At 70.0% G+C, this 57671-nt stretch carries 49 protein-coding genes (1 of these 49 running past the window's edge); 19 read left to right on the top strand and 30 right to left on the bottom strand.

The window, feature by feature from the left end:
* Positions 1-578: the 5' portion of a TetR/AcrR family transcriptional regulator gene (locus ACYVF3_RS24100; RefSeq protein WP_461156530.1), read on the bottom strand. It extends 4 nt beyond the left edge of the window; 578 of the gene's 582 nt are visible here — the first part of the coding sequence; it begins with the start codon at positions 576-578; the stop codon falls past the left edge of the window.
* A gap of 119 nt (positions 579-697) precedes the next feature.
* Here ACYVF3_RS24100 and ACYVF3_RS24095 point away from each other — a divergent pair, with 119 nt between their 5' ends.
* Complete coding sequence (locus tag ACYVF3_RS24095) at positions 698-1552, top strand: NAD(P)H-binding protein (RefSeq protein WP_461156529.1); 855 nt, start codon at positions 698-700, stop codon at positions 1550-1552.
* A 115-nt stretch (positions 1553-1667) separates the two neighbouring features.
* Entirely contained in the window at positions 1668-3251 is a 1584-nt protein-coding gene (locus ACYVF3_RS24090; RefSeq protein ID WP_461156528.1) for a beta-N-acetylhexosaminidase, read from the top strand.
* 180 nt (positions 3252-3431) lie between these two features.
* Here ACYVF3_RS24090 and ACYVF3_RS24085 read toward each other — a convergent pair whose 3' ends face one another.
* The 7 genes from ACYVF3_RS24085 to ACYVF3_RS24055 form a co-directional block, all read right to left on the bottom strand.
* On the bottom strand, positions 3432-3674 hold the full coding sequence (locus ACYVF3_RS24085; RefSeq protein ID WP_461156527.1) for a phosphopantetheine-binding protein: 243 nt from the start codon (positions 3672-3674) through the stop codon (positions 3432-3434).
* Between the two features lie 32 nt (positions 3675-3706).
* A complete protein-coding gene (locus tag ACYVF3_RS24080) occupies positions 3707-4360 on the bottom strand; it encodes an isochorismatase family protein (protein ID WP_461156526.1) in 654 nt (217 codons plus the stop codon).
* A gap of 39 nt (positions 4361-4399) precedes the next feature.
* Positions 4400-6025 carry a (2,3-dihydroxybenzoyl)adenylate synthase gene (locus ACYVF3_RS24075; protein ID WP_461156525.1) on the bottom strand — a complete coding sequence of 542 codons (1626 nt, stop codon included), beginning with the start codon at positions 6023-6025 and terminating at the stop codon, positions 4400-4402.
* Between the two features lie 15 nt (positions 6026-6040).
* Positions 6041-7300, bottom strand: a complete 1260-nt coding sequence (gene dhbC, locus ACYVF3_RS24070; protein ID WP_461156524.1) for an isochorismate synthase DhbC — start codon at positions 7298-7300, stop codon at positions 6041-6043.
* Positions 7301-7325: 25 nt separating this feature from the next.
* The gene (locus ACYVF3_RS24065; RefSeq protein WP_461156626.1) at positions 7326-8111 is read right to left on the bottom strand and encodes a 2,3-dihydro-2,3-dihydroxybenzoate dehydrogenase; all 786 of its coding nucleotides are present in this window, start codon (positions 8109-8111) and stop codon (positions 7326-7328) included.
* A gap of 168 nt (positions 8112-8279) precedes the next feature.
* On the bottom strand, positions 8280-9617 hold the full coding sequence (locus ACYVF3_RS24060; RefSeq protein ID WP_461156523.1) for a carboxyl transferase domain-containing protein: 1338 nt from the start codon (positions 9615-9617) through the stop codon (positions 8280-8282).
* Entirely contained in the window at positions 9610-11064 is a 1455-nt protein-coding gene (locus tag ACYVF3_RS24055; RefSeq protein ID WP_461156625.1) for an acyl-CoA synthetase, read from the bottom strand. The genes ACYVF3_RS24060 and ACYVF3_RS24055 overlap by 8 nt, the downstream gene beginning before the upstream one ends.
* A 181-nt stretch (positions 11065-11245) precedes the next feature.
* On the opposite strand from ACYVF3_RS24055, the gene ACYVF3_RS24050 reads away from it, so the two are divergent.
* From ACYVF3_RS24050 to ACYVF3_RS24030, 5 genes are all read left to right on the top strand, one after another.
* Positions 11246-11947 (top strand): FadR/GntR family transcriptional regulator, encoded by a 702-nt coding sequence (locus ACYVF3_RS24050; RefSeq protein WP_461156522.1) that lies wholly within the window; start codon positions 11246-11248, stop codon positions 11945-11947.
* 38 nt (positions 11948-11985) lie between these two features.
* Positions 11986-12486 (top strand): VTT domain-containing protein, encoded by a 501-nt coding sequence (locus ACYVF3_RS24045; protein WP_461156521.1) that lies wholly within the window; start codon positions 11986-11988, stop codon positions 12484-12486.
* Positions 12487-12570: 84 nt separating this feature from the next.
* Positions 12571-14679, top strand: a complete 2109-nt coding sequence (locus ACYVF3_RS24040; RefSeq protein ID WP_461156520.1) for a catalase — start codon at positions 12571-12573, stop codon at positions 14677-14679.
* A 146-nt stretch (positions 14680-14825) separates the two neighbouring features.
* On the top strand, positions 14826-16283 hold the full coding sequence (locus tag ACYVF3_RS24035) for an amino acid permease (RefSeq protein ID WP_461156519.1): 1458 nt from the start codon (positions 14826-14828) through the stop codon (positions 16281-16283).
* A gap of 65 nt (positions 16284-16348) precedes the next feature.
* A complete protein-coding gene (locus ACYVF3_RS24030) occupies positions 16349-16516 on the top strand; it encodes a hypothetical protein (RefSeq protein ID WP_461156518.1) in 168 nt (55 codons plus the stop codon).
* A 47-nt stretch (positions 16517-16563) separates the two neighbouring features.
* Here the strand turns inward: ACYVF3_RS24030 and ACYVF3_RS24025 are convergent, their stop codons facing one another.
* The 3 genes from ACYVF3_RS24025 to ACYVF3_RS24015 all read right to left on the bottom strand — a co-directional run bounded on the left by ACYVF3_RS24025 (position 16564) and on the right by ACYVF3_RS24015 (position 20504).
* Entirely contained in the window at positions 16564-17934 is a 1371-nt protein-coding gene (locus ACYVF3_RS24025) for an FAD-binding oxidoreductase (RefSeq protein WP_461156517.1), read from the bottom strand.
* Between the two features lie 111 nt (positions 17935-18045).
* Positions 18046-19311, bottom strand: coding sequence for an SLC13 family permease (locus ACYVF3_RS24020; protein WP_461156516.1), 1266 nt, complete (start codon positions 19309-19311; stop codon positions 18046-18048).
* 2 nt (positions 19312-19313) lie between these two features.
* Complete coding sequence (locus ACYVF3_RS24015) at positions 19314-20504, bottom strand: pyridoxal-phosphate-dependent aminotransferase family protein (protein ID WP_461156515.1); 1191 nt, start codon at positions 20502-20504, stop codon at positions 19314-19316.
* Positions 20505-20674: 170 nt separating this feature from the next.
* Between ACYVF3_RS24015 and ACYVF3_RS24010 the strand changes: the two genes are divergently transcribed.
* Positions 20675-23539, top strand: coding sequence for an FAD-binding and (Fe-S)-binding domain-containing protein (locus ACYVF3_RS24010; protein WP_461156514.1), 2865 nt, complete (start codon positions 20675-20677; stop codon positions 23537-23539).
* A 243-nt stretch (positions 23540-23782) separates the two neighbouring features.
* Here ACYVF3_RS24010 and ACYVF3_RS24005 read toward each other — a convergent pair whose 3' ends face one another.
* The 3 genes from ACYVF3_RS24005 to ACYVF3_RS23995 all read right to left on the bottom strand — a co-directional run bounded on the left by ACYVF3_RS24005 (position 23783) and on the right by ACYVF3_RS23995 (position 26612).
* Positions 23783-24721, bottom strand: coding sequence for an NAD-dependent epimerase/dehydratase family protein (locus ACYVF3_RS24005; protein ID WP_461156513.1), 939 nt, complete (start codon positions 24719-24721; stop codon positions 23783-23785).
* 168 nt (positions 24722-24889) lie between these two features.
* Positions 24890-25093: a cold-shock protein gene (locus ACYVF3_RS24000; protein WP_145739725.1), complete on the bottom strand. Its 204-nt coding sequence runs from the start codon at positions 25091-25093 to the stop codon at positions 24890-24892.
* A 325-nt stretch (positions 25094-25418) separates the two neighbouring features.
* Positions 25419-26612, bottom strand: a complete 1194-nt coding sequence (locus tag ACYVF3_RS23995; RefSeq protein ID WP_461156512.1) for a Glu/Leu/Phe/Val family dehydrogenase — start codon at positions 26610-26612, stop codon at positions 25419-25421.
* A gap of 506 nt (positions 26613-27118) precedes the next feature.
* Here ACYVF3_RS23995 and ACYVF3_RS23990 point away from each other — a divergent pair.
* The 4 genes from ACYVF3_RS23990 to ACYVF3_RS23975 all read left to right on the top strand — a co-directional run bounded on the left by ACYVF3_RS23990 (position 27119) and on the right by ACYVF3_RS23975 (position 32025).
* Positions 27119-27955 (top strand): hypothetical protein, encoded by an 837-nt coding sequence (locus ACYVF3_RS23990; protein WP_461156511.1) that lies wholly within the window; start codon positions 27119-27121, stop codon positions 27953-27955.
* A gap of 160 nt (positions 27956-28115) precedes the next feature.
* On the top strand, positions 28116-29714 hold the full coding sequence (locus tag ACYVF3_RS23985) for an amidohydrolase (RefSeq protein ID WP_461156510.1): 1599 nt from the start codon (positions 28116-28118) through the stop codon (positions 29712-29714).
* A gap of 131 nt (positions 29715-29845) precedes the next feature.
* Entirely contained in the window at positions 29846-31006 is a 1161-nt protein-coding gene (locus ACYVF3_RS23980) for a terpene synthase family protein (RefSeq protein ID WP_461156509.1), read from the top strand.
* The gene (locus tag ACYVF3_RS23975; RefSeq protein ID WP_461156508.1) at positions 30991-32025 is read left to right on the top strand and encodes a terpene synthase family protein; all 1035 of its coding nucleotides are present in this window, start codon (positions 30991-30993) and stop codon (positions 32023-32025) included. Before ACYVF3_RS23980 ends, ACYVF3_RS23975 begins: the two co-directional genes overlap by 16 nt.
* On the opposite strand, the gene ACYVF3_RS23970 is transcribed toward ACYVF3_RS23975, so the two are convergent.
* The 7 genes from ACYVF3_RS23970 to ACYVF3_RS23940 all read right to left on the bottom strand — a co-directional run bounded on the left by ACYVF3_RS23970 (position 31986) and on the right by ACYVF3_RS23940 (position 37846).
* Positions 31986-32876: a serine hydrolase gene (locus ACYVF3_RS23970; RefSeq protein WP_461156507.1), complete on the bottom strand. Its 891-nt coding sequence runs from the start codon at positions 32874-32876 to the stop codon at positions 31986-31988. The two genes, ACYVF3_RS23975 and ACYVF3_RS23970, sit on opposite strands and share 40 nt — an antisense overlap.
* Positions 32873-33106, bottom strand: a complete 234-nt coding sequence (locus ACYVF3_RS23965; RefSeq protein ID WP_461156506.1) for a hypothetical protein — start codon at positions 33104-33106, stop codon at positions 32873-32875. The genes ACYVF3_RS23970 and ACYVF3_RS23965 overlap by 4 nt, the downstream gene beginning before the upstream one ends.
* 282 nt (positions 33107-33388) lie before the next feature.
* Positions 33389-34240 (bottom strand): helix-turn-helix domain-containing protein, encoded by an 852-nt coding sequence (locus tag ACYVF3_RS23960; RefSeq protein WP_461156505.1) that lies wholly within the window; start codon positions 34238-34240, stop codon positions 33389-33391.
* Positions 34227-34742 (bottom strand): DUF6879 family protein, encoded by a 516-nt coding sequence (locus ACYVF3_RS23955; RefSeq protein WP_461156504.1) that lies wholly within the window; start codon positions 34740-34742, stop codon positions 34227-34229. Before ACYVF3_RS23955 ends, ACYVF3_RS23960 begins: the two co-directional genes overlap by 14 nt.
* Positions 34739-34981, bottom strand: a complete 243-nt coding sequence (locus ACYVF3_RS23950; RefSeq protein ID WP_461156503.1) for a hypothetical protein — start codon at positions 34979-34981, stop codon at positions 34739-34741. The genes ACYVF3_RS23955 and ACYVF3_RS23950 overlap by 4 nt, the downstream gene beginning before the upstream one ends.
* A 451-nt stretch (positions 34982-35432) precedes the next feature.
* Positions 35433-36758, bottom strand: coding sequence for an ISL3-like element ISPfr2 family transposase (locus tag ACYVF3_RS23945; protein ID WP_461156502.1), 1326 nt, complete (start codon positions 36756-36758; stop codon positions 35433-35435).
* Between the two features lie 776 nt (positions 36759-37534).
* Positions 37535-37846, bottom strand: coding sequence for a putative quinol monooxygenase (locus tag ACYVF3_RS23940; protein WP_006247389.1), 312 nt, complete (start codon positions 37844-37846; stop codon positions 37535-37537).
* Positions 37847-37953: 107 nt separating this feature from the next.
* On the opposite strand from ACYVF3_RS23940, the gene ACYVF3_RS23935 reads away from it, so the two are divergent.
* Positions 37954-38895, top strand: coding sequence for a GlxA family transcriptional regulator (locus tag ACYVF3_RS23935; RefSeq protein ID WP_185717352.1), 942 nt, complete (start codon positions 37954-37956; stop codon positions 38893-38895).
* A 472-nt stretch (positions 38896-39367) separates the two neighbouring features.
* Here the strand turns inward: ACYVF3_RS23935 and ACYVF3_RS23930 are convergent, their stop codons facing one another.
* The 4 genes from ACYVF3_RS23930 to ACYVF3_RS23915 all read right to left on the bottom strand — a co-directional run bounded on the left by ACYVF3_RS23930 (position 39368) and on the right by ACYVF3_RS23915 (position 41951).
* Positions 39368-40222: a helix-turn-helix domain-containing protein gene (locus ACYVF3_RS23930; protein ID WP_461156501.1), complete on the bottom strand. Its 855-nt coding sequence runs from the start codon at positions 40220-40222 to the stop codon at positions 39368-39370.
* Entirely contained in the window at positions 40209-40718 is a 510-nt protein-coding gene (locus tag ACYVF3_RS23925; protein ID WP_461156500.1) for a DUF6879 family protein, read from the bottom strand. Before ACYVF3_RS23925 ends, ACYVF3_RS23930 begins: the two co-directional genes overlap by 14 nt.
* The gene (locus ACYVF3_RS23920) at positions 40696-40917 is read right to left on the bottom strand and encodes a hypothetical protein (protein WP_461156499.1); all 222 of its coding nucleotides are present in this window, start codon (positions 40915-40917) and stop codon (positions 40696-40698) included. The genes ACYVF3_RS23925 and ACYVF3_RS23920 overlap by 23 nt, the downstream gene beginning before the upstream one ends.
* Positions 40918-41012: 95 nt before the next feature.
* Positions 41013-41951, bottom strand: a complete 939-nt coding sequence (locus ACYVF3_RS23915) for an ornithine cyclodeaminase family protein (RefSeq protein ID WP_461156498.1) — start codon at positions 41949-41951, stop codon at positions 41013-41015.
* 154 nt (positions 41952-42105) lie between these two features.
* Between ACYVF3_RS23915 and ACYVF3_RS23910 the strand changes: the two genes are divergently transcribed.
* The 5 genes from ACYVF3_RS23910 to ACYVF3_RS23890 are packed head-to-tail and all read left to right on the top strand — an operon-like array spanning position 42106 to position 49105.
* Positions 42106-43686: an aldehyde dehydrogenase family protein gene (locus tag ACYVF3_RS23910; protein ID WP_461156497.1), complete on the top strand. Its 1581-nt coding sequence runs from the start codon at positions 42106-42108 to the stop codon at positions 43684-43686.
* On the top strand, positions 43686-44822 hold the full coding sequence (locus ACYVF3_RS23905; RefSeq protein WP_461156496.1) for an NAD(P)/FAD-dependent oxidoreductase: 1137 nt from the start codon (positions 43686-43688) through the stop codon (positions 44820-44822). The genes ACYVF3_RS23910 and ACYVF3_RS23905 overlap by 1 nt, the downstream gene beginning before the upstream one ends.
* Before the next feature lie 12 nt (positions 44823-44834).
* Positions 44835-45986: a Glu/Leu/Phe/Val family dehydrogenase gene (locus ACYVF3_RS23900; RefSeq protein WP_461156495.1), complete on the top strand. Its 1152-nt coding sequence runs from the start codon at positions 44835-44837 to the stop codon at positions 45984-45986.
* Between the two features lie 27 nt (positions 45987-46013).
* Complete coding sequence (locus ACYVF3_RS23895; protein WP_461156494.1) at positions 46014-46928, top strand: LysR substrate-binding domain-containing protein; 915 nt, start codon at positions 46014-46016, stop codon at positions 46926-46928.
* Positions 46925-49105, top strand: coding sequence for a thiamine pyrophosphate-dependent enzyme (locus tag ACYVF3_RS23890; RefSeq protein WP_461156493.1), 2181 nt, complete (start codon positions 46925-46927; stop codon positions 49103-49105). The genes ACYVF3_RS23895 and ACYVF3_RS23890 overlap by 4 nt, the downstream gene beginning before the upstream one ends.
* Here the strand turns inward: ACYVF3_RS23890 and ACYVF3_RS23885 are convergent.
* A complete protein-coding gene (locus ACYVF3_RS23885; protein WP_461156492.1) occupies positions 49089-50471 on the bottom strand; it encodes an aminotransferase-like domain-containing protein in 1383 nt (460 codons plus the stop codon). The genes ACYVF3_RS23890 and ACYVF3_RS23885 overlap by 17 nt on opposite strands.
* Between ACYVF3_RS23885 and ACYVF3_RS23880 the strand changes: the two genes are divergently transcribed.
* On the top strand, positions 50470-51414 hold the full coding sequence (locus ACYVF3_RS23880) for a DMT family transporter (RefSeq protein WP_461156491.1): 945 nt from the start codon (positions 50470-50472) through the stop codon (positions 51412-51414). The two genes, ACYVF3_RS23885 and ACYVF3_RS23880, sit on opposite strands and share 2 nt — an antisense overlap.
* Positions 51415-51489: 75 nt before the next feature.
* Here ACYVF3_RS23880 and ACYVF3_RS23875 read toward each other — a convergent pair whose 3' ends face one another.
* From ACYVF3_RS23875 to ACYVF3_RS23860, 4 genes are all read right to left on the bottom strand, one after another.
* Entirely contained in the window at positions 51490-52890 is a 1401-nt protein-coding gene (locus ACYVF3_RS23875) for an FAD-binding oxidoreductase (RefSeq protein WP_461156490.1), read from the bottom strand.
* 76 nt (positions 52891-52966) lie between these two features.
* Complete coding sequence (locus tag ACYVF3_RS23870) at positions 52967-54427, bottom strand: carboxylesterase/lipase family protein (protein ID WP_461156489.1); 1461 nt, start codon at positions 54425-54427, stop codon at positions 52967-52969.
* A gap of 57 nt (positions 54428-54484) precedes the next feature.
* On the bottom strand, positions 54485-55834 hold the full coding sequence (locus ACYVF3_RS23865; RefSeq protein ID WP_461156488.1) for a wax ester/triacylglycerol synthase family O-acyltransferase: 1350 nt from the start codon (positions 55832-55834) through the stop codon (positions 54485-54487).
* Between the two features lie 675 nt (positions 55835-56509).
* A complete protein-coding gene (locus tag ACYVF3_RS23860; RefSeq protein ID WP_461156487.1) occupies positions 56510-57397 on the bottom strand; it encodes a mycobacterial-type methylenetetrahydrofolate reductase in 888 nt (295 codons plus the stop codon).
* Positions 57398-57671 lie beyond the last annotated feature (274 nt).

Genomic DNA, 57671 nt, shown 5'->3' with positions numbered 1-57671 from the left:
CGCCTGCGGATCCCGTCGAGGAGGAAGGCGGTGCGGCGGTCGTAGTCCTCCCGGCGGGGACGAGGACCGTGCTTGAGCGCGAGCGCGTTGTCGTGCACGAGCGCGCGCAGGTCGTCCGCGGTGAACTCCGCGCGCACCGCGCCCGAGACGCGGCCCGACGCGATGAGCTCGTCGTTGATCTCGCTCCCGATCCGGCAGATCTCCACCAGGCTCTGCGCCTCGGGGTACACCTGCAGCAGGGCGTCATTGGCGGCGGGCTGGCGGTGCTGGAGATCGCGGATCGCGGTGAGGTAGTGCGCGACCCGCTCCCAGGGATCGTCGATGGCGCGCGTGCGGTCGATGATGTCGCGCAGCTCGACGGAGACGACCTCTTCGATGACGGCGTCGATGAGGCCGATCCGCCCGCCGAACCGGTTGAAGATCGTCGCCTTGCTCACGCCTGCCGCCTGGGCGACCTCCTCCAGCGGCACGGTGAGGCCCCGCCCCTGGAAGGCGTCGATCGCGGCGCGCCGGATCTGGTCGGCGTTGCGCCGGGCGTCGGCGCGCAGCCGTGGTGTTGAAGGCGCTCCACCGCTCATCCCAGCACCGTCCCTCGCCGTCGCGACCCCAAGTTGACTCGGTCGGTCATCTTACCTACGGTCGCGACCAGAACGAAAGTGACCCAGTTGGTCAACTTAGCGAGCGGAAGGGCAGGACCATGATCGTCGTCACCGGTGCCACCGGGGGGTTGGGCGGCGCGACCGTCGAACACCTCCTCCAGCGCCTGCCCGCCGAGCGGGTCGGCGTCAGCGTCCGCGACCCCCGCAGAGCCGGTCACCTCGCCGACCGCGGAGTGCGCGTGCGGCGGGGCTCCTACGAGGAACCCGCCTCACTGCGGGACTCGTTCGAGGGTGCGGACCAGGTGCTGCTGGTGTCCGGCAACGACCCGACGGCCGATCTCGTCGAGCTGCACGGCAACGCGATCGAGGCCGCCGTCGCCGCCGGCGTCCAGCGGGTGATCTACACCGGCCAGCACGCCGCCACCCCGGACAACCCCTACCCGGCGTCGCAGATCCACGTCGCCACCGAGGCCATGCTCGCCGACTCCGGGCTCGCCTGGACGTCCCTGCGCAACGCCGCTTACGGCCCGCTGGACGTGGTGCTGGGCCCGTGGTCGCAGACCGGGGAGGTCGCTCAGCCCGCCGACGGCCCGGTGCCCTACACCGACCGCGCGGACATCGCGGAGGCGACGGCAGCCGTGCTGGCCGGCGAACACCACCGCGACGGGCCGGTCACGCTCACCGCTGCGACCGCCGTCACCTTGGGCGATCTCGCCGAGATCACCTCCGAGCTCACCGGTCGCGCCGTCGAGCGCGTCGTGGTGGACGACGAGCAGTGGATCGCCGACGAGGTCGCGAACGGCACGCCGCCGGAGGCGGCCGAGTTCATGCTCAGCTGGCACCGGGCGACCCGCGCCGGGCACTTCGCGCACACCGACCCGCTGCTGCCCGAACTCCTCGGACGACAGCCCCGCACGGTCGCCGAGCGGCTCGCGGAGGCCTTCACCGCGTGATCCGCGCCCGACTGCGCGGGTACGGCTAGTCCGTTACGTCCGTTCGGGCGCTTCCGCGGAGTGTTTTGGTCTATACCTTTATGGTCACCGTTCCCCCGAGAATGGAGCCACGACGATGAGCGCACGACCCCGATCGAGGGCGGCGAGGGCCGGAATGGCCGTCGTCGCCGGAGCTCTGCTGGCCGCCGGAACAGCGGTTCCGGCAGGCGGTGATCCCGCACCCCCGGCCTCCGCGATGGACACCATCGTGCCCGCCCCGGAGTCGGTGACGCCGAACCCCGCTGCGGACTTCGAGCTCTCCGAGCAGACCGCGATCCTGGCGCCCGGCGAGGCCGCCGGGGTCGGCGAGTACCTGGCCGGCGTGCTGCGGCCCTCGACCGGGTTCCCCGTGCCGGTCAACCCCGCGCTGGCGGGCACCGGTGACATCGCGCTGGCGCTGGACGGCGATCCCGCGCTCGGCCCGGAGGGCTACCGGCTGCAGGTCGCCGACGACGCGGTGCAGGTGCACGCCACGAGCCCGGACGGGCTGTTCAACGCCGTGCAGACGCTGCGGCAGCTGCTGCCCGCGGGCATCGAGAGCGCGACCGCGCAGCCCGGCCCGTGGACGATGCCCGGGGGCGAGATCACCGACAAGCCCCGGTTCGGGCACCGCTCGGCGCAGCTCGATCCGGCGCGGCACTTCTTCACCGTCGACATGGTCAAGCGCTACATCGACCAGATCGCCAAGTACAAGATCAACAAACTGCACCTGCACCTGACCGACGACCAGGGCTGGCGGCTGCAGATCAACAGCTGGCCGCGGTTGACCGAGGTCGGCGCGCAGACCGAGGTCGGCGGCACGCCGGGCGGGTTCTACACGCAGCAGGACTACAGCGAGATCGTCGATTACGCCGCCTCCCGGCACATCACGGTGATCCCCGAGCTCGACATGCCGGGCCACACCAACGCCGCGCTGTCGTCCTACGCGGAGCTCAACTGCGACGGCGTCGCCCCGCCGCCCTACACCGGCATCGAGGTCGGGTTCAGCTCGCTGTGCGTGAACTCCGACATCACCTACACGTTCGTCGAGGACGTCATCCGCGAGCTGGCGGCACTGACCCCCGGCCCCTACCTGCACATCGGCGGCGACGAGGCGCACTCCACCACCGACGAGGACTACGTCGCCTTCATGTCGAAGGTGCTGCCGCTGGTGGAGAAGTACGGCAAGAAGCCGCTCGGCTGGCACGAGTACGCCAAGGCCGCCCCGGAAGGTGACGCGGCACTGCAGTTCTGGGGCACCACCAACGGCGACCCGCTGCTCAACGAGGGCATCGCGCGCGGCAACAAGGTCCTGGCCTCGCCGGCGAACAAGTCCTACATGGACATGAAGTACGACGAGAACACGCCGCTGGGCCTGCAGTGGGCCGGTTTCATCGAGGTCGCCGACGCCTACGGCTGGGACCCCGCCGACCACCTGCAGCTCCCGGAGGAGTCGATCCTCGGCGTGGAGGCACCGATGTTCAGCGAGACCCTCGAAACCTCGCAGCACATCGAGTTCATGGCCTTCCCGCGCCTTCCCGCCATCGCCGAGCTCGGCTGGTCGCCGAAGAGCACCCACGACTGGGAGTCCTTCAAGACCCGCCTGGCCGACCAGGGCCCCCGCTGGCAGGCAGCGGGCCAGGACTTCTACCGGAGTCCCCAAATCCCCTGGACCGAGTGACCACCACCCCGCACTGGCGGGTGCCGGCGACCTCGCACGAAGCGTCGCCGGCTCCCGCCAGGCAGGGGTGATTCGATTTTTCGCGCGAGATCTGAGCAGAACTCGCTGAGCCGGGCTTTCGCACCCGGGTGAGTGGGAAAGTTCAGGTTCGCGGGAAAGCCCGAATGCTGGGGGTCGGGGTCAGGACTCGTTGACCTTGGGTTCGAGGACCTTCCACCAGTCGGCGAGGGTGGGGCGCTCGGCGAGGTCGGCGAAGGTGACCTGGACGCCTTGCTTGCGCCACTTCTCGACCAGCGTCATGATCCGGACCGAGTCGAGGCCCCAGTCGATGAGGTCCTCGTCGTCGGTGAGTTCCGAGGGCTCCTCGTAGAGCAGCTCGGCGACCTGCTCGCGAACCGCTTCGAGGGTGAGCTTCTCCGGCATCGTTCGGGATCCTCCTGCTGAAGTGGTGGGGTTCAGGCGACTTCGGATTCGTGCGCGACCAGATCGCGGCTCAGGTTGCGAGTCGTGTCGACGACCCCGCAGTTGCGCGCGGCGTAGGACACGGCCATGTCGTGGTCGGCGCGGGAGAAGTCGGCGACCGCGTCGGAGACGAAGAACGCCTGCACCTCCTGCTGGAAGGCCTCCGAAGCGGTCATCAGGCAGCCGATGTGGGCGTAGATGCCGGTGATGATCAGCTGATCGCGACCCCACTCCTGCATCCGGCGACGCAGGTCGGTGCGCTGGAACGCGCTGTAGCGCCACTTGGTCAGCCGCACGTCACCCGCGCCGGGCGCCAGCTCGTCGATGATCGCCTCCATCGCCGGATCGGCGACGCCCGGACCCCACCACTCCAGCTGCAGACCGCGCTGCTCGGGGGTCTGCCCGCCCGGCTGAGCGCAGTAGACGACGGGAACGCCTGCGGCGCGGGCGCGTTCGCGCAGCATCGCGATGTTGGGCACCACCTGGTTCAGCGGCTCGCGATCGGGCGTGAACGCGTTGACGAAGTGCCGCTCCATGTCGTGGATCAGCAGCACCGCGCGTTCCGGGTCCGGCCGCCAGGAGACCTTGTTCTGCGGCAGGTCACCGGCCTGCGGAACGCTGTAGGGTGCGATGCTCGGAAGCGCCACGGCTCCCCCTTCGATGTCTTCGCTCTTGGAAAGTCCTTGTCAGAGGCCCAGCTTCGGCACGAGCTCGCGGCTGATGGCCTCGCGCAGATCGCGCTTGGAGACCTTGCCGACGCCGGTCTGCGGGAACTCCTCGACGAACACCACGCGGTCGGGCACCTTGAACCCGGCCAGGCCGCGCTCGCGGACGAACTTGATCAGCTCGCGCGCCTTGGGCCGCGTCCCGCGCGGGACGACGAACGCGCAGGTCCGCTCACCCAGGTAGTCGTCCGGCATGGACACCACGGCGGCGTCGTGCACGGCGGGGTGGGCCAGCAGGTGGTTCTCCACCTCCTCGGCGGCGACCTTCTCGCCACCGCGGTTGATCTGGTCCTTCGCCCGGCCCTCGACGACGATGTTGCCCTCCGCGGTGAACCGGACGACGTCGCCCGTGCGGTAGAAGCCCTCCGGTGTGAAGGCGCGGGCGTTGTGCTCGTCGGCCTTGTAGTAGCCGCGGATCGTGTACGGGCCGCGGGTCAGCAGGTGCCCGGTCTCCCCGGCAGGCACGGGCACGTCCTCGTCGTCGACCACCAGGACCTCGTCGTCGGGCGAGATGGGCCGTCCCTGCGTGGTGACGATGACGTCCTCGGGGTCGTCCAGCCGCGTGTAGTTGACCAGTCCCTCGGCCATGCCGAAGACCTGCTGCAGCGTGGCTCCGAGCGTCGGGCGGACCCGACGGGCGACCTCTTCGCTGCACTTGGCGCCGCCGACCTGCAGCACCTCCAGGCTCGACAGGTCGTGCTCGCCGTCGGCGGCGGCGTCGAGCCACAGCAGCGCGAGCGGCGGCACCGCGGCCGTGAGCGTCACCCGCTCCCGCTCGACGAGCGGGAACACCTCGTCCGGGCTCGGCCGGCGAGCCAGCACCACGCGCCCGCCGGCGTGCAGGACGCCGAAGGTGCCGGGCGAGCTCATCGGGAAGTTGTGGGCTGCGGGCAGCGCCACCAGGTAGACGGTGTGCTCGGTGACCCCGCAGATCTCGTTGCTGGCGCGGAACGAGTAGATGTAGTCGTCGTGGGTGCGCGGGATGAGCTTGGGCACGCCGGTGCTGCCGCCGGAGAGCTGCAGGAACGCGATGTCGCCCGGAGTGGGCTCGTCCAGCTCCGCCGGTTCGACGTCCACATCGGACAGCGCGGTGAACTCGCCGGCGTCGCCGACGACGAACACCTGCAGCCCCTCCTGCTTGGCGGCGACGTCGGCGGCCAGCGCGCGGTGGTCGAAGCCTGCTTCGACGTCGACGGTGATGTAGGCGGCGGCCTCGCTGAACTCGCAGAAGTAGGAGATCTCGGTCATCCGGTGCGAGGGCAGCGCGAACACCGGAACCGCGCCCAGCCGGAACAGCCCGAAGCAGACCTCGAAGAACTCGGCGACGTTGGGCAGCTGGACGACCACCCGGTCGCCCTTGCCGATCCCCCGCTCGCGCAGCCCGGCCGCCAGCCGGTCGGAGCGGCGATCCAGTTCGCCGTAGGTGATCCGGCGTTCGCCCTCGACGACCGCGACGCGGTCGGGGTGCTTGGTGGCACGCACTCGCAGCAGCTGGCCGAAGGTGTAGCCCTGCCAGTACCCGGCGGACCGGTAGCGCTCGGCGAGCTCGTCCGGCCAGAGGGTCACTCCGGGCAGATGTGCGGTCATGATCGGTGATTCCCCTCAGACTGCCTGGTTCAGGCCCATCGCGGTGAGCGCGGTGCGGAACTTCGCGGAGGTCTCGGCGAGTTCGTCCGCCGGGTCGGAGCCCGGCACGATTCCCGCTCCGGCGAACAGGCGCATCGACTCGTCCTCGACCTCGGCGCAGCGGATCGCCACCACCCACTCGCCGTCACCGGCGGCGTCGCACCAACCGACCATGCCCGCGTAGTAGCCGCGCTCGAACGGCTCGGTCTCGGCGATGACCTCGCGGGCGCGGTCGATCGGGGTGCCGCAGACGGCCGGTGTCGGGTGCAGCGCGTCGGCCAGGTGCAGCGAGGTCGTCGAGCTGTCCCGCAGTTCGCCGGTGACCTCGGTGGCCAGGTGCCACATCGCGTTGGTGCCGATCACCGTCGGCGGCTGCGGCACGTGCAGCTCGGAGCAGAACGGGCGCAGCGCGTCGGCCACGGCTTCCACCACCACCGCGTGCTCGCGGTGGTCCTTCTCGGAGGCGGCGAGCTCGGCGGCACGGCGCTCGTCCTCCACCGGGTCCGTGCTGCGCGGCCGCGAACCGGCCATCGGGTTGGAGCGGACCTTCGTCCCGCGGCGCGACACCAGCAGTTCCGGGCTCGCGCCCAGGAAGGTGCGTTCCAGCGCGGGGTGCGGTCCGTAGCTGTCGCGGGTGCCGTCCTGGCCGCGGCGCGGCAGGTCCACGGCGAAGGTGTAGCTGGCGGGGTCGGCCATCGCCAGGTTGCGCAGCACCTCCAGCACGTCGATCGATTCCGTGGAGGTCAGTTCCAGGCTGCGGGCGAGCACGGCCTTGGTGAGGTCGCCGTGCTCCATCCTGCGCAGAGCCCGCGCCACGCCGCGCTCGTACTCGTCGGGCTCGGGCACCTGGCGGACCGCGCAGGTCGGGGCGGAGACCGGTTTCTGCTGCGGCACCAGCACGTTCAGCGGTTCGGCGCGCACGACTTCCTCGGGCAGCACGAGGTGCGCGGGCAGGGTGCCGCCGAAGGGCACCGCGCCGACGACCATCGGGTTGCGGCGGCCGAACTCCATCGCGCCGTCGAGGAATTCCTGCATCCTGGCGGGCAGGTCGGAGCGCGCGCACTGGGTCTTGGACATCGTGGCGGCCACGCCGCGGGTCAGCAGCACCCCGCGCGGGCTGGAGAACAGGAACGACTGCCCCTGCTCGTAGGCGGCCAGCAGGCGCGCCGCGGCGTCGTCGGCGAGTGCGTCGTCGGCAACGGAGTCGACGTGCCCGTCGGTCTCGATCGTGGTCATGACAACCTTTCGGCGAATAACGGGGTCAGGCGCGCAGCGTGGCGCCGCCGTCGACGTACAGGTCGTGCATCGTGATGTGCCCGGCTTCGTCGGAGGCGAGGAAGACGACGGCGTTGGCGATGTCCTCCGGGGTCGCGATCTTGCGCAGCGGGATCCCGGCCTTGTAGGTCTCGGGCGAACCGGCGATGACCCGTTCCGGGCCGTTGGCGTCGCTCCACATCCCGCGCTGCATGTCGGTGTCGGTGGAGCCGGGCGCGACGATGTTGCAGCGGATGCCGTGCTCGGCCAGCTCCAGCCCCAGGGATTTGGTGAACATGGTCGCGGCGGCCTTGGACGCGGCGTAGGCGGCCATCGAGTGGCGCGGCACGCCCGCGGCGTTGGAACCGACGGTCACGATGGAGCCCCGGCGCCGCGAGATCATGTGCCGGGACACCTCGCGGCAGACGTTGAACACGCCGGTGGTGTTGACCGCGAACGTGCGCTGCCACTCGGCGGCGGTGATCTCCTGCACGGTCCCGACCTGCAGCACGCCCGCGACGTTGGCGAGCACGTCGATGGGCCCCTGCTCGGCTTCCACTCGCGTGACGACTTCGGTGACCGCGGCCGGGTCGGCCACGTCCGCGCGGTAGGCGCGCACCCGGTGCCCGTCGGCGGAGAGCTTCTCGGCCGTGCCGGTGACCTTGTCCCCGTCGCGGTCCACGGCCGCGACCTCGGCGCCCAGCTCGGCGAACGCTCTGGCCACCGCGGCACCGATCCCCTGGCCGGCTCCGGTCACGATGGCGACCTTGCCGCTGATCCCCGTCCGGTTCATCTGGTCCTTCACTCAACTGAGGCTAGCCTAACCTTCGTCAGGCAAGCCTGAGTTTAGAACATGAACCAGGCCCGTTTCTCCCGCCAATGAGGTGGCATTGATCACCGACGACGCGCGGTCATCGGGCGAATCCGCTGCTCGCACGAGAGCAACGGGCGCACCGGGCGATCAGCGAGCGATTCCCCTGGCGAATCCGAGGTCCAGCAGGTCCTGCGGACGGACCTTGAGGTGCGCTGCCAGTTCGGGCACCTGGGAGGGCTCGCGCTTGAGGATCGCGGCGGCGGACTCCGGCGCGATCACGGCGAAGTAGGCGTCCGCGGTCACCCACGTGCGTTCCGGCGCCGCCAGCGCCAGCGCACCTCCGGAGCCGCCCTCGCCGATGACCAGCGTGGTCACCGGAACCCTGGCCGCCGCGACGGCGCCGAAGACCTCGCCGATGGCCGGACCGATGCCGGTGCGCTCGGACTCGGCGTCGTTGGCGGCGCCGGGGGTGTCGACCAGCGTGAGCACCGGGATCCCCAGCTGGTCGGCGAGCCCGATCAGCCGGGCCGCGGTGCGGAAGCCCGCCGGGGTGTTGGCGCTGCCCGTCTGGGCGGCGAAGGCGACCGTCCTGCCGCCGTGATCGCCGAAGCCGCAGATCATCCCCTCGTCGCGGCCTCCGGCGCGATCACCGCTGATCTCGAACCGGGACGTGAAGTAGGCGTCCAGGTAAGCCCCGGCCCGAGGCCGGTCGTCCGCGCGGGCGCGCTCGACGGCCTGCATCCCCGTCTCCGGGGGCGTTCCCCCGGCCAGGGCGTCCGGGACCGGAGCCGGTTCCGGCGGGCGGGTCAGCCTGGCCGGGTGCAGCAGGGACACCAGCTCCGCGAGCGCGGACGGGAGCTCCGTCTCCTCGACGACGCGATCGACCTGCCCGTCGGCGAACTTGCCCTCCGCCCGGAAGGTGTCACCGTCCTCCCCCGCCGAGCGCACCCGCGCACCGCCGAAGGCGATCCGCGCTCCGGGCACGGCCAGCACCACGTCGGCGGCGGCGCCCAGCGACGCCCACATGCCGCCCGTGGTGGGATCGCGCAGCACTGCGATGTGCGGGATGCGGTCCTGCCTGGTCAGCAGGCAGGCGCGGGAGATCGCCTGCAGCTGCTGCAGCGCGCGGATCCCCTCCTGCATCCGGCTGCCGCCCGAGGCGACCAGCGAGATCACCGGCAGCCGGTGCTCGCGGGCGTGCTCGAAGGCCGCCACGATGCGCGCACCGGTGTCCTCGCCCACCGAGCCGCCGAGGAAGGCGAAGTCGAACGCGATGAGCACCGCTTCCCACTCGCCGACCTTGCCCCGGCCGCACAGCACCGATTCCTCGGCGTCGGTGCGATCGGCGGCACGGGCGCGCTGGTCGGCGTAACCGGGCCAGCCGAGCGGACCGTCACCGATGGTCTTGAGCGGCGGCGGCGCGAACTCCGCGAAGCTCTGGCCGATGCTCTCGACCAGCGCGCGCACCGGACTGCGCTCACCCATTGCCGGAGTCCTTCTGCAGGGCCTTCTTCTGGACCTTGCCCATCTCGTTGCGCGGCAGCGCGTCTCGGTAGCGCACCTCGCGCGGGCGCTTGTGCGGCGTGAGCAGGCGGGCGACGTGGTCGGCCAGATCGGTGTCGGCGGCGTCCTGGCCGGGGGCACGCACCACCCAGGCGATGATGCGCTCACCCAGGTCGGCGTCGGGCTCGCCGGTGACGGCCACCTCGGCCACCGCCGGGTGCTCCAGCAGGCAGTTCTCGATCTCGCCTGCGCCGATCTTGTAGCCGCCGCTCTTGATGATGTCGGTGGCCTTGCGGCCGACGATGCGGATGTACCCGTCGGGCGCGCGGGTGGCCATGTCACCCGTGCGGAACCAGCCGTCGGCGAACGCGGCCTCGGTGGCGTCCGGCCGGTTGAGGTATCCGCTGAACAGGTTGTCACCGCGTACCAGGATCTCGCCGACGGTCTCGTCGTCGCTGGTGGCGATCTCCGCGCCCTGCTCGTCGACGAGCTTGAGCTCGACCCCGGCGAAGGGCTTGCCCACGTAGCCCGGACGGCGATCGCCGTCGGCGCGCACGCCGCAGTTCATGATCGTCTCGCTCATGCCGTAGCGCTCCACGACGCGCTGACCGGTGAGCCGCTCGATCCGCTCGTGCTCGACCGCGGGCAGCGCCGCCGAGCCCGAGACCAGCAGGCGGGCCTTGCCGACGGACCGGCCGATCTGCGGGTCGTTCTCGGCGTCCTCGGCCAGCCGGTGGTACATGGTCGGCACGCCGAACATCATCGTGGCCGGGCCGGCCAGCTCCTCGGCGATCGCCTGCGAGGAGAACTTGCCCAGGTGGTGCACGGTTCCGCCGAGACGCACCGGCCCGAGCGTGCCGAGGATCAGCCCGTGCACGTGGAACAGCGGCAGCGCGTGCGCCAGCACGTCGGCCGAGGTCCACTCCCAGGCTTCAGCCAGGGCGTCGAGGTTGGCGCTCAGCGCGCGACGCGGGAGCACGACGCCCTTGGGCGGACCGGTGGTCCCGGAGGTGTAGACGATCAGCGCAGGCGCGTCGGCAGCGACCTCGGCAGGCAGCTCCCCGCCGCGCGCGCTCAGGTCGATCTCGGCGATCTCCACCCCGTCGAGCCCGGCGGGTGGGGTGAACCCCGGCTCCGCGAGCAGCAGTTCGGGTTCGCTGTCGCCCAGGATGTGGGCGAGCTCCCGCTCCCCCACCTTCGGGTTGACCGGCACCACGGCCGCACCCGCGGCGAGACCGCCGATGACGGCCGCGGCCGTTTCGAGCGTGTTGGTGGCCCACACCGCGACGCGGCGCTTGCCCGCGACCCGCTCGGCGATGGCTCCCGCGAGGCCGGCCAGTTCCCGGTAGGTCAGGGCGCGCGGACCGAACCGCAGCGCCTCGGTGTCGTCTGGTTCGCGCAGCTTCGGGAACAGCACCTGGTCGGCCATGGCCACCTCCGGGTCCTCACCGGGCAATTTCTCACCGGCGGACGCGCACCGCCCGGCGAAGCCCGGGTCAGCACTGGTCCACTGGCTGATCCAACTTTTGCCGCTGTGGACGAAACGAGTCAAGGGAATGTGGCAGAATTGGCTCAGCCAGTTTGCCTCTTTCGAATTCAGGAGCGCACCGGTGTCCGACTCCCTCCGCCCGCTCAACCGCCCGCGCCTCTACGAGCAGGTCGTCCAGCGGTTGCGCGAGCACGTCGTCGACTCCGGGTTGCGCGCGGGCGACCGCCTCCCGCCCGAACGAACCCTCGCCGAGCAGCTGGGCGTGAGCCGCGCATCGGTCAAGCAGGCGATCGTGGTCCTGGAGGTGCAGGGCCTGGTCGAGGTCCGGCACGGCGGCGGCACCTACCTGCTGCGCGAGTCGCTGGAGGCCGAGCCGGTCGAGGAGCTGGTGGAGCGCAAGCGGCGGCTGCCCGACGTGCTCGACGCCCGCGAAGGCCTGGAGACCAAGCTCGCGGAGCTCGCCGCTGCGCGCCGCACCGACGAGGACATGGCCGAGATCGACGCCGCGCTGTCGGCGATGCGCGACGAGATCGAGTCCGGGCAGATCGGCCAGGACGGCGACCGGCGGTTCCACGCCGCGGTGACCACCGCCGCGCACAGCGCGCTGCTCGCGGAGTTCATGCGCACCATCGCCCGCGAGATCGCCGAGAGCCGCACCGAGTCGCTGCGCCAGCCGCGCAGGCCGTCCAAGTCGCTCGCCCAGCACGAGCGCATCGCCGATGCCATCCGGAGCGGTGATGCCAGGGCCGCCGCCTCGGCGATGGGCCGCCACCTGCGCACGGTCAGCCGAGTTCGCTTGCTGGACTGGGACCCCGAGGCCTGATCCCGGCTCCACCGGATAGGCTGCCGCAGGTTTCTCTCGTGGGGGTCAGCGCTTCGGTGATCGGCTGGTTGTTGGGCACTGCGGGCACCGCTGCCCTGGGCGCGGTCTTCCCGCTGGTGAACATCGAGCTCTACCTGCTCGGCGTGGTCCCGTCGGTGCAGAGCGTCCCGTGGTGGGCCTTCGCCATCGCGGCAGCCGTCGGCCAGGTAGCGGCCAAGACGATCTTCTACCTCGCGGGCAAGGGCGGCTTCGCACTCGGCGAGCGGCTCAGCAAGCGGGTGAACGAGGAGCGCACCGGCCGCTGGGCGGCCTGGGTGGAGCGGTTCCACCAGCGCACCAGCGAGCACCCCTGGTGGGGCATGGGCGTCCTGGCCATCACCGCCGTCCCCGGCATCCCGCCGTTCAGCCTGATGTCGCTGCTCTCGGGCGCCGCGGGCCTCCCGCTGGTCGGCTTCCTCGCGGCGAGCCTGGTCGGCCGCATCGGGCACTTCCTGGTGGTCGCGGGCGCCCCGGAACTCGTCAGCTGGCTGGGTTCCTGACCCGAAGGGGTTGTCCGCGCATAGATCGGCCGCCGGCCGGGAATCCCCGAACTGATCCGCGTTCGCGACGAGGGGAGCCGACCGATGGCCAGCGGCGATGCCAAGCACGAGCAGCTCGACGGAGTTCGCGCCGATCCCGACGACACCGAACTGACCACCCAGCAAGGCGTGCGCATCGACCACACCGACGACTCGTTGCAGGCCGGGGAACGCGGTCCCACGCTGCTGGAGGACTTCCACTTCCGGGAGAAGGTCACCCACTTCGACCACGAGCGGATCCCGGAGCGCGTGGTGCACGCGCGCGGCGCGGGCGCCTACGGGCACTTCCAGCCCTACGACGGCTGGCTGGGCGACTACACCGTGGCGAAGTTCCTGACCGACCCGGAGGTGCGCACGCCGCTGTTCGTGCGGTTCTCCACCGTCGCGGGCTCGCGCGGTTCCGCCGACACGGTGCGCGACGTGCGCGGGTTCGCCACGAAGTTCTACACCGAGCAGGGCAACTACGACCTGGTCGGCAACAACTTCCCGGTGTTCTTCATCCAGGACGGCATCAAGTTCCCGGACTTCGTGCACGCCGTCAAACCGGAGCCGCACAACGAGATCCCGCAGGCGGCCTCGGCGCACGACACGCTCTGGGACTTCGTCTCGCTGCAGCCGGAGACGCTGCACACGATCATGTGGCTGATGTCCGACCGCGCGATCCCGCGCAGCTACCGGATGATGCAGGGCTTCGGCGTGCACACCTTCCGCCTGGTCAACGCCCAGGGAAAGGGGACGTTCGTGAAGTTCCACTGGAAGCCGGCGCTGGGCACCCACTCGCTGGTGTGGGACGAGTGCCAGAAGATCGCAGGCGCCGACGCCGACTTCAACCGCCGGGACCTGTGGGACGCCATCGAATCCGGCCGGTTCCCCGAGTGGGAGCTGGGGGTGCAGCTGGTGGACGAATCCGACGAGTTCGCCTTCGACTTCGACCTGCTGGACGCCACGAAGATCATCCCCGAGGAGCAGGTGCCGGTCCGGCCCGTGGGCAAGATGGTGCTCGACCGCAACCCGGACAACTTCTTCGCCGAGACCGAGCAGATCGCCTTCCACACCGCCAACGTCGTGCCGGGCATCGACTTCACCAACGATCCGCTGCTGCAAGCCCGCAACTTCTCCTACCTGGACACGCAGCTGATACGGCTGGGCGGGCCGAACTTCGCGCAGATCCCCATCAACCGCCCGGTGGCCGAGGTCTCGACCAACCAGCGAGACGGCTACGGGCAGCAGCGGATCCACCGCGGGACGACGAGCTACTCGCCCAACACGCTCGGCGGCGGGTGCCCGGCGATCGCCGACTCCGAGGTGTTCCGGCACTACCAGACCAGAGTGGACGGCGAGAAGATCCGCCGCCGCAGCGAGAGCTTCTCCGACCACTTCAGCCAGCCCGCGCTGTTCTGGAACAGCATGGCCCGCTGGGAGAAGGAGCACATCGTCGACGCGTTCCGCTTCGAACTGGGCAAGGTCGGCGACCAGGGCGTGCGGGAGCGCGTGCTCGGTGAGCTGAACCGGATCGACCACGACCTGGCCGCCGCCGTCGCGCACGGGATCGGCCTGGAAGCACCCGCGGCCGGCGCCGGGAACCACGGGCGCAGCTCACCGGCGTTGAGCCAGGCGCACTCCCCCACCGAGTCCATCGAGACCCGCAAGGTCGCGGTCCTGGTCGCCGACGGCGTGGACGCGTCCGCGGTGGCGCAGTTGCGCCGCGAGCTGTCCGAGCTCGGCGCGGTCGTCGAGGTCCTCGGCGCCGGTCACGACGGGAAGGTGCGCGGGAACGGCGGATCCGAAGTGGACGTCGACGTCGCGGCGCGCACGGCGATGTCGGTGGTCTACGACGCGGTCGTCGTGCCCGGTGGCGCCGAGAGCGCGCGGACGCTGGTCGCCGACGGGCACGCCGTGCACTTCGTCGCCGAGGCCTACAAGCACCACAAGGCGATCGCCGCCGCCGACGAGGGCGTTGACGTCGTGCGCCAGGCGGGGGTCGCCGAGCAGGCGCGGGAGCGCGCCGAGCGCGACGGGTTCGCCGCCGACCGGGGCGTCGTGCTGGCCGCGAGCACCGGCGGGTCGTTGCCGGAGAACTTCGTGGAGGAGTTCGCGGCCGCCCTCGGCAGGCACCGGGAGTGGGACCGGGACACGTCCTCCGTGCCCGCCTGATAGCTCCCCTTCGCGCGCTTCGGGCGTTCTGCGACGATCACCCGCAGATCCCGGAGCGCACGGAGGGTGATGTTGAGTACCAGTCGGGTCACACTCCGCGAGGGCATCCGGGCCATTCGGGGTGAGATCTTCTAACGTGCGGGCCCGTGAACATTCTGCGAACGCTGCCTGTCGAGGACGTCCTCGCCCGGGGTGAGCGGAGCGGCTTGGTCCGCAGGCTCACCGGCAAGGAGCTCGTCGGGTTCGGCATCGGAATCATCATCGGGACCGGTGTTTTCACCCTCGCCGGGGTGGAGGCCAAGGACCACGCCGGTCCCGCCGTGGTGCTGTCCTTCATCATCGGCGGCATCGTGGCCGCGCTGGCGGCGTTGGCCTACGCCGAGCTGGCGTCCGCGGTGCCCACCGCGGGCAGCGCGTACACCTACGCCTACGCGACGCTGGGTGAGCTGTTCGCCTGGATCATCGGCTGGGACCTGCTGCTGGAGTTCGCCCTGGGCGCGGCGGTGGTGTCGCGGAGCTGGTCGGGCTACATCGCCAACCTGCTCGGCCTGCCGGAGGCGTGGTTCGGCGAGGACGCCACCATCAACCTCGGTGCCATGCTGATCATCGCGGTGCTGACCGCGGTGGCGGTGATCGGCATCCGCGAGTCGTCCTGGGTGACCAACGCGCTGGTCGTGGTGAAGGTCGCCGTGTGCGTCCTGGTCATCGTGGCGGGCCTGTTCTTCTTCACCGGCGCCAACCTGGACCCGTTCATCCCGCCGGCGCAGCCCGCCGAGAGCGGGGCCAGCGTGCTGGAGCAGCCGCTGGTGTCGGCCCTGCTGGGCCTGGACCAGTCGGTCTACGGCTTCGGCGGCGTGCTCACCGCCGCCGCCATCGTGTTCTTCGCCTACACGGGCTTCGAGGCGCTGGCGAACCTCGGCGAGGAGACCAAGCGCCCGCACCGCGACCTGCCGACCGGCTTGCTGGGCAGCCTGATCGTGTGCACGCTGCTCTACGTCCTGGTGGCGGTCGTGCTGGCCGCGATGGTCGACTACCGGCAGATCGACGAAGGTGCTCCGCTGGCCGCGGCGTTCCAGTCCGTCGGCCAGCCGTGGGTGGCCGCGCTGATCTCGCTCGGCGCGGTGACCGGTCTGACCTCGGTCATGATGGTGGAGCTGGTGACGATCGGGCGCATCGGCTTCGCGATGAGCCGCGACGGCCTGCTGCCGCCGAAGCTGTCGCAGGTCCACTCCAAGTGGGGCACCCCGCACCGGATGACCATCGGCGGCGCCGTGGTGATCATGCTGCTCGGCGGGTTCATCCCCATCTCGGAGCTGTCGGACATGGTCAGCATCGGCGCGCTGTCCGGGTTCCTGATCGTGGCGCTGGCCGTGCCGGTGCTGCGACGGACCAAGCCGGATCTGCACCGGCCGTTCCGGATGCCGCTGTCGCCGGTGCTGCCGGTCATCACCGCCGTGGCGTGCCTGTACCTCATGTCGAACCTGGACGTGGTCACCTGGCTGCGGTTCGCCGCGTGGCTGGTGCTGGGCCTGGTGATCTACTTCGCCTACGGCCGCACGCACGCGCACCTCGCGCGGCGCGGCGCTCAGCCCTCCGAGGACTGAGCGACGGGCACCGCCGATCGGAGCTACGGTCGGTGGTGCCCGGAGTCCACCACCTTGGAGGTTCGATGAATCCGGAGACGCCCGAGGCCGACGCCGCGGAGCAGCTGCGCCGAGCCGAGGACCTGCCCGAGGACGACGAGGCCGCGCCGACCGAGACGCCGTTCGACGCGGACCCGGCCGACGTCTCCGAGCAGTACCGGGCGGTCCCGGTCGAGGACGACTACGACCGCTGATCGCCGGAGACGACGCCGGGCCCCGGTTGCCGGGGCCCGGCGTCGTGTCAGGGCAGGACCCGGGTGGGGTTGAGGATGTTGTGGGGGTCGAGGGCGCTCTTGATCGCGCGCGAGGCCCACAGCCCCGTCTCGTCGAGCTCCCGCCCCAGCCACGCCCGCTTGAGCTGGCCGACGCCGTGCTCGCCGGTGATGGTGCCGCCCAGGTCCAGGCCGAGCTGCATGATCGCGTCGAAGGCCCGCTGCGCGCGTTCGGTCTCGGCCGCGTCGGTGTCGTCGAAGGCGACCACGGGGTGCATGTTCCCGTCACCGGCGTGCCCGGAGCACAGCACCTGCACGCGGTGCTGCTCGGCGATGCGCTGCAGCCCCTCGACGAGGTCGGCCAGGTGCCTGCGCGGCACGCACACGTCGTCGATGAGCAGCGACTTGCCGAGCTTCTCGTGGGCGTCGCCGACCAGCCGGCGGGCCTGCATGAGCATCTCGCCCTCGGCGGCGCTGTCGGAGACCACGACCTCGGCCGCGCCCTGCGCGCGGGCCACCTCGCCGAAGACGGCGAGGTCGGCCGGGGCCTGGTCGCCCCGGTCGGACTGCACCAGCAGCATCGCGGCCATGCCCTCGGGGAACCCGAGGTCGGCGATCTGCTGGACCGCCTTGACCGACGAGGCGTCCATGAACTCCAGCACCGAGGGCCGGTGGCCTCCGGCGAGGTAGCCGGTGACGGTGCGGGCGGCGTCGACGACCTCGGGGAAGAACGCGACGGCGGTCAGCGGCTGGGCTTCCGCCGGGCGCAGCGCCACGGTCACCTCGGTGACCACCCCGAGCGTTCCCTCGGCGCCGACCACCAGCCGCGTCAGGTCGTAGCCGGCGACGCCCTTGGCGGTGCGGCGGCCCGCGCGCATCACGCGGCCGTCGGCCAGCACGACCTCCAAGCCGCGGACGAAGTCACCCGTCACGCCGTACTTCACGCAGCACATGCCGCCGGCGTTGGTGGAGACGTTCCCGCCGATGGTGGAGATGCTCCGCGAACCCGGGTCCGGTGGGTAGAAGAGGCCTTTCTCGGCCACGGCGGCGGCGAGCACCCCGTTGACCACGCCCGGCTGCACCACAGCCAGCTGCTCCTCGGCGTCGACGTCGAGGATGGCGTCCATCTTCTCCAGCGACAGCAGCACGCACCCGTCGAGCGCGTTGGCCGCACCGGACAGGCCGGACCGCGCTCCCTGCGGCACGACCGGCACCCGGTTGTGGTGGGCCCACTTCAGCACCGCCGCGACGTCTCCGGTGTCGCGCGCCCGCACGAGCGCCAGCGGGGTTCCCGCCGGGCAGAACGTGGCCCGGTCCCTGCTGTGCGCGGCCAGCACGTCCGGGTCGTCGAACACGCGGTCCGCGGGCAGCAGCTCCCGCAGCGCATCGGTGGGGGTCATCGACTCTTCTCTCCCAGGCTTCGAACGCAGGTCCTCCCGGTGCGAACCTAGACGGCCGAACGGTCCGATCCCAGCCCGTGTGACCTTCTCCCCTCCGCTGCGGGTCCGACGTCAGTTGATCCCGGGGAGGATCATGGTGATCCAGACGACGACCGGGGTGATGACGACCATGGCACCGCCGTAGAGGGCGAGACCCTTGAACACCGAATCCCGTTCGGGCTCGCGGGAATTGGCGAGCATGATGGCGCCGCTGGTGGAGAACGGGCTGATGTCGACCACCGTCGAGGCGATCGCCAGCGCGGCGACCATGCCCGCCACGCCCACCTGCCCGGCGGCCATGAGCGGCACCGCGAGCGGGATCAGTGCGCCGAGCAGGCCGGTCGACGACGCGAAGGCCGACACCACCGCACCGATGAGGCACAGCAGGAACGCCGACAGGAGCGGGACGCCGATGCTGCTGACCGCGTGGCTGACGTAGTCAACCGTGCCCAGCTCCTGCAGCACGCTGACGTAGGTGAGCACACCGCAGATCAGCAGGACGGTCGGCCAGGTGACGTTCTTGACGGCGTCGCGGTGCGCCTGCGGCGAGATCACGCCGAGCACCACGGCGACGGTGATCGCCACCAGGCCGATGTCGAGTTCCAGGAACAGCGTCAGCACGACCATCGTCAGGATGCCCAGCAGGGTCAGCGCCTTGTCCCTGCTCATCTCCACCCGCGCCAGCAGCGCGTCGTCGCGCGCCGCCCCGGGCGCGTCCGCCGGAACCCGCGGCTCCGCGGGTTTCCGCCCGCCCAGGAGCACGAAGGCGACCGCCGCGAACACCAGGTTGAGCGCGAAGCTGGCGGAGAAGAGGAACAGCGGGCTGCCGGACAGCCCGCTGTCGTCGACGACGCCGTTGACGATGACTCCGAACACCGAGATCGGCGAGAAGCCACCGACCATCGTGCCGTGCACGACCATCACCGACATCAGCAGCGGGCTGATCCCGTGCTGGGCGGCCAGTCCCATCGCGACCGGGGCGATGATCGCCACGGCCGCGGGCGGGACCGCGCCGATGGCCGTCAGCAGCGCCGAGACCGCGAGCATCACCCACGGCACCAGCGCGAGCCTGCCCCGCACCAGTTGCACCGACCGGTAGACCAGCCAGTCGATGGTGCCGTTGGCCCGGGCGATGGCGAACAGGTAGGTCACGCCGACGAGGACCATGAAGATGTCGCCGGGGAATCCGGCGAGGATGCCGTCGGAGTCCATGCCACCGGCCAGCGTGCCGACGAGGAACGCCGCGGCGAAGGCCAGCGCTCCCATGTTCACCGAGAACACGCCGGTGATGACGAAGATCGCGACCAGCGCCAGGATCGAGATGAGCTCGGGGGACATCGTCACTCCCCCGATCTGCCGGTCAGCTCGGCGATCGCGGCGGTGACTCCGCCTGGCCGGTGCGGGACGCCCGCCAGCCCGAGACCTGCTTCGACCACGCCGAGCGTGCCGAGCAGCGTGGCGTCGTTGAAGGCGCCGAGATGCCCGATGCGGAACACCTTCTTGGCCACCTTCGACAGTCCCGCGCCCAGCGAGGTGTCGAAGCGGTCCAGGATGATCTCGCGCAGGTGGTCGGCGTCGTGATCGGGCGGCATCAGCACCGCCGTCAGGGCGCTGCTGCGGTGGGTCCCGGGCGCGGTTCCCGGTGCGCGGCAGAGGACTTCGAGACCCCAGGCGCCCACTGCGGCCCGGGTCGCGGCGGCGTGGCGGTGGTGCCGGGCGAAGACCTCGTCGAGCCCTTCCTCCAGGAGCATCGACAGCGCTTCGCGCAGGCCGAACAGCAGGTTCGTCGGCGGCGTGTAGCGGAAGTAGCCCTGCTTGCCGGAGTCGAGCATCGGCTGCCAGTCCCAGTACGACTTGAGCAGCGTCGAGGACCGCGCCGCCAGAAGCGCTTTGGCGCTGATGGCGTTGATCCCGATGCCCGGCGGCAGCATCAGGCCCTTCTGAGAGCAGCTGATGGTGACGTCGACGCCCCAGTCGTCGTGCCGGTAGTCCACCGATCCCAGCGAGGAGATCGTGTCCACCAGCAGCAACGCCGGGTGGTCGGCGGCGTCGATGGCTGAGCGCACCGCCGGGATGTCGCTGACCACGCCGGTGGAGGTCTCGTTGTGCACCACCGCGACCGCCTTGATCCGGTGCTCGGAGTCGGCGCGCAGCCGCTGCTCGATGGCGCCTGGATCGGCACCGCTGCGCCAGTCCCCCGGGATCGTCTCGGGCCGCAGTCCGAGGGTGCTCGCCAGTTCGGACCAGAGCGCGGAGAAGTGCCCGGTTTCGCACATCAGGACTTCGTCGCCGGGCGAGAGCGTGTTGACCAGCGCGGCCTCCCACGCCCCGGTTCCCGAGGACGGGTAGATCACGACGTCGGCGGAAGTGCGCACCACGGCGCGGAGTTTGTCGAAGACCTCCAGGGCGAGGTCGGCGAATTCCGGGCCCCGGTGGTCGATGGTGGGCTTGGCGATCGCGTGCAGCACCCGGTCGGGCACGTTGGTCGGTCCCGGGATCTGCAGGAAGTGGCGACTGCTGGCAACGGACATTCGTTCCTCCACGGTGAGGACGCTCTTCCGGCATGTGAAAACCAAGTCTCGGTGGCTTGAATTCTGTAGACAGCACGCCGATCATGTCAAGTGGCTCACTTCCCCCTTGACAACGGTTCTAGCTGGTCACAGCCGTGAAATCGGCTGGAAAACGCTGGAGGGAACACCCAGTGCGCAATGCCGCCACCGCAGGGATCGCCGCCGAACTCGCCCGAAACCTGGACGGCAACGTCCGTTTCGACGACTACACCCGCCACCTCTACTCGACCGACGCCAGCATGTACCGGGTCCGACCCGTGGGCGTGGTCTTCCCACGTCACGCCGAGGACGTCGCCACCACCGTCCGGTTGTGCTCGCAGGCCGGGGTCGCCGTCCTCCCCCGCGGCGCCGGGACCAGCCACTGCGGGCAGACCGTCGGGGACGCGGTCGTGCTGGACTTCTCCAAGCACATGAACCGGATCCTGGAACTGGATCCGGAGAACCTGGTGGCGCGGGTCCAACCCGGACTCGTGCAGGACGAGCTCAACCTCGCGGCCGGCGCGCACGGGCTGTTCTTCGCCCCGGACACCTCCACCAGCAACCGGGCCACGCTCGGCGGCATGATCGGCAACAACTCGTGCGGTTCGCGCTCGGCCCGGTACGGGATGACCATCGACCACGTCGAACGCCTGGAAGTCGTTCTCTCCGATGGGACTCCGGCATCCCTGGGACTTGGTAATCCCTCCACTTCGGACGGTCTTCTCGGCCGGATCCACCAGCGGTTGCCCGAGATCGTCGGATCAGCACGACCCGGCCTGGCCGAGCAGAGCCGGCAGTTCTGGCGGCGCGCAGGAGGTTACCGGCTCGACCGGCTCGCCGAGGGCCCGTTCGACCTCGCGAAGTTCGTCGTCGGCTCCGAGGGAACGCTGGTCACCGTGACCGAAGCGACCGTCCGGCTCACGCCCAAGCCCCGGGCCACCGTCATGGTCGTGGGGCACTTCGACTCCACGCCCGCCTGCATCGCGGGCACCGACGCGGCGATGCGCACCGGGGCCGCCGGGATCGAGATGGTGGACAACTTCATCCTCGACCTCGCCCGGCGATCGCCCGAGCACAGGCACCTCTTCGGTGCGCTGGAAGGAGATCCGCGCGCGCTGATGTTCGCCGAGTTCTACGGCGACACCGTCGAGGAGGCCCGCGCCGGTGCCGCGGAACTCGTCGACGCGTGGCGCAGCGAAGGACACGGGTACGCGACACGGCTGGCCTCCACCGACGCGGAGCTCACGCCGCTGCGCGCGCTGCGCAAGTCCGGGCTAGGACTGCTCATGGCCGCGGGCAACTCCACCGAGCGGTCGGTGGCCTTCGTCGAGGACACCGCCGTGCCCCCGGAACACCTGACCGAGTACACGACCCGGTTCGCCAAGATCCTCGACGACCACGGGTTGCGCGCCGGGTTCTACGGGCACGCCTCGGCCGGGTGCCTGCACGTGCGCCCCTTCATGGACCTCACCCGTCCCGATCAGGTCGCCACCATGCGCGAGGTCGCCGAAGAGGTCTGCGACCTCGCGCTGTCCTACGGCGGGGTGAACTCCAGCGAGCACGGGGACGGCTACGCGCGCAGCGAGTTCAACCGGAAGATCTTCGGCGACACCGTGTACGAGGCGATGCGCGGGGTCAAAGCCCTCTTCGACCCGTCCGGCATCATGAATCCCGGCAAGATCGTGGACGCCCCGCCGATGACCGAGAACCTGCGCGAACCCACGATCCCCGTGGCCGCACCCGTCGAGACGCACTTCGACTTCACCCGCTACGGCGGGATGCGGGGCGAAGCCGAGCGCTGCCAGCGCATCGGCGCCTGCCGCAAGCCCGAGACCTCCGGCGGCGCGATGTGCCCCTCCTTCATGGCCACCCGCGACGAGGAGCACTCCACCCGGGGCCGCGCGAACGCGCTGGTGCTCGCGCTCTCGGAGCCCGACCCGAAGGCGGCGCTGGGCGGCGAGCGGCTCACCGAAGTCCTCGACCTGTGCCTGGAGTGCAAGGCGTGCCAGCACGAGTGCCCCATGTCGGTGGACATGGCCACGCTCAAGAGCGAAGCGCTCGCCCACCGCCACGAGCAGCACGGGACCGACCTGCGCTCGCGGATCTTCGGCGCCACACGGCGGCTCTACCGGCTGGGCGCGGTGGCCGCGCCGCTGTCGAACCTGCTCGCCCGGCCGCGCCCGGTGCGCGCGCTGATGCAGCGGATCGCCGGGATCGACAGCCGGCGGCCGCTGCCGCGCTTCCGCCGCGACGACCTCGTGCGGTGGAACCGGTCCCGCCCCGCCACTCCGACCGCTGCCGGGGTCACCCCGGGTGAACGAGGTGAGGTGGTGTTCCTCGCCGACTCGTTCACCAGCCACACCGAGCCCGCCATCGGGCGGGCGGCGATCCGGCTCCTCGAACACGCCGGCTGGCAGGTGCGGGTCGAATCGGGGGTGTGCTGCGCTCGTCCGCAGATCTCCAAAGGGCTGCTCCCGCGCGCCAAGGTGGTCGCCGCGAAGCTGGTCGACGAGCTGGCGCCGGAGGCCGAGCGCGGCGTGCCGATCGTCGGCTGCGAGCCGTCGTGCGTCTCGACGCTGCGCGACGAGCACCCGAAGTTGCTGGGCGACTCGCGGGTGGCCGCGAGCGCGAGCCTGGTCGAGGACCTGCTGCTGGAAGCACTGGAGGACGGCACCTTGAAGCCGCGCCCGGGACCAGCGAAGACGCTGTTCCACGCCCACTGCCACCAGAAGGCCGTGCTGGGCACGGCGTCATCGGCGCGGCTGCTGGATCATCTCTCGGAGGTCGAGGTGCTCGACGCGGGCTGCTGCGGCATGGCGGGGTCGTTCGGGTTCGAGACCGAGCACTACGAGCTGTCCATGACCATCGGCGGCCAGCGCCTGTTCCCGTCCGTCGAGAGCGCACCGGACGCGACGATCGCCGCGACGGGGGTCTCCTGCCGCCAGCAGGTCGCCCACGGAACGGGCCGAGAGGCCAAGCATCCGGTGGAACTCCTCCACGACGCCCTCTTCGGGTGACGGGACCGCGGCCGGTGACGGTTTTGGTCCGAACCGTCCATGATCAATGTCCCTTTTGCCCGGACAGTTCAGACCAAAACTGCCCACCGTCGAGCAAGCCGCCGCGAGGACCACCCCCGGAAATCCCAGTTTTAGTCCAAACCGAGGGGCTTTCGTGCCCGAAATGTCCACTCAGTTAGGACTAAAACTGGGAACTGCCGAGCACGGCGCAGGTCGGATGGTCGGGTCTGGGACTGGTGCCGGTCAGCCCGGCCAGAGGCCGAAGAGGGAGGCGAAGCCCTCGCGCCAGCTCGGCCAGGTGGGTTTCCAGCCGAGGGTCTCGCGGAGCCGGAAGTTGCTGGCTCCGCGCTGCTCGGCGAGCTGGTGCACCGTCAACCAGTCCAACTGCGACTTCGCCTGCGCCGCGGTCAGCGCCACCGGAGCGGGAGCGTCGGCCATCCTCGCGTAGGCGGGCAGCCACTCGCTGGACTCGGCGGGCTCGTTGTCGACCACGTTGTAGGCGCCGGGGTCGCCGCCCTCCAGCAGTTCCAGGATCACCCCGGCCGCGTCGTCGACGTGGGTGAACGACGTGAGCCCGACACCATCGCCGACGAGCGGCAACTCGCTGCCGACGACGCGCGCGTGCACGTCGCCACCGGGCGCGTAGTGGGTGTCCGGTCCGTACAGCGCGCCGTAGCGGAGCGACACGCCCTCGATGCCGGTCCGGGTGAACAGCTCCTCCTCCATGGAGGCGAGCGCTCGCACCACGTCACCCCAGCTCCCCGGGGCATCCACCCACAGCGGTGAATCCTCTTCGAGAACGTCGTGCCCGTGCGGGCGGTAGGCGGCGGTCATGCCCTGCGCGATGAACCGCCTGGCTCCGGCGCCGACCGCGGCGTCGAGCAGGTTCTTGGTGCCGCGTTCGCGCAACTTCGCGGTGCGCCGCAGAGCTTCCTGCGGGTCCGCGGTGCCGAACGAGGAGGTCTGGTCGATCACGACGTCGGGCGCGCTGCGCCGCAGCTGTATTCGCAGCGCGTCGGGTTCGAGCACATCAGCTGCCACCACCTCGTCGGCGGACAGCTCTCCCAGTCGGTCACTCCTGCGCCCCAGCGCGGTCACGTGATGACCGCGCTCCCGCAGCAGCGGCAGCAGAGCTCTTCCGACCACACCGGTCGCACCGGCGACAACCACACGCAGGGGCATTCCCCGAAACCTCGCACCTGGTCAAACGTCAGCGAGCCCTGAGGCTACCCCGGGAGTCCTTGCCCCATCGGGTGAAACTCGCCGGTGATCGGCGAGAGGGAGATCATCTGCGACGAGTGGCGGCCGGCGCCCACGGGCCGCCACTCGTCGCAGACGAACGCGGAAGTCTCAGACCGTGCGGATGCCCGCCGCCTGAGGACCCTTGGGTCCCTGGGCGATCTCGAACTCCACGCGCTGGTTCTCCTCCAGCGTGCGGAACCCGGTGGCATCGATGGCGGAGTAGTGCGCGAAGACGTCAGAGCCACCACCGTCCGGGGTGATGAACCCGTAGCCCTTCTCGGCGTTGAACCACTTGACCGTACCGCTAGCCATTCCTTGTTCTCCCGTTTCTGCTGACCGGGGTCCACACTGCGCAGATCCCTGGTTGCCGAACCGGTCACCGGCAGCCCGCCGAGCCGCACCACGGCACGAAAAAAGCGCCTGCGTTCTGGCAGGCGCTTTCCCAGCACTGCAAGGACCAAAACCGCAACCAGAAGTCACGCTAGCACCACGGTTGCGGGTTGTCACACGTTGATTGCAGGCAGTCAACATGAGACGGTATCCGGTCCACCGCAGGCCTTTTCACGCGGTTCACACGTCTGGACGCAAGACGGGGTCCCCGGGTCGTACGACCCGGGGACCCCGACGAGGCCGCTCATCACGGGATGCTCAGCAGCGCCTCCCCGCTCTCCTCGGCGACCCTGTTCTGCTCGGTGCGCTGCTCGGCCAGCATCAGGGCCGCGTCGCGCGGGGTGTGCCCCTCGGTGTCCCACGCCGCCAGCAGCAGCGGGATCTTGGCGAGCATCTCCTCACGCAGCACCTGGAAGGACAGCACGGGGTCGGCGTCGACCCGGCCCAGCAGCAGCCACCAGGCCCAGGCAGCGGCTCCGGCGTTGGCCACGAAGTCCGGGATGACCGGGATCCCCTTGGTCGCCAGCATCTCCTCGGCCTCGGGCGTCACCGGGTTGTTGGCCGCCTCGACGATCACCCGCGCCGTCACGTCCGGCACCTGGTTGGTGCCGATGGCGAAGGAGACCGCCGCCGGGATCAGCACGTCGACCTGCTGCGAGAGCACCGCCTCGCGCGGCAGGTGCTGCACGTCGGCCGGGACCTGGTCGCGGTCGATCTCGCCGAAGCGGTCACGAGCCTCCAGCAGGGCCGGCACGTCCAGGCCGTCCGGGTGGTGGAGCGTGCCCTTGGCGTCGGCGAGGGAGACCACCTTGAGCCCGGCCTCGTGCAGGTAGAAGGCGGCGCCGCCGCCCATCGTGCCCACGCCCTGCACCGCGACCGTCGTCTCCTGCGCGGCCCAGGAGCGGGAGTGCACGACGCCCAGGCAGCACTGCGCCACGCCGTAGCCGCCGACCACGTCGCCGAGCAGGAGGCCGCCCGGCACCGGCGCGTTGAGCCCGGCCCGGACCCGGCGCAGCGTGCGCTCCGCGTCCGGCGCCCGGCGGATCGCCGCGTGGTAGGACTGGTGCATTCCCAGCTCTTCGAAGGCCTCGTCGATCAGGTGCTGGGGGACGCCGAGGTCCTCGGCGGTCACCCAGTGCGCGTCCAACCACGGCCGCATCGCGTGGAGGTAGCGCCGGAGCACTCCCTCGGCCTGCGGATCCTTGGGGTCGCAGTCGATTCCGCCCTTGGCTCCGCCCACGGGCAGCTCGAACACCGCGGTCTTGCGGGCCATGCCGCGGGCCAGGTGCTCGACCTCTTCCATCGTGCAACCGGCTCGCATCCTGGTTCCACCGGTCGCAAGGCCGGATACCAGGGTGTGCACGACCAGGAAGCCATTGCTCCCCGTCACCGGATCCGTCCAGGTCACCTTCATGAGCGGTTCGCCGCCTACGAGTCCCATGGGCGAATACCTCCTTTCAGAGCGCATACGAGATGGATCAACGTGATGGGGCTATGCCGAGATGGGGCGGTGATCCGCCCTGCTAGCCGGGAAGCCCGATCAGATATCGGATAAGAGGGGTCTGATCGAGGGGAGAAGGTCCGCAGACCCGGCCGGACGCGGAAGGAGATTCAACTCAGTTCGCACAAGACCACCTCCCGCATCCGCCCGAATGGCTCGAAGCTAAGGCCGGGGAGTTGAGATTGTCAACAATCGTCGGTTCGGACAACCGTTACGGCGTCGAAACGGGTGCATGTCGGCGCGTGAAACGGGCGTATCCGGTTGGTGCGTAACGAGATCAACTCACCTGGCCCCGCCGGGGCCGCGTTGGTCCTAAGCTTCTGATCGAAGGCCTCGTGATGCCTTCACCGCCCCCTCGGGAGCCCGCCGTTCGCGATCGGACCGACGGCCTCGGAGCGCGGTCACGGCGTGCATCGCCCCGCTGCACGACTGGAAGGATGGGAGTCATGAGTCAACCTGACCCGCCGGGTTCGCTGGACGAGGCCTCGCAGCAGCAGCTGATCCAGGAGATCGGCCGAGCGATCGTGGGTGCGCTGCCTCCCGGCTGGCAGGAGTCCACGACCGAGTACCGCGCGGTCGGCGACCACGTCGAGACCCTCTCCCGGCTCATCGCCCCCAACGGCAGCGCCATCCCGCTGGCCGCGCCGGCCGGGGTCGCGGACCTCTTCGCGCGGTTGCGCAGCGGCATGTACCAGTCCGACCGGGGCACCTGGGTCAGCGCGGTCTACCGGCTGCAGCGTCCCGGGAGCTTCGCGGTCGACTTCAACGGCGACACCGAGCCGGACTGGCGGACGCCGCCCCCGGCTTCGGCCTACGCCCAGGAACTGCGCCTGCACCCGCGCCCCGCCGAGGTGACGCCGCAGTGGCTGGCCGGAGCCTCGGCCCAGCCGGCGCAGGCCCAGCCCGCCCCGGCATCGGCGTCGCTGCGCACGGCCGAGGTGTTCGACGACCGGGGCAACCCGATCACCGAGCGCGCCGAGATCGGTCGCGCCGAGGCCGACCGCGTCGCGGAGTACTTGGAGAAGGCTCCGATCGTGCTGGCCGCGCGCAGCTACGACAACGACCGGATCGACCCGCAGCGGACGGCGTCGGTGCCGATGACCTTCCACACCGACGGCAGCTGGATCTGGCCGGGCGCGGTGGGCTACTACCTGCGCCAGCACGGCGTGGCACCTGAGCCGGACCTGCTCAACCACATCCGAGCGCAGGGCTTTCACCTCCCGCAGGTCTCCGAACCGCAGCGCGAGCTGGCGGTGTCGGTGATAACGGGAGACCGTCGGTAGCAGCGGTGGCGGGAGGAGGCGGTTCGGGACGAGCCGACTCCTCCCGTCCCTCCTTTCCGGACGATGGTGGGTGGGGAAGTTTTCATGAAAACTTCCCCACCCTCCCCAAGGCTCCGCGCGGCCCGCTCCTCCGGCGCGCAGCGCCTGCGACAATCACCCCATGCGCGATGACGTGGCCTTCGTCGGCGGCCCGGTGGCCACCATGGACGCCGCGCGCTCGTTCACCGATGCCGTGCTGGTGCGCGGAGGCCGGATCGCGGCCCTCGGCGACGCCCAGGTGCGGGAGCAGATGGGCCCTCGCGCGGCGGTCGTCGAGCTCGGTGGGCGGCTGCTGCTGCCCGGGTTCCACGACGCGCACGTCCACCCGGTCTACGGCGGGATGCTCCGGTTGCGCTGCGACCTGTCGACGGCCACCGACGGGGCCGATTGCCTCCGGCTGATCGCCGAGCACCTCACCGCGTTCCCCGATTCCCCGTGGCTGCTGGGCGGCGGCTGGGACATGGCGCAGTTCCCCGGCGGGACTCCGACGCGGCGGGCGCTGGATTCGGTGACCGGGGACCGCCCCGCCTACCTCGTCAACCGCGATCACCACGGCGCCTGGGTGAACTCGGTGGCCCTGCGCTTGGCGGGCATCGACCGGCACACGCCCGATCCGCCGGACGGGCGCATCGAACGCGATCCGGCGGGACGCCCGGACGGAACGCTGCACGAGGGCGCCACCCGGTTGATGGAGCACGTGCTCCCGGTGGCCGACTCCGCCCAGTACCTCGACGCCCTCGCGGAGGGACAGCGCCACCTGCACGCGCGCGGGGTGACCTCCTGGCACGACGCCATCATCGGCAGCTACCTCGGCTACGACGACCTGCTGCCGACCTACCTGGCGGCCGACGAGCGCGGGCTGCTGACCGGCAAGGTGCGCGGGGCGCTGTGGTGGGACCGCGACCGGGGCGTCGAACAGGTCCCCGATCTCCTCGAACGCCGCGAGCGCGCGCGGGGACGACGGTTCCGCGCCGAGACGGTGAAGATCATGCAGGACGGCGTCTGCGAGAACGCCACCGCCGCGCTCCGGTTGCCCTACCTCGGTCCCGACGGGCGCGGGCTGTCGTTCGTGTCGCCGGAGGAGCTGGCGGAGGCAGTGCCGCGGCTGACCGCCGAGGGCTTCCAGCTGCACCTCCACGCCGTCGGCGACCGGGCGGTGCGCGACGCGCTCGACGCGGTCGCCGGCAACGGGCCGGAGCTGCGCCACCAGATCGCCCACGTGCAGGTGGTGCACCCGGGTGACATCGCACGGTTCCGCGAGCTCGACGTGGCGGCGACCATCCAGCCGCGCTGGGCGGTCAACGACGCCGCGATGACCGAGCTGACCACACCCAAGCTCGGCCACACCCGCGCGTCCTGGCAGTACCCGTTCCGCTCCCTGCGCGCCGCTGGGGCGGTGCTCGCGGCCGGCAGCGACTGGCCGGTCTCGGAGGCCGATCCGATGCTCGGCGTGCACGCGGCCGTCAACCGCTGCGAGCCCGGGTCGGACGAACCACTGGAACCGGGCGAAGCGCTCGACCTCGTCGACGCGCTGGCCGCCTACACGGCCGGAGGCGCCTGGGTGAACCACGTGGAGCACGAGACCGGGACCGTTGAGGTCGGCAAGGCCGCGGACCTGGTGGTCCTCGACGCCGACCCGTTCGCCCTGCCGCAGGAGGAGATCAGCGGCTGCGAGGTGGATCTGACCATGGTCGACGGGGAGTTCGTGCACCAGCGGTGATCTCGGCGATGGGCCGGGCGGGCGATGTCGCAGCCCGATCGTGTGCCGATCGGGGCGAAGCATTGGCGGCGGGCCGAGTCACTGGTTCCGTCAGCGAGCGACGGTGCACACCTCTGGGAGGCCGCTGACCCATGTCGTTCCGACTGCCCGACTTCTACCTGTCCTACCCCGCCCGGCTGAACCCGAACCTGCAGCGCGCGAGAGAGCACAGCAAGACCTGGGCGCGCCAGATGGAGATGATCGACGTTCCGCAGCAGGGCAAGGAGATCTGGTCCGAAGCCGACCTCGACCGCGACGACTACGCCCTGCTCTGCGCCTACACCCACCCCGATTGCGACGGGGACGAGCTCGACCTCGTCACCGACTGGTACGTGTGGGTCTTCTACTTCGACGACCACTTCGTCGAGCTCTACAAGCGGGACCCGGACCTGACCGCCGCGCGCGAGCACCTCGACCGGTTGCGGATGTTCATGCCGGTGGAGGGCGACATCACCGAGCAGCCGACCAATCCGGTGGAGGCCGGGCTGGCGGACCTGTGGCGCCGCACGGTGCCGTCGATGAGCGCCGATTGGCGGCGCCGGTTCGCAGGCAGCACGACGGCGCTGCTGGACGAGTCCCTGTGGGAGCTGCACAACATCAGCGAGAACCGGCTGTCCAACCCCATCGAGTACATCGAGATGCGGCGCAAGGTCGGCGGCGCACCCTGGTCGGCGAACCTGGTCGAGCACGCCGTGGGGGTGGAGGTCCCGGCCGAGCTCGCCGCGACCCGCCCGCTGAAGGTCCTGCGCGACACGTTCTCCGACGCGGTGCACCTGCGCAACGACCTGTTCTCCTACGAGCGCGAGGTCACCGACGAGGGCGAGCTGAGCAACGGCGTGCTCGTCTTCGAGCGGTTCCTCGGCTGCGATACCCAGGAGGCCGCCGAGACGGTCAACGACCTTTTGACCTCGCGGATGCACCAGTTCGAACACACCGCGCTGACGGAGGTGCCGAGACTGCTGACGAGCACGGGGTGGACCCGGTCGGACGCTTGGCCGTGCTGGGTTACGCCAAGGGCCTGCAGGACTGGCAGTCGGGCGGGCACGAGTGGCACATGGCGTCCGGGCGGTACCCCGAGGGCGGGGGCAGTTCGTCGGTCCTGGGCGGCCCGACGGGCCTGGGAACCGCGGGCGCCTACATCGCCAAGTCGCTGGTTTCGACTGCGCCGCAGCGACTTCGGAGCTTCACCAGGGTCCCGTTCCAGCCGGTCGGTTCGGTTCGACGGCCCGAGCTGGACGTGCCGTTCGAGCTGAACTTATGCCCGCACCTGGACGTCTCGCGCGAGCACGCGGTGGACTGGTCGCGGGAGATGGGGATGTTCGCCGACGCCCCGCCGGTGTGGGACGAGGCGGCGGTGCGGTTCAACGACCTGCCGCTGTGCGCCGCCGGTCTCGACCCGGACGCCTCGATCGAGGAGCTCGACCTCGCCTCGCACTGGCTGGTGTGGGGCACCTACGGCGACGACCTCTACCCGCAGCGCTACGGCCACGTCCGGGACGTGACCGGCGCGAAGGCGCAGAACGAGCGGCTGAAGCAGGTCATGACCGACACCGGTGAGCCGGGGATCGTGCCGGTGAACATGATGGAGCGCGGTCTGGCAGATCTCTGGCGGCGCACCACGGCTCCGATGAACGCCCGGGAACGGCAGTCGCTGCGCAGCGCCGTGGAGGTGATGATCGACAGCTGGGTGTGGGAGCTCGACAACCAAGTCCTCAACCACGTTCCGGATCCGGTGGACTACGTCGAGATGCGCCGCGCCACCTTCGGTTCGGACATGACGATCAGCCTGGCCCGCTTCGCCCACGGCGACGTGGTGCCTCCGGAGCTGTACGAGACGCGCGCGGTGCAGAACCTGGAGAACTCGGCGATCGACTGCGCGACGATGCTCAACGACGTCTTCTCCTACCGCAAGGAGATCGAGTTCGAGGGCGAGGTGCACAACGCGGTCCTGGTGGTGCAGAACTTCCTGGACTGCGACGCCGACCGCGCCTTCGAGATCGTGCACGGGCTGTTCAACGCTCGGATGGAGCAGTTCCGGCACGTCGTCGACGTGGAGCTGCCCGTCCTGTACGAGGAGCGGCAGGTGTCGCCGGAGGCTCAGGAGGCGTTGAACGAGCACGCCGAGGAGCTCAAGGACTGGCTCGCAGGCATCCTCAACTGGCACCAGCAGGTCGCCCGGTACCGGGACACCGAGCTCCGCCACAACGTGCCGATGAGCGGGATCCGCTCGCTCTACGCGCCTTCGGTTCCGTGGAACCCGGTGTTCGGCTGAACCATCGCTCGCCACGCGGCTTCTCCGATGGCGGCGATGGCCTCGACGCCATCGCCGCCTCGGTAGCCCTTGTTGGACACCGGGTCGGTGAGCTGGTCGACGAGCACGGCCAGCACCACCTGCGGGGTGTCGTCGGTGCTCAGCAGCGCGACGTCGTGCCGCAGCCCCTTGATCTCGCCGGTCTTGTTCCAGCAGCGCGCGTTCTCGGGCAGCAGCAACGGGATTCGGTCGACGACCTGCTGCCGTGACAGCACCGCCAGGGCGTGCTCGGCGAGTTCCGGCGGCAGCGCCTCACCCTCCGCGAGGGCGGCCAGGACGCGGGCCTGGTCGAGCGCGGTGGTCCGAAGGACGCCGGGAGCCTCGGTGTCCATGATGTGCCGCTCGATCCGGGTTCCGGTGCAGCCCAGGTCCGATGTGCACTCGGCGATCGCGCGGAACCCCACCTGGTCGATGACGGCGTTGGTGGCGGCGTTGTCGCTGACCACGATCATCAGGTTGATCAGGTCGCGCAGCGAGATCGCGGGCACGCTCGGCATCTCGAACAGCACACCGGTGCCCCGGGTGCGCTCGGGCGGGAGCTGCACCAGCTCGTCGAGGTTCGAGCGCCCGTCGGCGACGGCCCGCAACGCGGTGATCATCACCAGGACCTTGATGGTGCTGGCCGAGTGCACCTCGACCTCCGCTCCCCGCAGCACCGGCGCGTTCTCGCGGAGGTCCCAGCTCGCGATGCCCACGCGTCCGGGAAGTTCCAGTTCCGCCAGCCCTGCCTCGAACCTCGCCGCGTACCCCACCCGCACAACCTCCTCAACGCCGTCCTCGCCCGCCAAGGAAAGCACACCGAGCGACGTCACTCGCGGACCCCGGCCCGCTTCACCGCAGTGGCCCGCAACCAGGACCGGGCTCGTTGCTGCAGGTCTTGGACGTCCTTCCACGACCGATCGACGGGGATCACGGCGACTCGCCGGCCGTTGCCGTGCACGGGACCCGTGTCGCCCCGCAGCACGTCGATCGCCGGGTCTCCCCTCCCCCATCGGAAGGTGAACCCGCCGAGGAACAACCACTGGCACGGGATGCGGGCCATCGCTCACCGCCCGCAGGACGAGCAGCCGCACGCCAGGAAATGGTTCTCAGCGTGGAAGTCGACAGCGTCCCTCGCGATCTGATCCATGTCCGCGGCGACCCGGAAGCAGGCCGGCCCACCGACCGGGCACACCAACCAGCTGCGCCCGTCGACGAGAACCGCGGTGCGCCCGCGCGTTTCGCATCCCGCCGACGACCTCGGGGGCTTTTCGGCATCAGGCCGCCCCTCGCTCAACATCACCATGCAGCGAAATTAGACGCAGCGAGAACCGCAATTCCAGTTCTAGTCAGGACCTCGCATAAACTCGTCGGCCACAGAATTCAGAATCCGCCGAGCGGAACTTCCCGAAAAAGCCCGGTCCCGAAAATGGTCGAAGATGCTCAAGTGGTAGGAGACGTCCCGGTAATCGCGGAGCGCTACCTCGCCCGCGAAGACCTCCGTGAGCACGATGCGATCGTCGTAGACGACGAAAACGTTCAACTGGGAGGCGTTCACCAGCGCCGAGCTGGGAAGTACCGACAGATCGACGTTCGAGCGGTCCATCATCGCGGTCATGTGCCGAAGCTGGTCCGCCATGACTTCATTCCCAGCGCGCTTCAACCGGACCGCTTGTTCGGTCAACAAGAAGTGATACGTCCGGGATTCATCGTTCAGCGCTTCCTGGCTTTCCAACCGCGCCTGTACGGCACGCTCGATGTCACGCGCGGGTCGCCCTTCCACTCCCGGCGTGAGCACAGCACGCGCGTAATCAGGTGTCTGGATAAGCTCGGACGGAATGGCGGGCAAGAACTGGCGTACGACCGACGACGTCTCCACCAAGGCTTTGATCTCGGCTTGGCTCCGCCAGATTCCCATTCGCGCGGAGGAACGCAGCGAGGTGTACTCAACGTTCGCGGACCGCGTCAACGCGAGAAGTTCGGCCCGGATCTCAGCAGGCACGTCCAGCGCCTGCATGATCCGCTCGACGTCCGAGACGGAGGGCAACGCCTTGCCGGATTCGATGCGGCTGATCTTGGGCTGCGACATGGCAGCGCGAGCGGCCAGCCTCTCCCCGGAGAGTCCGGCCGCTCGGCGCAACTGCCTCAGCGTGTCCGCGAGGTCCTTGCGATGTTGATCTGAGTCAGGTTCGAGCATTCCACTCACTGAGAAGCACTGCGTGCGCCAGCGCCGTGTCTCGCCACTGCAAGTACTGCGCGAGGTCTGGGTTCTCCCTCTGCTCCAAGTCGATGAGCGTACCGTCCGGGTTGAAGTTCAGGTGGACGACGAGCGACTCATCGAAGAACCAGAAGTCCTGGTCCGGTAGGTCCAGATCCAGCTCGGTCATGTCAAGGATCCGGATGTCCTCGCCTGCTTCGATGTTTCCCGGAATCCCCCAGTCAAGTTGGTAACGCTGGTATTCGGTCAGCGGGCGGGAGACAACTCGAACGCGGCCGATGCTGCGGCCCGATGCCACGATGTGCTCGACGGCCTCGTTCCAACGACTGTTGTGGTCAGCAGGCTTCGGCTCCCCCGCCCGCCACCGGCGGATACCGTCCTGCTCGCGCGGCATGGTGTAGGTCGGTTGGCACTCGAAACGCCAGGTGGACCGCCGGTAGTCGTCGAACCGCTTGCCGAACTCGTCCCTGCTCAGAATCACTTCAATGCCTCCATAAGACGGCGTCGGTCATCCGGGCGCACCCCAGGGCTTTCGAGTAGGGCGGAAAACGCACTCAGAACGACTCCGGCGGGCAACTCCACAGCCGTCTCACCATCGCCGAACTCTAGCCCTTCCGCCTCGGGCACGTGGACGCCCTGAACCACTGCCGTGCCCAGGTCCGATACGTAAACGGCCGGGCAGGTCTTGTCCTCGCAGCCGGACACCTTGCGTAGCTCCATACGACAAGCTTTGGGCAGGTGATCGACGCGGACAAGGTCTATTCACGTACTCGCATAACGTTTGATACGGTCAGGGGCCCATTTTGATCACGTGGATGCGCTGCGTAGCTTTCGGTCACGCTCTCTGATCCGAATTCTCACTGATGGGCTGACGCCTCGAAAGGCCTTCACATCGGGCAAATCGATCTCACAGCAAGCCCAGGACTGCGAGGGCTGCTGCTGCGTCCTGGACGCCGATGCCGACGCTGTTGTAGAAGATGCACTCCTCGGCGGCCTTTCGACCCGGTGGGCGGTGAGGATCGTGCCGAGCAGTGTCAGGCCGTCCCTGTCGAGGGCAGAGGTCGGGTGCGACCCGGAAGCGGGCCGGCCAACCAGCTGCGCCCGTCGACGAGAACCGCGGTGCGCCCGCGCGTTTCGCATCCCGCCGACGACCTCGGGGGCTTTTCGGGGCTCATCCCAATCGGGGGTGTAGGAGTTGGGGTCTGAAGCCGCCGGTCTCGAGCAGGCTTCGGGCGATGTAGTTGGTCAGGTTGCGGAACCCGAGTGCGGAGCCGCGCAGGTGTTCGAGCCGTCCGTTGAGCGCCTCGGTCGGCCCGTTGCTGGTGCCGGGTCGTTCGAAGTAGGCGAGCACGTCGGCGGCTCGCTTCTTCAGGGTCCGGCCCAGGGTGGTGAGCTCGGTGAGCACCTTGGGGACGCCGGCGCTGAGGTCGGTGATCAGCTTCTCCATGAGCTCGCGGCCACGTTGCCGGTCCTCGTGGCGATAGGCGGCGATCATGCGCTGGTAGACACCCCAGGTCGCCTCGACCTCGACGTGAGCGTCATCAACGAACAGCGCGCGTAGCCTGTCGCTCTGCTTGTCGGTGAGCAGGTCCGCGCCGGTGTGCAGCGTGCGCCGCGACTTGTAGAGCGGGTCGTCCCTGAACCCACGGTGCCCGTGGATCGCGAGTTGGACCCGGCGCCGGCACCTGTCGAGGGCGTCACCGGCCAGGCGCACGACGTGGAAGGGATCCATCACCGTGACCGCGTCCGGGATCTCCTCCGCAGCGGCGGTCTTGAACCCGGTGAAGCCGTCCATCGCGACCACCTCGACCGCGTCACGGAAGGCGTCGTCGCGGTCGGCGAGCCAGGTCTTGAACGCCGCCTTCGACCGGCCCTCGACCATGTCCAGCAGCCTTGCTGGGCCGGCGCCATCGCGGACCGGGGTGAGGTCGATGATCACGGTGACGTACTTGTCGCCACGCCTGGTGTGGCGCCAGACGTGCTCATCGACGCCAATGACCTTCACGCCCTCGAACCGCGTGGGGTCGTTGATCAGCAGCCGATTGCCTTCGGCCAGGACCGCGTTGTTGGCGGTGTCCCACGCGATCCCGAGTCCCTCGGCGACACGGGCGACGGTGAGGTGTGCGACCACGATCCCTTCCAGCGCCCACCGCAACCCGGTGCGCGAGAGCTTCGCGCGTGGCTCCGCCGCGGCGCTGGTGTCTTGGCGCCACACGTGTCCGCAGTCGGCACAGCGGTAGCGGCGCACTACAACTTCCAGCACGGTCGGTCGCCAGCCCAGCGGCTCGTGGGCCAACCGCCGGATCACGGTGTCACGAGCAGCGCCTTCGCTGCCGCACCGTCGGCAAGACTGATCTGGTTCCACCACGCGGCACGCGAGGACCGCACGATCCGGTTCAAGTCGTTGCCCGGTCACGCTCAGACCGAGGCCGTCGAGTCGAGCGAAGGCGGTCAGGTCAGGGCGGCCGAAGCCGACCGGCGGGGTAGCGTCGGACACGTCGAGGTCTTTCGGATGGATGGCGTAGGAACCTCCATCGTCGGGAGACCTCGACGTCTATCTGCGGACCGACGCGCCCGGCCGACCTACACCCTCATCTGGGAAGAGCCCGCAAAGCCGACGTGATTAGGTCGTCGGTTCGATTCCGACAGGCGGCTCCGGCTAACAGCCCCTGACCTGCGCAAACGCAGGGCAGGGGCGGTTCGGTTCTGGTGGTCGCGCAATGCGCTGGCCTCACGGCTCTGCCCGACACCGACGTCGCTCTCCTCTGCGACGGACCCCTCGCCGGCTGAGCGCTCGCGGCCGGCATCCTGTCCGTGTGCCGATATGCCTCGCTCCGCTCGGCAACGCAGCGTGGCGTTGTGTCGCGACCTGGACGTGCGAGGTGTCAACGGTGCGTCGGCGCAGCGATCGTTGTGTGCGCAGCGAGATGCTCCATGCCGCACGCGCGGCGCGCACGAACGCAACGCCCCGGAACGCCAACGACCCGTCATCGCTGCGACGCGCAACGCGTCTCCCGTCACGGCAACGGATCGCAACCACGACCCGCCCACGGCGCCTCGCGGGACGGAGGGCAAGTTGACACAGTTGCGCTGCCATGGAACCGCGCTGGCTCTCTCGATGACCACCGGTGAAACAGTGCCGCTCCAGGCTTGCGCCTGGTGTTGCCTGGCCTCCTCGTGATCGGCCCGTCGGGGATCGTCAACGTGGTGCGGGTGTCGAGGCGGTCGGGTCCGACGGCTCGGCGGGGCGCGATCGTCTCGTGCGTTGGCGGACTACGGGAGCTTGGACGCGAGGACGTCGGCCGCCAGGATCTCGGGTGCTGCGCCGAGGAGGTGCTGGTTGGCCATCAGGGCTGCGACGATGGCGCCGTTGGCGTGGGCGTCGCGAGCGGCCTCGTCGGGGAATGCATCGAAGATCCAGAAGGTGTCGGCGTGGGTCCTAGCCGCGAACCAGACAATCGTTCCTACTTCTTCGTTGGCGAGTGCGACAGCGCCGGCGAGCAGATCGGCGAGCGCGTCGTGCTGTCCATCAGCCGCGACGATCTTGGCGACGAAGGCATACGGAAGTGATGCGGGTGTGGACATGAGGGGTTCTCCTTGAAGTCGGCGTTCCTCGTGGGGCGAGTTCAGCGTATGACGCGCGAGGGCCGGTGGGGAGTGGCGTATACGGCAGTATTGCTATTGTTCGCGCCATGCGTATCGGACTGATCGCGATCGACGGCTGCTTCGGTTCGGCGGTCGCGTCGGTCATCGACATCGTGCGGGTGGCCGACGGAGCCCGCGGCGATGTCGACCCGCGGATCGACCCGATCGAACTCGCCATCCTCGGACCGAAACGGCGAGTGACCACGACGGCATCGATGACCCTGTCGGTGGACCACCCGCTGTCGGAGTCCGGAGAGTTCGACGTGGTCGTCGTCCCTGCGCTTGGAACCCTCACGGCCGCCGCGACCCACGACGCCCTCCAGAGCCGAGATGCTCGTTCGGTCATCGCCTCACTCGGGCGCCTCGACGACGCGACCACCCGGATCGCCGCGGCGTGCACCGGCGTGTTCGCCGTCGCCGAGACCGGACGGATGCATCATCGGCGGGCGACGACCAGCTGGTTCCTGGGGCCGGAGTTCCTGAAGCGCTATCCGACCGTCGCCCTCGATCTCGACACCATGGTCGTGGTCGACGGGAACCTCGTCACCGCCGGCGCCGCCTTCGCCCACATCGACCTCGCGCTCTCACTCGTGCGATCGATCAGCCCCGACCTGGCCCAACATGTCGCCAAGCTCCTCATCATCGACGAGCGCCCGTCGCAGGCGGCCTTCGTCGCCTACGAACATCTCCGGCACGAGGACCCGATCGTCGTCGAGTTCGAACGCTTCGTGCGCGTCCGCCTGGACGAACCGTTCAACGTCGCCTTCGTCGCGCAGTCGCTCGGCACCAGCCGGCGCACCCTCGAACGACGAGTCCGTGCGGCGCTCAACCTCACTCCGCTCGGCTTCGTCCAACGGCTTCGCATCGAACGAGCTCGGCACCTCTCAGCAACCACGGACCTCACCTCCGCCGAGATCGCGCGACGGGTCGGCTACGCGAACGCCGAGACTCTGCGCTCCCTCCTGCGCAGGGAGCGACGCCGTTCCTGACCTATCGCCATGCCTGTAGCCGGTGTCCTAGCGCTCGGTTGGAACCACCTCTCAGCACGTCGCGTCGACGCTCCTGCGTCGCCCCTGGACGACCCACTCGACACGCCCGCAGCACAGGCCATGTGACGTGCCCCGGCTTCCCGGACGGTCGGGGTTGGGTGGCTGTGATGTCGCTGCGTTCTCGTCGAGGGGGTCAGCAGACCCGATCAGGGTCGATTGGGATGAGCCGCGAAGGCGGTCAGGTCAGGGCGGCCGAACCCGGCCGGCGGGGTAGCGTCGGACACGTCGAGGTCTTTCGGATGGATGGCGTAGGAACCTCCATCGTCGGGAGACCTCGACGTCTATCTGCGGACCGACGCGCCCGGCCGACCTACACCCTCATCTGGGAAGAGCCCTTTTCGGCATCAGGCCGCCCCTCGTTCAACATCACCATGAAGCGAAATTAGACGCAGCGAGAACCACAATTCCAGTTCTAGTCAGGACCTCGCATAAACTCGTCGGCCACAGAATTCAGAAGCCGCCGAGCGGAATTCTCCGAAACGGCTCGCTCCCGAAAATAGTCGAACACGTTGAGGTGATACGAGATATCGCGGTAGTCCCGGAGCGCAACGCTCCCGGAGAACATTTCGACGGTGGCAAGGCGCTCGTCGTAGATCACGAATATGTTCAACGGCGGCGACGTGATCGAGGCCGTGTGCGGCAGGATTGTCAGGTCCACGTTCGGCCGCTCGGACACGGTAGCCATGTGTCGGAGCTGCTTCACCATCACTGACGCGGACGCTTGCTTCAGCCGCACAGCCTGTTCCGTCAGCAAGAAGTGAAACGTGCGGGATTCGTCGTCGAGCACTTCCTGGGCTTCCATCCTGGCTTTCACGGCGCGGTCGACGTCACGCGCGGTGTCACCCTCGAGGACGGGAGTCAGGACGCTTCTCGCGTACTCCGCAGCCTGAATGAGACCGGACGGGATGACCGGAAGGAAATGCCGGACCGTCGTGGATACTTCGCACAGCGCCTTGATCTCGGCCTGCCGCCGCCAGATTCCCATGCGGGCCGCCGAACGAGCCGAGACGTAGTCAACATTGGCAGACCGTGCGGCAGTGAGGATGTCGAGTTGAGCATCCGCCGGCACATCGAGCGCCTGCATGATCCGTTCGACATCGGCAACGCTGGGAAGGGCCCGCCCCGATTCGATCCTGCTGATCTTGGACTGGGACATGGCAGCACGAGCGGCCAGCCTCTCCCCAGAGAGCCCGGCCGCTTTGCGCAACTGCTTCAGCGAATCAGCTAAATCCCTGCGATCGCGCCTCTCGTTCTCAGGTTCCAGCATGGAACTCGTGGAAAGCAACTGAATGCGCGAGTGCAGTATCGCGCCACTTCAGGTACTTCGAGAGGTCAGGATTTTCGAGCTGCTCCCGGTTGATCATCGTACCGTCGGGGTTGAAGTTGAGATCCACCACGATCTGATCGTCAAAGAGCCAGAAGTCCTGGGACGGCAGATCAAGCTCAAGTTCGGTGAGATCCAGGATCCGGATGTCCTCCCCAGCCTTGATGTTGCCAGGAATGGCCCACTCGAACTGATGCCGCAGGTACTCCGTGAGCGGCCTGCGGACAACGCGGACACGCCCCATGGACACACCGCGCTCGACATAGCCCGAAACACGCTCGTGCCAAGCGGAGTTGAATCCCTCCGGCATAGGCTCACCAGCGCGCCAGAGCTCCAGGTCATCCTGCTCACCAGGCATGGTGTAGGTCGGCTGAGCCTCGAACCGCCATGCCGAGCTCTGACAATTCGCGAACCGCTCACGCAGGTTCGAAAGGATCACTTGTGACCTCCTGAAGAGCTCCAACAGCGGCAAGGACAACGTCCGGGGGAATCTCGACGGCAAACTCCCCGTCTCCCAGGGTGAGACCTTCTGTGCCCGCTTCGACCAGCACCCCCTGGATCACGGCCGTCCCCCTGTCGGACACGTACACGGCAGGACAATTCTCGTCCTTGCGCTCCGTCACCTTGGATAGCTTCATGGCTCCATGATTCGGGGATCTGAGACCGTCGATCAAGCTCCGTGGCGTTTTATGCACGATGTTGGGTAACCATCACCCGCATGAGCCACGCGGTCTCACAGCAAGCCCAGGACTGCGAGGGCTGCTGCTGCGTCTTGGACGCCGATGCCGACGCTGTTGTAGAAGATGAGCTCCTCGGCGGACTTTCGGCCCGGGGCTTGGGCGGTGAGGATCGTGCCGAGCGGGGTCAGACCACCCCTGTCGAGGTCACCGGATTCGAGGGCGGCCATGATCGGACCCGCGTGGTGGGCGGCCGTGTCGACGTCGTCGACGACGATCCTGTCCGCCGCCCGCAGGAGGTCGCCGTCGACCTCCCGGCGGTGGGGTTCGAAGCTCCCGACGCTGACCACGGTGGCGCCCGGGGCGAGGTCGGCGGTCTCGACGACCGGGTCGGAGCTCAGGGTGCAGGCCACCACCATCCCCGCGTCGCCGACCGCCTCGGCTGCGGTGGCGGTCGGCCGGACGTCGAGTCCGAGCTCGGCGGCGAGTTCAGCGGCGGTCGACTCGCGGCGGGCCGCGTCGCGGCTGTGGACCCGGACCTCGGTGAGGGCGCGGACGCGGGAGACAGCGCGGACGTGGGCTCGGGCCTGGACTCCCGAACCGATCACCGCCAGCACGTCCGCGCCGGTCGGCGCCAGGGCGTCCAGGGCGACGGCGCTGCCCGCGGCGGTGCGGAGCTCGGTGAGCGCGGTGCCGGACATCGTCGCGGTGAGCGTGCCGGTCTCGGCGTCGAGCACCAGGACCGTGGCGTTGATCGACGCCATGCCGCGATCGGCGTTGCCGGGGTTCACGGACACGAGCTTGGCCACCGGGCCGTGCCGGGGCGAGAGCCTGCTCAGGTACGACAGGGCCGTGTCCTCACCCGTCCTGATCGCCGTCTTCGCCGCTTGCTGGGCCTCTCCCCGGCCCAGCGACTCGAAGGCCAGGCGTTGCGAGGCGATCGCGACGTCGTAGTCCAGCGCCGCCGCCACATCCGTGTCGCTGAGGAACCTCATGCGGACCGACGTTGGCACATCGGTGGGCCCACCGGAAGGCAGCAGCAGCGATGCTGGATCTCAGCGAGACGAGAAATCACCCTTCTGATGCTCAACAGGGCGGGCCCCGGCGTTCTACGGTGATCCCAGCGTGGTCCCGAGCAGGAAGAGGTGCATGTCGGTGCAGGCGACGTTGAGCTCCGTGATCGGCCCGGACGCCCCGGAGGTGATCGACGGCGGAGGCGAGTACCTCTCGAAGAACCCCGCGAACCTCGACGACGTCGTCGCCAAGGTCGCGCTGGGCACCCCCGAGACCCTGCGGGTCGCGACCGAGCAGGCCCACCGCGCCCAGAAGGAGTGGGCCCAGGTGCCCGCCCCGGTGCGCGGTCGCGTGATCGCCGGGCTGGGCCGCCTGGTCGAGGCCAACAAGGAATCGCTCGCCCGGCTGGTGACCCGCGAGATCGGCAAGCCCTACGCCGAAGCGCTCGGCGAGGTGCAGGAGATCGTCGACACCTGCGACTTCTTCCTAGGCGAGGGCCGCAGGCTCTACGGCCAGACAGTGCCCTCCGAAATGCCCGACAAGCAGCTGTTCACCTTCCGCGCGCCGGTCGGCGTGGCGGTGGTGATCACCGCGGGCAACTTCCCGGTGGCGGTGCCGTCCTGGTACCTGGTCCCGGCGCTGCTGTGCGGAAACGCGGTCGTGTGGAAGCCCGCCGAGTACGCCGCGGGCGCGGCTCGCGCCGTCGCCGAACTCGCGTGGAAGGCCGGCGTGCCCAAGGGCGTGCTCAACCTCGTCTACACCGACGGCGAAGCGGCCTTCAAGGGCCTGGAGGCCTCCCTGGAGGCCGGGACCGTCAACAAGGTCGGGTTCACCGGTTCCAGCGCGGTGGGCACCCGGGTCGGCGAGCTGTGCGGGCGGCACCTGCAGAACCCCTGCCTGGAGCTGGGCGGGAAGAACCCGATGATCGTCACCGAGGACGCCGACCTGGACCTGGCGGTGGAAGGCGCGCTGTTCTCCGGCTGGGGCACCGCCGGGCAGCGCTGCACCTCGCTGGGCAACCTCATCGTGCACCGCGACGTCAAGGACGAGTTCACCTCCCGCCTCGACGCGGCCCTGCGCGCGGCCACCGTCGGCGAGCCGAGCGGAAACGTGCTCTACGGGCCGATGCTGGACTCGAAGTTCGCCGAGAACTTCGAGTCCATCTTGGACACCCTGCAGCCGCACCACACCCCGCTCGGCTCCGACTCGGTAGGGCGCATCACGAACGACAAGCCGCGCAAGGGCTTCCACGGCGACCCGGCCACCGGCCTGTACTACCACCCGGTGCTGGTGGACGGGATGCGCAGCGACGACCACATCTTCCGCAACGAGACCTTCGGCCCGATCGTCGGCATCACCACCTACGAGACGCTGGACGAGGCGATCGAGCTCGGCAACGCCCCCGGTTACGGGCTCTCGGCGGCGATCTACACCTCCGACCCGGCCAAGGCGTTCCGCTTCCGGCAGGGCACCGGGGCGGGCATGGTCAGCGTGAACAACTCGACCTCCGGCGCCGAGGCGCACCTGCCCTTCGGCGGCAACGGCAAGTCCGGCAACGGCAGCCGCCAGTCGGGCATCTGGGTGCTCGACCAGTTCACCCGCTGGCAGTCGCTGAACTGGGACTTCTCCGGCAAGTTGCAGAAGGCCCAGATGGACGTCGACACCGTCGAACCCGAGCTGGACTTCCGCTTGCCGCCTGAGCTCGGCGGGAACTAGTGCTCCCGACCGCAGCGGAGGTCGTGGTCGTCGGCGGCGGAGCGGTGGGCGTCAGCACCGCCTTCCACCTCGCCGAAGCCGGCGCGGACGTGCTGCTGCTGGAACGCGGCGAACTCGGTTCGGGCAGCACCAGCAAGGCGGCCGGAGGTGTCCGGGCGCAGTTCTCCGATCCCGTCAACATCGAACTCGGGCAGCGCAGCCTGCGGGCCTTCGAGGACTTCGCCCGCAGGCCCGGCGGCGAGATCGACCTCAAGCAGCAGGGATACCTGTTCCTGCTGTCGGATCCCGACGACGTCGCGGCCTTCGAGACGAGCGTCGCGCTGCAGAACTCGCTGGGCGTGCCCAGCAGGATGCTCACCCCGCAGCAGGCGTGCGAGCTCTCACCGCTGGCCTCCCCCGACGGGTTGCTGGCGGCGGCCTTCTCGCCCACCGACGGGCACTGCACTCCCGAAGGCGTCGTGCAGGGCTACGCCCGAGCGGCTCGGGAGCGCGGCGCGGTGCTGCGGCACGGCGTCGAGGTGACCGGGATCGACACCGCAGGCGGCGAGATCACCGGGGTGCGCACCGCCGAGGGGTCGGTGCGCACCACCGCGGTGGTGTGCGCGGCGGGGGCGTGGTCGGCGGCGATCGGCGAATTCGCCGGGGTCGAGCTGCCGGTGCGCCCGCTGCGCAGGCAGATCCTGGTCACCGAACCGATGCCCGACCGCCCGCCGCGTTCGCCGTTCACGATCGACTTCGCCACCAGCTTCTACTTCCACGAGGAAGGCCCGGGGATGCTCGTCGGCATGTCGGACCCGGACGAGGAGTTCGGGTTCCGGCTGAGCACCGACGACCGGTGGCTGGGCAGGCTCGGCGAAGCCGTCGAGCGGCGAGCCCCTCGACTGGCCGAGGCCGGAGTCGCGCACGGCTGGGCCGGGCTCTACGAGATCACCCCTGACCACAACGCGCTGGTCGGCCACGACGGCGGGTTCTTCTACGCCACCGGCTTCTCCGGGCACGGCTTCCTGCAGAGCCCGGCGATCGGCGAGGTGATGCGCGATCTGGTCCTGGGCCGCACACCGCCCATCGACGTCTCCGGCCTCGACGTGCGCCGCTTCGACGGCGCCGCGCCCCGGCCCGAGCACAACTGCGTGTAGGAAGGGACAACCGTGGTTGATCTGTTGCAGGAGATCGACGAGTGGGGCCCGGAGAAGGTCGTCTGCGTCTCCGACGCGCGCACCGGGATGCGGGGCGTGCTGGTCATCGACAACACCGCCCGCGGCAGCGGCAAGGGCGGCACGCGGATGGCCGCGAACGTCACCACCGCCGAGATCGCCCGGCTGGCGCGGGTGATGACCTGGAAGTGGGCGGCGGTCGACCTCTTCCACGGCGGGGCCAAGGCCGGGATCGTCGCCGATCCCCGCTCCCCCGACAAGGAAGCCGTGGTGCGCGCGTTCGCTCGCCGCCTGGCCGACCAGATCCCGGCCAGCTACGTCGCCGGGCTGGACATGGGCATGACCGAGCACGACGCGGCCATCATCCAGGACGAACTCGGCGATCGCGGTGCGGCCGTCGGCGTTCCGGAAGCCCTCGGCGGTGTTCCCTACGACCAGCTCGGGGTGACCGGGCACGGTGTCGCCGAAGCCGCCCTGGCGGCGCTGGAACGAGCCGGAAAACCGGTCGCCGGCGCGAGGATCGCGGTGCAGGGCTTCGGCGCCGTCGGCACGGCCACCGCCGCCCGGCTCAGCGAGCTCGGCGCGCAGCTGGTCGCGCTGTCCACGGCGGACGGTTCGGTGCACGACCCGAACGGTCTCGACGTGCCCGCGTGGCTGGCGGCACAGGCCGAGTTCGGCGACACCTGCGTCGCGAAAGCCACTCCCGCGCAGCGCCTCTCGCACGGCGAGGAGCTGACGGTGGACTGCGATGTGCTGATCCCGGCCGCGAGGCAGGACGTCATCGACGAGTCCGTCGCCGCCCGGATCCGCACCGGACTGGTCGTGGAGGGCGCCAACCTGCCGACCAACGTCGCCGCCCGCCGCGCGCTCGCCGCGCGAGGGGTGGAGATCGTGCCGGACTTCATCGCCAACGCCGGCGGAGCCATCGCCGCCGGGTTCGCGATGGACGCGAGGTACTCGCCCTTCCGCCCCGAACCCGCCAGGATCCTCGACGAGGTCGCTACCAGGACCAGGCGCAACACCCTGCTGGTGCTGGAAACCGCCGCCGTCACGGGGTCCCTGCCGCACGCCGCGGCGCTGGAGATGGCTCAGCAGCGGGTCCGCGACGCGATGCGGCTGCGCGGCCGGTCGCCTGTTCCGGCCTGACCACATCGGAGGCGGTGAGGAATCCGCGTGCTCAACCCGATTCACCTCAGAACGCTGCAGGAGTGCGTGCGGACCGGCTCGTTCGCCGAGGCCGGGCGGATGCTGGGCTACACCGCCTCGGCGGTGTCCCAGCAGATGGTGCTGCTGGAGCGGGCGATCGGCGCACCGCTGTTCGAGCGCTCGGCGCGCTCGGCCCGCAGCACCGCGCTCGCGCTCCGGCTCGCCGATCGCAGCCGCGACGCGCTCAACGCGCTGGACTCGCTGGAGCGCGAGGTCCGGGCGATGGTCGTCGGTGAGGAGGGCAGCCTCCGGCTGGCGTCCTTCGCCACCGCAAACTCGCGCGTGCTTCCCGACGTGCTGGCCTCGGTCATCTCGCAACGCCCGAACGCCGAGGTCCAGCTCGACGAAGGCGAACCGGACGAGGTCGTGGACGGCGTTCTCGACGGCGTGCTGGACGCGGCCCTGGTCTTCGAGTACGACCTGGATCCGCGCCAGTGGCCGATCGAGCTGCGCGCGGAAGAGCTCCTGTCCGAGCCGCTGCACGTGGTCCTGCCCGAATCGCACCGCTTAGCCGGGCGAGCCCGCGTGGAGCTGCCCGATCTGGCGCGGGACAACTGGATCTGCACCCGGCAGGACACCGCGGGAGCCCGCTCGCTGATCCGGCTGACGGCCGCCGCGGGCTTCGCTCCGCGCATCACGTTCCGCAGCAACGACTACTCCGTCATCCGCGACCTCGTCCGGCGGGAACTCGGCGTCGCCGTCCTGCCTGCTCTGGCCATCCCGCACGACCAGCGCGGGGTCGCCCCGATCGTCGGCTTCGACCCGCGCCGCCGGGTGAAGGTCCTCTACCGCGAGCAGAACACCAACCCGCTGCTCCCCGTCGCCCTGGAGTTCCTCGCCAAGTCCTGCACAGCGGTCGCATCCGAGTGGGAGCAATCATGACCGAACCCATCGACGAGCACTTCCGCAACACCGTCCCCCACCTGGCAACCCGCAGTTCCACTGCGCTCCGGACCACGGGTGTGCCGGGCGAAGACCTGGTGGGGTTGTTCGACTCCCAGGCCGGGAGCCGGCACCTGGACTTCAAGGCCAGGGAACTGGGCAAGCGGGGCGAGGGGTTCTACAGCATCGGCTCGTCCGGCCACGAGTCGAACGCGGCTGTGGCGGCAGCGCTGCGGGTGAGCGATCCGGCGCTGCTGCACTACCGCTCCGGGGCGTTCTACCTCGAGCGCGGCCGCGGGGTCGCCGGGAGCACTCCGTTGCGCGACGTGCTGCTGGGTGTGGTGGCCTCGGCCGACGAGCCGATCTCCGCAGGTCGGCACAAGGTCTTCGGGCACGGTGCCCTGTCGGTGATCCCGCAGACCTCGACCATCGCCTCGCACCTGCCCCGCTCGGTGGGGCTCGCCTTCGCACTGGAGCGCGGCGCGCGACTGGGCGTGCCTGCCGAGTGGCCCGCGGATTCGGTGGTGGTGTGCAGCTTCGGGGACGCCTCGGCCAACCACTCCACCGCCGTCGGCGCCATCAACTCCGCGCTGCACTGCGGTTTTCAGGGATTGCCACTGCCGCTGCTGCTGGTGTGCGAGGACAACGGGATCGGGATCAGCGTGCGCACCCCGTCGGGGTGGATCGCCTCCACCTACGGGGATCGGCCCGGATTGCGGTACTTCACCGCCGACGGCTCGGACCCGGTCGAGTGCTTGCGCGTGTCCCGGGAAGCCGCCGAGTGGGTGCGCGAGCACCGCGCCCCCGCCTTCCTGCACCTGCGGACGGTCCGGTTGATGGGCCACGCCGGTTCCGACGTCGAGTCCGCCTACCGCTCCCGCACCGAGATCACCGGCGACCACGACCGAGACCCGTTGCTGGGAACCGCGAAAGCCTTGATCTCGCAAGGAGTTCTCACCCCCGAGGAGGTCCTGGCGCGGTACGAGACCAAGCGCGTCGAGGTGGCCGAGATCGCCGAGGACGCCCTGACGCGGCGCAAGCTCGGCAGCGCGGCCGAGGTGATGAGCGCGCTGCACCGCCACTCCCCCGAGGCCATCGCCGAGCGCACCGCCGAGGTCCCGGCAGGGCGGGCCGACACCTTCCGCACCGCGCCGGAGGACGAGGGGCCGCTGACTCTGGCGCAGGCGATCAACCGCTCGCTGGCCGAGGAGCTCGGCCGCGACGAGAAGGTGCTGGTCTTCGGCGAGGACGTCGCGCGCAAGGGCGGCGTCTACGGCGTGACCCGCGGCCTGCGCAAGACCTTCGGCGGCAGCAGGGTTTTCGACACCCTGCTCGACGAGCAGAGCATCCTCGGCACTGCACTGGGAGCCGGTTTGGCGGGGATGGTGCCGATCCCGGAGATCCAGTACCTCGCCTACCTCCACAACGCCGCCGATCAGCTGCGCGGCGAGGCGAGCACGCTGCGCTTCTTCTCCGACGGCCGCTACACCAACCCGATGGTCGTGCGCATCGCCGGTTACGGCTACCAGAAGGGCTTCGGCGGACACTTCCACAACGACGACAGCGTAGCCGCGCTGCGCGACCTGCCCGGTGTCGTGCTCGCCTCCCCGTCGCGTCCGGACGATGCGGCATCGATGCTGCGGACCTGCGTCGCCGCCGCCCGCGAGGACGGCAGGGTGTGCGCGTTCCTCGAACCCATCGCCCTCTACCACACCCGCGACCTGCACGAACCCGGCGACGACGGTTGGCTGGCCCGGTATCCCGCACCGGGCGAGCACCACGTGCCCCTCGGCCGCGCCCGCGTTCACGGCGACGGCGGCGACCTCACCCTGGTCAGCTTCGCCAACGGGGTCCCGATGAGCCTGCGCGTCGCCGAACGCCTCGAACGCAGAGGTGTGCGGGCCCGCGTGCTCGACCTGCGCTGGCTGGCCCCACTTCCGGTCGACGACCTCCTCGAAGCGGCGGAGGCCACCGGGAAAGTCCTCGTCGTGGACGAAACACGCCGCAGCGGAGGCGTTTCCGAGTCGGTGGTGACCGCGCTCGTCGACGCCGGGTTCACCGGCCGCATCGGCCGCGTGACCAGTGAGGACAGCTTCATCCCGCTCGGCGCCGCCGCTTACCACGTCCTGCTCGACGAGCAGACCGTCGAGACGGCCGCCCTCAAGCTCGTCGGCTGAGCGCCTCTCCGATCAGCCGGGCCGCCTCCGGGAACGCGCCGGGGTTCGGTCCCGCGTAGTTCAGGCGCAGGAAGCGGCCGGTCGGTTCGGCCGGGAACCACTCGTCACCGGGGGCGACGACGACCCCGGCGGTCTCGCAGTCCCGCACGAGCGCGGCCAGATCGGTGGTGTCCGGCAGCCGCACCCACAGGTTGAGCCCACCGGCCGGAACCTCCAGGTGCGCGCCGGGAACGTGTTCGCGCACGGCGTCGGCCAGCAGGTCGCGGCGAGCGGCGAGCTGCCGGCGCAGGTCGCGCAGGTATCGGCGCCACGCGGGGTGGGTGACCACGTCCAGGGCCACGGCCTGCAGCATCGCGCTGACGTAGACCGCCTCGGACTGGGTGTCGGCGAGGATCCGCTCCCGGGCGGGGCCGCGCGCGATCACCCCGGCGATGCGCACCGAGGGCGACACGGTCTTGGTCAGCGAGCGCAGGTGGACGACGTGCCCGTCCTCGTCCCTGGCGGCCACCGGTTCGGGTTCGGTGGTGATGCCGAGATCCCGCGCCCAGTCGTCCTCGATCAGGAAAGCCCCGTTCCGGCGGACCACGTCCAGCACCTCCCCCGCCAGACGCGGAGACCACTGCACGCCGGTCGGATTGGCGTAGTTCGGCTGCGCGTAGAACGCGCGGGCGCCGGTGCGTGCGAACGCGCCGGCGAGCTGGTCCGGGTCAGGACCGTCCGGTCCGCTGGGAACAGGCACCGTCTGCACGCCCACCTGTGCGGCGGCCACGATCGCTCCCCAGTACGTGGGCGATTCCATCAGCAGCGGGCGCCCGGCTCCGACCAGCGCGCGGAAGATCGCGCTCAGCCCGCTCTGACTGCCCGGGAAGATCACCACGTCCCCCGGTGCCGCGGTGCCGAGCTCGGTGGCGAACCACGCCTGCAGTTCCGGAATCCCCGCCGTGGGCGGCCTGTCGACGATCGCGTCGCTGCGTGCGGCTCGGGTGAACGCGGACCGCACGAGCCGTTCCGGTAGCAGTTCGCGGCACGGGTAACCGGAGTGCAGCGCGATCACGTCGTTGGGCGCGGGCCGCATGGCGGCCGAGACGGTGGGTCGGTCGTTCTTCCGGGAGCCCAGCGCCGCGGTCTGCCACCCGTAGTCGCTCGGCCGGGCGACTCGCACGGAGCGGACGAACGTGCCTACACCCGGCCTGCTTTCGACCGCGCCCTGGGACGCCAGGGTGCGCAACGCCTTCTGCACGGTGACCGGGCCGGCCCCGTGCCGGGCGACGAGCTCGCGCGTCGAGGGGAGTTTCGCGCCCGGCTGCGCCGTCGCGATCCACTCGCGGAGCTCCGCGGCAATGCGCGCACTGCTATCGTCGACCATGACAGACAATAGTAGCGCTACCGCACTCCGAGAACCGGCGCTATCCCCGTCCCGGTCGGGACTGGCCTGGGGGCTCCTCGGCGTCACGGCGTTCTCCTTCACCGTCCCGCTCACCCGCGTCGCGGTCGACGGGCTCTCCCCGCTGTTCATCGGCGCCGGTCGTGGCGCCGTCGCCGGGCTGATGGCCTTCGCCGCCCTGCTGCTCACCAGGCAGCGGCTGCCGAACCGGGCCCAGTGGGCCCGCGCCGCCGTGGTCGCTGCCGGTGTGGTCGTCGGGTTCCCGTTCCTGACCTCCTACGCTCTGGCCGGCACTCCGGCCAGCCACGGCGCCGTCGTGATCGGGATGCTGCCGGCGGCGACCGCCGTGATGGCCGTGCTGCGAGGGCACGAGCGACCGCCGAGGACCTTCTGGATCGCGGCAGGCCTGGGAGCGGTGGCGACGGTGGCCTTCGCCGCGCTGCAGGGCCTGGGCGGACTGCACCTCGCCGACCTGCTGCTGTTCGGCGCCGTGGTGGCCGCCGCGGTCGGGTACGCCGAAGGCGGCCTGCTCGCGCGGGAGCTCGGTGCGTGGCAGACGGTGTCCTGGGCGCTCGTGCTCGCCGCGCCCGTGATGTTCGGGCTCACCGCCGTCGCGATCGAGGCGCAACCGCCGAGCGCGACCCCGGTTCAGTGGGCGTCGTTCGCCTACCTCGCCGTGGTCAGCCAGAACCTCGGGTTCCTCGCCTGGTACCGCGGGCTAGCGATCGGGCCGATGACCGAGGTAAGCCAGATCCAGCTCGTCCAGCCGGTCATGACCCTCCTCTGGGCCGCGCTCCTGCTGGCCGAACCCCTCACCTGGTCCACCGCCCTCGGTGCCCTGGCGGTGGTCCTGTTCGCGGCCCTCTCGGTCCGCAGCCGCCGCACGTCCTCGGCCGGGGGCGGTCCTGGTCCGAGCCGTCCGTAATCGAAGTCCGTTTCGCCCGGTCAATTCGGACCAGAACCGCCCTCGGTCCGCACCTCACGTGGCGAGGCGAGCGGGTCAGGAGGGATCGCCGAAGACCTTGCCGGGGTTGAAGATCCCCGCTGGGTCGAGGGCGTTCTTGATGTCGCGGTGCATGTCGACGACCTTCGGCGAGAGCTCGGCGTGCAGGCCCTTGCGCTTGAGCAGGCCCACGCCGTGCTCGCCGGTGACGGTGCCGCCGAGCTCGATGGCGTCGGCGACGATGTCGTCGAAGGCCCGCTGCGCGCGCAGGCGCGCCTCGTCGTCGCCGGGTGGGGTGATGATCAGCGGGTGCAGGTTCCCGTCGCCGGCGTGGGCGATGTTCGCGATCTGCGTGTCGTGCTTCTGAGCAGCGGCTTCGATGCGCGCGAGCATGTCGGGCACCAGCGCGCGCGGCACGCACACGTCCTCGGTGAGCAGCGGGCCGAGGCGCTCCAGCGCCGGGTAGGCGAGCCGCCGGGCTGAGAACAGCGCGTCGGCCTCCTGCTCGTCGGTGGACCGGGCGCTCCAGCTGGCCCCCGCCGCGTCGAAGCAGCGGACCAGGGCGTCGACCTCCTGCTCCCCCGCCTGCCCGGGCGCGTCGGAACGGCCGAGCAGCAGGACGTTCGCCTCCGCGGACAGGCCCATGTTCTTCCACTCGTCGACCGCGCGCAGGCAGTGCTGGTCGAGCAGTTCCAGGGCGGAGGGCACGATGCCCTCGGCGGCGACGGCCGCGACGGCTTCACCGGCCGCCACCAGCGAGTCGAAGTAGCCCACCACGGTTCGTTCCGGAGCGCGCAGGCCCGGCAGCAGCTTGACGGTCACCTCGGTGACCACGCCGAGCGTGCCCTCCGAACCGACGAACAGGCCGCACAGGTCGTACCCGGCGACGCCCTTCGCGGTGCGCCGCCCGAGCCGCACGACCTCTCCGGAGCCCACGACGGCCTCCATGCCGAGCACGTAATCGCGGGTCACGCCGTACTTCACGCAGCACACGCCGCCGGCGTTGGTGGCGACGTTGCCGCCGATCGTCGACCACGGCGAGCTGGCCGGGTCCGGCGGGTACCAGGCGCCGTGCTCGCGGCACGCGGCGCGCAGGTGGTCATTGACCACACCGGGCTGCACCACGGCGAGCTGTTCCCGCGGGTTGATCTCCAGGATCTCGTCCATGCCCTCGACGGAGATCAGGACGCAGCCCTCGATGGCGTTCGCACCACCGGAAAGGCCGGTCCCCGCACCGCGCGGCACGACCGGGACCCGGTGCTCGGCGCAAACCCGCACGGCCGCCACGACGTCCGCGGTGCTGCGGGCGCGCACGACCGCCAGCGGCTTGTCCCACGGTGCCCACTCGGCCTCGTCGTGGGAGAAGCGGCCGGTGGAGTCCGGATCGGTGAGCACGACCTCGTCGGGCAAGACCCGCCGCAGCGCGTGTAGAGCGGCGTCGTCCGAGTTCTCCACCATCTGCTACCTCCAGCCGCGCGACCCACCCACACATTAACCCGGAGGAAGGAACGGGCAGTCCGAGGCCTCGGGCGAGCTACTGGTCGAGCTCGGGGAACAGCGGCGCCCAGACCTTCCGCGACCCGCCGACCGGATCGGAGGCCAGCGACACCGGGACGTCGAGGATCCGCGTCTGCCGTTCGTCCAGCCCGTACGCGGGCCAGCCGGGGTCGCCCGTGGCGGCGAACGAGGTCCAGGCCTCCCGGATCGTGCCGGTCAGCTCGTCGGCCCCCGCGGGCTGTTCGCCCAGCATCACCTTCGCCAGCGGGTCGTCGAAGTTGCCGAAGGTGAAGGGCACGTCCAGACCGTGGGAGGCGCCGAGCACCCCGTCGCGCTGGGCGGTCTCCCAGGTGAACTCGTAGAGGAAGCCGCGCCCGCCCGCGGCGGCGATCGCCTCCACCATCCACACCGCGGGCATCCGGAACAGCTGATCGCTGAGCAGCACGGTGTAGAGGTCCGCATCGGCCGCGCCCGGGTGCGCGGAGCGGTATTCGGCGGTCGTGGTCGGAGGCAGGTGCAGGTCCCGCGCCAGCCCCTCGAAGTCGCGGGACTCCGCGGGCAGGTCAGCGGTGAACGCGGTCGCCTCGTCGCGGTTGAACCCGGCGATCACGTCGATGCCGCTGGCCGCACCACCGCGCATCGCGACCCACGGCAGCTCCGAGAGCACCTCGCCGTCGAGCACCACGTGGTGGGGCGTGCTGTTGGTCCAGGCCGCGCGGTTGTCGTTGATCTCCGCCATGGCACGGGTCTGCGCGGCGTGCAGGTCGGTGGCAGGCAGCTCCGCGAGCGCGGTGGCGGTGGCCGGAACGCCGAGCGGGCCGGTGATGAGCTCACCGATCTTGCGGTGCTCGTCCTCGTCGAGGTACATCGATGCCGGGCTCTGGGCGATGGCGCGGCGGAACAGCCCCCGCCGCCCGGAACCCGCCACCAGCGTGGCCACCGAGACGGCACCGGCCGATTCCCCGAAGATCGTGACGTTGTCGGGGTTCCCGCCGAAGGAGATGATGTTGTCGCGGACCCAGCGCAACGCGGCCAGCTGGTCGAGGACACCGCGGTTGGCAGGCGCGTCCTCCACCCAGCCGAAGCCCTCGTAGCCGACGCGGTAGTTCACCGTCACCACGACCACGCCGCTGCGGGCGAGGTTGACCCCGTTGAACGCGTCCGTGGACGCGGTGCCGCCCAGGAACGCTCCACCGTGGAACCAGACCATCACCGGCAGGTGCCCACCGCGGTCCGGCGTCCACACGTTGACCGTCAGGCAGTCGGTGGAGTCACCGGGTTTCCACGGGGAGGGCATCGGTTCGACCGAGGCCTGCGGCACCGACGCGCTGTACTGCGAGGCGTCGCGCAGCCCGTCCCAGCGCTGCGGCGGGACCGGGGCCCGGAACCGGCGCGGGCCGTCCAGCGGCGCCGCGTAGGGAATCCCCTTGAACGCCATGACACCGCCGTCGGTTGTTCCCCGCACAGCGCCGTGCTCGGTGCGAACGATCAGGTCCATGCCTCCGTACAACCACTGGAAGCGCGATAACGGTGGGGGTTCCGCTGAGGCCACGTCTCACGTCCCGTCGCAGAGTTCGGCCACCGCCTGCGGCAGCGCCTCGGTGAGCTTCTCCAGATCTGGCAGGGCGGCCCGGTTGGCCTGGACCCCGATGTGAACGGTGTCGCGGAACTGCGAGACCGCGATCGACAGCGCCTGCCCGGCGGCCAGCGGGGCGACCGGGAACAGCTCCGCCACTTCGGCGCCGTCGAGCGCGGCGTGGAACCTCGGCAGCGGCACGTTGGTGACCATCGTGTCGAACAGCAGCGGCGCGCCCTGTGCGACCAGCGGCGTGGCCACGTGGTGCAGAAGCTGCGGCAACCGCCCGGCCAGCACCGGGAACGCTCCGGGACCGCGCATCGGGCCCGCGCTCTTGTTGGCGCTCATCTCCTCGCGGATCGTCCGCAACCGCGACGCCGGGTCGGGTTCGTCGACCGGGAGTCCGCACAGGTAACCGGAGAGCTGGTTGTTGCCGCTGCGCGGCTGGTTGCTGCGTCGGCGGCACACGGGGATCAGAGCGCGCACCGGCACCTCACCGACGTCGGCGCCACGCGCGGCCAGCCAGCGGCGCAGCGCTCCCGCGATCACCGCGAGCACCACGTCGTTGGTGGTTCCGCCGCCGTGCCGGGTGCGGATGCGGCGGATGTCGGCGAGGTCGATGGGGACCAGCGCGAGCCTGCGGGCCGGCGAGGTCGAGGCGTGCATCGGCGACGAGTACACCGGGAGCCGCACGTTGCGCACCACCGACGCCGCGATGCCCAGGGACTCGCTGGACTTCGACAGCGTTCCGCGCAGCGCGCCGACGAGCTTCTCCGGCCGGCGGATCAGACCGAGCGCTGCGTCCAGCGGGTTCGGCGACGTTGTTGCGGGGGTGTCGGTGAGGTCGGTGAACTCGTCGAGCAGCCGCACCCCGACCTCGACGGCGTCGTGCCCGTCGACCAGCGAGTGGTGGAACTTCATCAGCACCGCGAACCGGTTGTCGGCGAGCCCGGTGATCAGGTGCAGCTCCCACAGCGGGCGGCTCTGGTCCAGCGGGTCGGCGACCAGCTCGGAGGTCAGGATCGCGAGCTCTTCACGGCCACCGGGGGTGGGCACCTCGTGGTCGTGGACGTGCTCGGTGGGGTCGAAGTCGCGGGCTTCGCGCCAGTGGGGTTGCAGCCAGGAGCGTTCCAGCCGCATCCGCAGCCGGGAGATGCGCCCGGCGCGGTCGGCGAGCAGCCCCAGCAACCGGTCGCGGTCCACCGGCCCCTCGGCGCGGAACACCGCCACCGCCCCGACGTGCATGGGCGTGTCCTCGTGCTCCATGCACAGAAAGGCCCAGTCGAGCGGGGTGAGTTCACTTCTGGATGGCGTCTCGGTCGCGCTCATCGCCTATTCCTCGTCAACACTGAAATTGGTCTTTCGCGTTGCGGATCTGTTTCCGAATGGGCCGCCCGGAGGATTGCGGGGCAATCCGAATCCAGCTCGCAATCCGACGATCCGGTGAATCCCGGCCGAGCCGACGCACCTCGAACCTGCTGGTGAAGACGGCATCGACGGATTCCTCCCGGTGCTGCCGGCGGTCGGTGTGCGCGCACCGATCCCCACAGCTGCGAGCTCTTTTCGGTTCGGCGCACGAGATCCATTCGCGTTCGGGTGCGCCGCTGCACAATTCGTCATCGTAACCGCCGGCGAGCATTTCGACCTTATCGAAGAAATGATCCGTTGAGAACGACCGCCATCGTCCGCGGTGAAACCCGGTAGGGTTTTGATCACTCCGCTCGGTGCCGATTCGGCCTCAGCCGATCACCCGTTAGGAGGCAGCAGCGGGGTGGTCGCCTCCCCCGGCGAGGCAGTTGATGACCCCGAGCGCAGAGGACTGCGGGTCAGGAGCCGTCGATTGTCACTCGAACGCTGCCGCAGAACGCACGAAACCCCGCCCCGCAGGCGTGTCGCGCTGCGGTGACGGGGTCTCGTGATTCCCAGCCGGGTGGCTCGTGGGATCGGAGCGCTCCGGTGCCGACGCCGGTGCGAACCCGGCGGAACCGACTCCGGAACAGCTCCTTACTTGCCGGGCTCCCAGTAGTCCAGCATCGCCGCGAACGTCTCGAACGCGGGGGCGTTGAAGCCGTAGGGGGCTTCGAGGTGGATGCCGATCGGGAAGCCGAGGTCGTGCACGCCGTCGATGACGCGCTTGTAGAGGTCCACGACCGCCTGCTTGCGCTGCTCGAACCCGAGCTCGGCGGTCTTGGCCACGAACTCCTGCTCGGCGGCGACGGCCTCGTTGCCGGGGTCCTGGATCAGCCACTGGATGAGCTTCTTCTTGCTCTCCACACCGGGGATGAACCCGAAGGAGAGCAGGATCTCCGGACGGTGCGGAGTGGTGCGGGCGAACTCGGCGAGGAAGTCCACGATCGCTTCGGAGTGCAGCAGCTGCGTCATCCCGTAGGTGGCGCCGCGCTCGCACTTGAACCCGAAGCGGCCCTGCTCCCCTTCCCGGGTCGGGATGAGGATGGACCCGCGGTGCGGAACGATGTCCTGGTACTTGGTGAGGGCGTCGACGGGTGCCACGCCGGGGCCTTCGCCGTCGGCCATGTTGCGGGGCACGCCGACGAAGGCGATGCCGTCCATGTCGACGTCGCGCAGCGCCCGCAGGCGTTCGCCCAGGGCCCGCTCTTCGTGGAAGGCGGTGACCTGCGTGCACAGGCCGCGCACGTCGGTGCCGAGCTCAGGCTGGATCGTGCGCCAGAAATCGATGGTGTCCATCTTGGGGCGGAAGTCGACCGGGCGGTCGGCGTCCTCCTGGATGATCCCGGGGATCATCACGTGCCTGATGCGGCCGGTCAGCCCGAATTGGCGGCTGAGCTCGGCGATCTTCTGTCCTTCTTCAACGGCCCTCTGCACACCGCCGTCGAGGTCGGGCGGAACCAGTTCGAGTGCGATGGTGGTCATGTCGGCCTCAGGTTTTCCTTCTGTCGACTTCGGTCACCGCAGCGCTCGAGAGATACGCCTGCGAACCTGCGCGTGGCGGCAGGGACCGTTTTCTTCCAGGGAGAAGGGTTTCGACCCGATCGGCGAGCCCGGAGAGCGGAAAGTTCACCGGGCTCACCGATTTTCGCGGAACCGGGGGTGGTCACCGCTCGCGGGGAGCGGTGACCACCGACCGGATCAGTAGCGGTAGTGCTCGGGCTTGTAGGGCCCGTTGACGTCGACACCGATGTACTCG

It is taken from the genome of Saccharopolyspora tripterygii (assembly GCF_054778355.1).
The sequence above is the reverse complement of the archived record's forward strand: the minus strand, read 5'-3'. Positions and strand labels throughout refer to the sequence as shown.

Bases quoted from the DNA above. Each gene is read 5' to 3' on its own strand.
- ACYVF3_RS23860 (WP_461156487.1), bottom strand. From the start codon at position 57,397: ATGACCACCATCGCACTCGAACTGGTTCCGCCCGACCTCGACGGCGGT.
- ACYVF3_RS23915 (WP_461156498.1), bottom strand. From the start codon at position 41,951: ATGAGGTTCCTCAGCGACACGGATGTGGCGGCGGCGCTGGACTACGAC.
- ACYVF3_RS23980 (WP_461156509.1), top strand. From the start codon at position 29,846: ATGTCGTTCCGACTGCCCGACTTCTACCTGTCCTACCCCGCCCGGCTG.
- ACYVF3_RS23920 (WP_461156499.1), bottom strand. From the start codon at position 40,917: ATGAAGCTATCCAAGGTGACGGAGCGCAAGGACGAGAATTGTCCTGCC.
- ACYVF3_RS23950 (WP_461156503.1), bottom strand. From the start codon at position 34,981: ATGGAGCTACGCAAGGTGTCCGGCTGCGAGGACAAGACCTGCCCGGCC.
- ACYVF3_RS24090 (WP_461156528.1), top strand. From the start codon at position 1,668: ATGAGCGCACGACCCCGATCGAGGGCGGCGAGGGCCGGAATGGCCGTC.
- ACYVF3_RS24040 (WP_461156520.1), top strand. From the start codon at position 12,571: ATGGCCAGCGGCGATGCCAAGCACGAGCAGCTCGACGGAGTTCGCGCC.
- ACYVF3_RS24025 (WP_461156517.1), bottom strand. From the start codon at position 17,934: ATGACCCCCACCGATGCGCTGCGGGAGCTGCTGCCCGCGGACCGCGTG.
- ACYVF3_RS24020 (WP_461156516.1), bottom strand. From the start codon at position 19,311: ATGTCCCCCGAGCTCATCTCGATCCTGGCGCTGGTCGCGATCTTCGTC.
- ACYVF3_RS24060 (WP_461156523.1), bottom strand. From the start codon at position 9,617: ATGGGTGAGCGCAGTCCGGTGCGCGCGCTGGTCGAGAGCATCGGCCAG.
- ACYVF3_RS24085 (WP_461156527.1), bottom strand. From the start codon at position 3,674: ATGCCGGAGAAGCTCACCCTCGAAGCGGTTCGCGAGCAGGTCGCCGAG.
- ACYVF3_RS23985 (WP_461156510.1), top strand. From the start codon at position 28,116: ATGCGCGATGACGTGGCCTTCGTCGGCGGCCCGGTGGCCACCATGGAC.
- ACYVF3_RS23870 (WP_461156489.1), bottom strand. From the start codon at position 54,427: ATGGACCTGATCGTTCGCACCGAGCACGGCGCTGTGCGGGGAACAACC.
- ACYVF3_RS23960 (WP_461156505.1), bottom strand. From the start codon at position 34,240: ATGCTCGAACCTGACTCAGATCAACATCGCAAGGACCTCGCGGACACG.
- ACYVF3_RS24095 (WP_461156529.1), top strand. From the start codon at position 698: ATGATCGTCGTCACCGGTGCCACCGGGGGGTTGGGCGGCGCGACCGTC.
- ACYVF3_RS24015 (WP_461156515.1), bottom strand. From the start codon at position 20,504: ATGTCCGTTGCCAGCAGTCGCCACTTCCTGCAGATCCCGGGACCGACC.
- ACYVF3_RS24075 (WP_461156525.1), bottom strand. From the start codon at position 6,025: ATGACCGCACATCTGCCCGGAGTGACCCTCTGGCCGGACGAGCTCGCC.
- dhbC (WP_461156524.1), bottom strand. From the start codon at position 7,300: ATGACCACGATCGAGACCGACGGGCACGTCGACTCCGTTGCCGACGAC.
- ACYVF3_RS24065 (WP_461156626.1), bottom strand. From the start codon at position 8,111: ATGAACCGGACGGGGATCAGCGGCAAGGTCGCCATCGTGACCGGAGCC.
- ACYVF3_RS23930 (WP_461156501.1), bottom strand. From the start codon at position 40,222: ATGCTGGAACCTGAGAACGAGAGGCGCGATCGCAGGGATTTAGCTGAT.
- ACYVF3_RS23910 (WP_461156497.1), top strand. From the start codon at position 42,106: ATGTCGGTGCAGGCGACGTTGAGCTCCGTGATCGGCCCGGACGCCCCG.
- ACYVF3_RS24005 (WP_461156513.1), bottom strand. From the start codon at position 24,721: ATGCCCCTGCGTGTGGTTGTCGCCGGTGCGACCGGTGTGGTCGGAAGA.
- ACYVF3_RS23885 (WP_461156492.1), bottom strand. From the start codon at position 50,471: ATGGTCGACGATAGCAGTGCGCGCATTGCCGCGGAGCTCCGCGAGTGG.
- ACYVF3_RS24000 (WP_145739725.1), bottom strand. From the start codon at position 25,093: ATGGCTAGCGGTACGGTCAAGTGGTTCAACGCCGAGAAGGGCTACGGG.
- ACYVF3_RS23965 (WP_461156506.1), bottom strand. From the start codon at position 33,106: ATGGCCCGCATCCCGTGCCAGTGGTTGTTCCTCGGCGGGTTCACCTTC.
- ACYVF3_RS24030 (WP_461156518.1), top strand. From the start codon at position 16,349: ATGAATCCGGAGACGCCCGAGGCCGACGCCGCGGAGCAGCTGCGCCGA.
- ACYVF3_RS23865 (WP_461156488.1), bottom strand. From the start codon at position 55,834: ATGAGCGCGACCGAGACGCCATCCAGAAGTGAACTCACCCCGCTCGAC.
- ACYVF3_RS23940 (WP_006247389.1), bottom strand. From the start codon at position 37,846: ATGTCCACACCCGCATCACTTCCGTATGCCTTCGTCGCCAAGATCGTC.
- ACYVF3_RS23995 (WP_461156512.1), bottom strand. From the start codon at position 26,612: ATGGGACTCGTAGGCGGCGAACCGCTCATGAAGGTGACCTGGACGGAT.
- ACYVF3_RS23880 (WP_461156491.1), top strand. From the start codon at position 50,470: ATGACAGACAATAGTAGCGCTACCGCACTCCGAGAACCGGCGCTATCC.
- ACYVF3_RS23935 (WP_185717352.1), top strand. From the start codon at position 37,954: ATGCGTATCGGACTGATCGCGATCGACGGCTGCTTCGGTTCGGCGGTC.
- ACYVF3_RS24055 (WP_461156625.1), bottom strand. From the start codon at position 11,064: ATGGCCGACCAGGTGCTGTTCCCGAAGCTGCGCGAACCAGACGACACC.
- ACYVF3_RS23875 (WP_461156490.1), bottom strand. From the start codon at position 52,890: ATGGTGGAGAACTCGGACGACGCCGCTCTACACGCGCTGCGGCGGGTC.
- ACYVF3_RS23990 (WP_461156511.1), top strand. From the start codon at position 27,119: ATGAGTCAACCTGACCCGCCGGGTTCGCTGGACGAGGCCTCGCAGCAG.
- ACYVF3_RS23890 (WP_461156493.1), top strand. From the start codon at position 46,925: ATGACCGAACCCATCGACGAGCACTTCCGCAACACCGTCCCCCACCTG.